Consider the following 53667-nt stretch of genomic DNA (forward strand, 5'->3'; position numbering starts at 1 on the left):
TGGCCGCGCCCCGGAGCAAGGCCCCCTGGATGTACGCGGCCAACGTGGTCGGCACCTGATAGGGCCGGGAAAGGAGCAGCACCATGAAGCGTGTAAAAATCACCAACGGTCTGTACGGCTACCGGCCCGAGGGGGCGAAGCACCCCCGGCCGGTGTCCGCCGGCGGCCTCTGCGTCGTGACTGACACCGAGGCCGCCCGCCTGGCCTCCCTCGGCGTGGGCGTCGTCCTCGAGGACATCCCCGAGGAAGATACCACAGGAGCCGTTGCAACGCCCGTAGAGGGCGAGGACGACGAGGGGGCGGGCGTGGACACTCCCGACCAGGACGAGCCCGCAGAGGGCGAGGAAACCGCCCACCTTGACCCCGAGCAGCTCAAGGAGCTCACCAATGCCAAGCTCAAGGAGCTGGCCGAGGAAATGGGCATCGACACCGCCAAGCTCAAGACCAAGGCGCAGCTGATCGCGGCCATCACCGACGTGCCCCTGGAGGACGCGATCTCCGGCGAGGAGGACGACGAGGGGGCTCCGGCCGGCCTCGGCGCGGAGGGACCGGTGGAATGAGCGGCTTCAAGGACATGGTGACCGATGACGTCCACGCCGTTTTCCTTAACCTGGACGAGTTCGCCGAAAAGCGCACCATCCGCTATGACGGCGAGGAGTACCAGGACATTCCCATCGTCTTGTCCGGCCTGAAGGAGCAGGAGCGACGCCAGCTCCAGTCCGACCATGTCCAGGGGCTCTACCTCGTGTCATCCGTGCTCCACTGCGCACTGTCCGACCTGGGCGGCAATCAGCCCGAGAAGGGTATGCGCATCCAGATCAACAACCGGGAGGGCGGCGGCGGATTCTTCCGGGAATTCTACGTCGCCTCCTCGGTCTGTGAGATGGGGATGCTGCGGGTGGAACTGGAGGCGATCGACGAATGAGCTACGCCATCACCATTGATGAAATCGACGATAGCCTTGACCGAGTATCGAAGCTCCTGGCCGGCGTCCCCGACGGCGTTTACCGCGCCGTCGGAAGCGCTTTGAAGCGGTCGGCGCGGCATGGCCTTACCGTCGGCATGAAGATCGTTTCCGAGGAGTACGCCATCTCCCAGGGGGAGCTGAAGTCCCGGACGAAGACCATCAACACCATCGTCAAGGACTCCGCCAGCTCCTATCAGGTCACCTTCGGCTATCGGGGGAACGTCATCCCCCTTATCAAGTTCGATACCAAGTTTGGAGCGGACGGCAAGGTGCATACCCGGGTCCTGCGCTCCAGCGCACAGCAGACCCTTGAAAACGCCTTTATCACCCATGTGGGCGGGCATACCGGCGTGTTCGAGCGCGAGGGCCCCGAGCGGTTCCCCATCCGGGAGCTGTTCGGGCCCTCTGCTGTCCAGGCGTTCTATGCTCACGAGGAGACGACCGACAAGATGGACGAGGAAATTCTGAAAACCTACGAGAGCCGCATTGAGCACGAGATCATGCGGGTGCTCAACGGATGGGGAGGGTAGCCTATGGACCGAGTCATGCTCCTGGAGGAGCTGAAAGCCGTCACTGAGGACGCTGTCAAAGACCTTATCATGCCGGTGAAGATCCAAAGCGAAAGCGAGGAGCAGCAGTACCGGGCGGCGGAGGTCTACCTGATGCGCCTGCCGGACGGCAGCGCCGCAAAGAAAAAGGCCCCCTATATCATCCATCAGGCTATCACCAGCAAAGACACCCAACCGTCCGGGGAACTGGAGGCCGGCGTCGCCGTGGTGCGCTCCATCTTTGCCGTCTACAACGACGACGAGCAGGAGGGCGGTCTTATGCTGCTCAACCTCATGGAGCGTCTGCGGATTCGCCTGTTGCGCGAGGTCGTCATCGGCCGGCGCTTCCAGCTCGACCTTGAGGCCGGCCTGGAGACTTTCATCTACCCCGACGACACCGCCCCATATTATGCCGGAGAAATGACCACCACCTGGCGCGTCCCCGGCGTGGAAAGAGAGGTACGCCAATGGCTGTGAAGAAAACTGACCCCGAAGATATGGCCCCCGCCCCCGCCGAGCAGGCTGCGGCCAGGGAGCCCAAAGAGAAAAGGATCACCACCAAGAAATCCGACGGCAAGGCCGCCGGATTTTGTGTTTACCTCGGGCCGAGCATCCGGGGGGTGATCCAGTCCGGCACGGTCTACCGCGGCGGCAAGGCCGCTGTGCTGAAGGAGCTCGCGCCGGCCCTGGAGCGTCACCCCCTGATCGCGTCCCTGGTTGTCACCAGCGACACGCTCCCCGTGGATCGCATCAAAGTAAAGACAGCCGGAAACCTGCTGAATGTGAATTACAAGAAGCTGGCTTCCGGCAGAAAGTAAGGAGGACTACCTATGGCAAATCATGGCGTATATGTCTCCGAGCAGGCCACCAGCGTCAGCACCCCCGTTGTCGCCGACAGCGGCGTGCCCTTCGTCGTCGGTGCGGCCCCCGTGCAGAGCGCGGCGACTCCCGCTGCGGCTGGCGTCCCCGTCCTCTGCACCAGCTGGGCCGAGGCGGTGGAGAAGCTGGGCTACTCGGATGACTGGGGGAGCTATCCCCTCTGCGAGTTCATGTACTCCCACTTCCAACTGTTCGGCTGCCAGCCCGTCATCATGTGCAATGTCCTTGACGTCGCGGACATGAAGGAGGCTGTGGCCGCTGCTGACGTGGCCGTGTCCGACCACAAGGCCAAGCTCCCCATCGCGGCCATTGACGACGAGAACCTGGTCGTCAAGCCCGCTGGCGGCGCCGGCGAGGCCTATGTCAAGGACACCGATTACAGCACCTACTACGACGGGGAGTTCCTGGTCATCGAAGTTCTGTCCGACGGCAAGGCCTACTCCGTCGAGCAGGTGAACGTGGCCTACAACAAGGTCAAGCCCGATTCCGTGGACGATACCGCCGTTGCAACCGGCATGGAGAGCATCGAACAGTGTCTTACTACCCTGGGCATCGTGCCCGACTTGATCTGCGCCCCGGGCCACTCCCAGTCCTCGGTCGTGGCCGCTGTCATGGCGACCAAGGCCGGCGGCATCAATGGGATGTTCCAGGCCAAGGCGCTGATCGACATTGACTCCAGTTCCGCCGGGGCTACCAGCTACACCACCGCCATCACCGAAAAGAGCGGCAACAACTTCGTCGACGTGGACGAGGTGACTTGCTGGCCCATGCTGAAGCTCGGTGACTACAAGTTCCACATGAGCACGCAGCTGGCCGGTCTGATCGCCCAGGTCGACACCGGCAACGGCGGCTGCCCCTACGAGTCTCCCAGCAACAAGAACTTCCAGTGCGACGCGATGGTGCTGGAGGACGGTACCGAGGTAAACCTCACTCTGGCACAGGCCAACATCCTCAACGACAACGGCATCGTGACCGCTCTGAACTTCATGGGCGGCTGGTGCGCTTGGGGCAACTATACCGCCTGCTATCCCTCTAACACCGACGTGAAGGACTACTTCATCCCTGTTTCCCGGATGTTCGGCTGGGTCGGCAACACCCTGATTCAGACCTTCTGGAGCAAGCTGGACAAGCCCATGAACCGGCGTCTGATCGACACCATCATGGACACCGCCAATATCTGGCTCAACGGTCTGGTCGGTTCCGGCTACCTCCTGGGTGCCCGGGCGGAGATGGTGGACAGCGAAAATCCGCTGACCGACCTCATGGCCGGTATCATCAAGATCCACATCTACATGACCCCGCCCTCTCCCGCTCAGGAGATCGACTTCATCCTGGAGTACGACACCAGCTACGTCACCAGTGCGCTCCAGGCGTAAAAGGAGGACTGAACTATGCCTAACTTCGACGAATCCGTAATCAATTTTGCGGTGTATGAGGACAGCGTAGAGTATGTCGGCATGGCCGGGGTGACCCTGCCCAACCTGGCCGCCATCGTGCAGACCCTCTCTGGCGCCGGCATCGCCGGCAACGTAGAGGTGCCCGTTCTGGGCCATTACGACGTAATGAGTCTGACCCTCAACTTCCGCACCACCACCGAGCACAGCGTGCGCCTCTCCGAGCCTCGCCGCCATAACATCGACCTGCGCATGGCGCAGCAGATCGAGGACACCGTGGCCGGCGAGGTGAAGGTGCAGAGCATCAAGCACGTCCTGGTGGTCGTTCCCAAGACCGACACCGGCGGTACGGTCGCCCCGGCCGCTCCCACCAACGGCTCCGGCGAGTACTCCGTCCGCTACTGGGCGACCTACATCGACGGCGCCAAGGTGCGCGAGATCGACCCGCTGAACTTCATCTGCGAGGTCAACGGCGTCGATTACCTGGCCGACGTCCGCAAGGCCATCGGAAAGTAACTATCACAAGCCCGGGGCGGCCCTCCGTCCCGGGCCTCATTTTTGAAAGGAGTTTGCACCATGAGCGTTGATACCAAAGTGACCCCCATTCCTGCCGACGCATTTTCTGTCGAGGAGAAGACCGGCGACACCCCTGCCGTGAACGGAGCCGAGTTTGCCGCCGCCGAAACCGCGGCCAAGGCTGTGGAGGGGAATACTTCCGCCTATGTCCACAAGCTCAAGAAGCCCTTTACCTTTGAGGGCTGCACCATCGAGGAGCTGTCCTTTGACTTCGACCGGCTGACCGGCAACGACAGCCTTGCCATCGAGGACGAGCTTCAGGCCATGAACAAGCCCGTCATCGTCCCCACCTTCTCCGGCCAGTACCTGATCCGTATGGCCGCCCGCGCCTGCACCACCACCCTTACCACCCCGGACGGAAAGAGCCGGCGCATCGGCGTGGACGTCATCCAGGCGCTGCCCATCGGCGACTACAACCGCATTCGGTCGAAGGCGCGAACTTTTTTGCTGGCCTCGGAGCTGTAACCTGTGACGGCGGGGTGTGGCTCCGAAAACAGTGCCTCATCATGGCGCAGAACAACAACACACCAGTTTCCTACTGGGCCGCGCTCCCCTTGTCCTCGCTGACGAAGTGGATCAAGGCCAGTAACCTGCTTGTGGAAGAACAGCGGGCCAAGCGCCCGAAAAAAGCGCCGCGGCCGGTCGTCATCCGGCGCGGCAGACGATGACCCGAAGGGAGGGACAACATGGCAAGCCGCAAAGAGTATGAGATGCTATTCCAGCTGAACGCCCAGCTGGGCGGCAGCTACAGCAAGACCTTCAAAGCCGCCCAGGACGAGCTGGCGGCCATGCAGAAAGAGATACAGTCCCTCTCCAAAACGCAGTCGGACATCACCGCCTACCAGAAACAGCAGACGGCGGTGGAGAACACCCGGAAGCGCCTGGAACTCCTTCAGCAGCAGTATGACAACATCCAGAAGGAGATCCAGCAGACAGGGGAATTTTCTGCTGACCTGCAAAATAAGCTGCTCGCCAAGCAGCAGCAGATTGACAAGACCACCTCCTCCCTGAATCGGCAGACCGAGAGGCTGGACGAGATGGGCGACGCCTTGAAAGAGGCTGGGGTCAACATGGACGACCTCGGGCAGAGCTCTGCCCGGCTCACCAACCGTATCGACGTGCTGAAAAAGGAGCAGGAGGAGGTCGCCGAGGGCGCGCAGACCTTCGGGAACAAGGCGAGCCAGGCGTTCGGTGCCGTCCATGAGGCGATCGTGGCAGCGGGCATCGCCACCGCTCTGAAAGAGGTCTATGAGTACTTCGCGGACTGCGCCCAGGCGTCTATGGACTTCGAGTCGGCGATGACCGGCGTGGCCAAGACCACCGACCTCACCGACGACGAGCTGTCCGCCATGTCGGACGCCATCAAGGAAATGTCTACGGAGATCCCCGCGACGACCGAGGAGCTGGCGGCCATCGCCGAATCCGCCGGCCAGCTGGGCATCCACAAGGAGTCCCTGCTGGACTTCACGGAAATCATGGCCATGCTGGGCACATCGACCAACATGACCGCGGACGAAGCGGCCACCAGCCTCTCCCGTCTGGCGAACATCACCGGGATGTCCCAGGAGGACTTTGACCGGCTGGGCGCTACCATCGTTGACCTGGGCAACAACCTGGCGACGACGGAAAAAGAGATCGTGGACATGAGTATGCGCATCGCCGGTGCCGGCGCACAGGTCGGCATGACTGAGGCGGAGATCATGTCTTTCTCCGGCGCCCTGTCCTCTGTCGGCATCGAGGCCGAGGCCGGCGGCTCCGCATTCTCCACCCTGATCTCCAATATGTCGCTCGCCGTCCAGCAGGGCGGCGACGGGCTGGAGCAGTTCGCGGACGTGGCGGGTATGTCCGCCTCTGAATTTGCCGCGGCCTTTGAAGAGGACGCGGCCGGGGCCATCATCCAGTTTATCCAGGGCCTCGGCAACATGGAATCCGAGGGACGCAGCGCAATCGCCGTTCTGGACGACATGGGCCTGTCCGACATCCGTATGCGTGACGCCCTGCTCCGTGCGGCCGGCGCCAGCGACGTGTTCACCAACGCCCTGCAGATCGGCAGCAACGCCTGGGATGAAAACACCGCCCTGGTCAACGAGGCCACAAAGCGGTATGCCACCACCCAGAGCCAGCTGACCATGATGCAGAACGCCTACAAGAACCTGAAGGTGGCCATCGGCGACGCCTACACCCCGGCGCTCCAGAAAGCCTACTCCGTGGGCACCCAGGTCCTCAATGCGGTTTCCCAGTTCATCAAGCAGAATCCGGCCCTGGTCAACGCCATCACCGCCTTTGTGGGGGTGCTGGGCCTGGTGGTCGCGGCCCTGGCCGCCTACACCGTGGGCGCGAAGGTCGCGGCCGCCGCATCCGCCATGCTCACCGCAGCCATCCCGGGTGTGAATATCATCATGGGCGTAGCTGCGGCCGTGGCCGGCGTGACCGCCGCCATCGCCGCCCTTGCCACCGCCGCCGCCAATGACGCCGTTCCCTCTGTGGACGAGCTGACCCAGGCGGCCCAGGGAATGCGGGAAGCGATGGACGAGGCCAACGCCACCTACGACGATACGGTTTCCTCCACGCTGGCGGCCGCCGGTGTGGCAGATACCTACATCGCCAAACTGGAGGAGATGGAAGCCGCCGGTGTCCGCACCGAGGAGGAGCACCGGCAGTATCACAACACCCTGGCCCTGCTCTGCCAGGTGGTGCCTGACCTCGCCAACTACATCGACCTTGAGACAGACACCATCGAGGGCGGCACCGCCGCGCTCCGGGCGAATACTGAGGCATGGAAGCAGAACGCCATGCAGCAGGCCTACCAGGAGCAGCTGACCGCCCTGTATAGCCAGTACTCCGCCGTGCTGATCGAGGCCGAGGAGAACAGCATCGGGCTCACCAAGGCGCAGTATGACCTTGAGGCGGCCGAGAAGAAGCAGACCGATACCTTCAACCGAATGAACGAGTTGATGGAGGAAGCCAACGCCGAGGCCCAGGCTTACAGCGAGGAGTACGGCGTGTGGGCCGATGCCACGACCTTCTTGACCCAGGAATACTACGACCTCCAGGACTCCATCTACGACATCAACGACGAAATCTGGACGGCCCAGGACACCATCGACGCCTACACCAAGGCCATCGAGGAGGACCAGGAAGCGGTCGCCGCCGCCGAGGAGGAAATCGCACTGGCGGAGGAGGCGGTACAAAACCTTACCGCCGCCACCCAGGAGGGCGGAGACGCCGCCACCGAAGCAGCCGCCCAGGAACAGGAGCTGCAGACCGCCATCACCGGCGTGAAGGAGGAAATCAACGCTCTTGTGACCGCCTACACCGAGGCATACGACGCCGCCCTGGAGAGCATATCTGGACAGTACCAGCTATGGGATGAGGCCGCAGGCGTCGTTGCAACGAGTGCGGGTACCATCAATTCGGCCCTGGAGAGCCAGATCACCTACTGGCAGGACTACAACGCCAATTTGCAGACCTTGACCGAGCGCAGCGCCGACATCGAGGGCCTGAGCGAGATGATCGCCTCCTTTGCCGACGGCTCCGAAGAAAGCGTGAACGCGATTGCCGGCATGGCAGGAGCCACCGACGAGCAGCTGGCGACGATGGTCGCCAACTGGCAGACCTTGCAGACCGAGCAGGAAGCAGCCGCCGGCAGTGTGGCTGACCTCAAGACCGACTTCACAGCCACTATGGACGAACTGCAAGCCGAGCTTGCTGCCGATATCGAGGCAATGGATCTCGGCACGGAAGCTGCGGAGAGTGGCAAAGCTACCATCCAGGGCTTTGTGTCCGGCGCGGAGGGAATGCTGCCCCAGGTGCAGGCCGCCTACTCACGGATTGCCCAGGCAGCCATTGACGCCATCGACGCCAAGCTGGAGATCCACAGCCCTTCCCGCGTCATGGAGGAAAAGGCCGACATGACCTGGGCGGGCTACATCAAGGAAACCGAGGCCCTGCAGCCGGACGTGGCCGAGGCTATGTCCGGCATGGCCGGCGCCGGTGTCGAGGCTTTCTCCGCCGAGGAGATCCAGGCCGTGGGCATCGCCCCGCAGCTCATGGCGTACCTGGCCTCCTATCAGGCCGGCAACGCCATCTCCGCGGAGAGCGGAGCGGGCGGCGGGGGCGGCTCCATCGTGATCTACTTCGAGCCCCAGTATGACCTTGCCGGCGTCACCAATGCCGCCGAGCTGGAGGCTATCCTGGCGGCCCACGACGAGGATATGCGCGAGCTGATCCTGGAGGTCTTGCAGGAGGCCGGCGTCGACGCAGCGAGGAGGGCTTACACATGAGAACGTACACCACCACCCAGGGGGATATGTGGGACAGCATCGCATTCCAGCAGATGGGGAGCGTTGACTACACCGACCAGCTGATGAATGCCAATCAGCAGTACCGGGAGTACTACACCTTCCCGGCCGGAATCGTCCTCACGATCCCCGACGCCGTGGAGCCGGTGTCCAGCTCTCTGCCGCCCTGGAAGCAGGTGGCGGGATGAGCGACCGGAATCAGGCCCGCCGCACCACGGCGGAGGTCGTCTTCGGCGGCACCGACATCACATCATCCATCCGCCCCTACCTGCTGTCGCTGACCTACACCGACAACGAGGAGGACGAGGCGGACGACCTGCAAATCAAGCTCCAGGACAGGGACAGTATTTGGCTGGAGAAGTGGCTGAACGACGCCATCCAGGCAGCGGCCTCCTCCGCCCCCGCAGAGGGCGCAGGAGAGGCGGAAGCAAAGACCTACAAGGTGACGCCCTCTATCGGCCTGAACGTCCGCACAGGCCCTGGAACGAGCTACGGGAAGCTCGGGGCGCTGCCCTATGGCACGGAGGTTTCCGTAACGGGGATCTCCAACGGCTGGGCCGCTATCCAGTACAGCGGAAAGACAGCCTACGTCAGCGCCCAGTACATCCAGGAGGTCGGCGGGGGCCAGGCGGAAGAGAGTTCCGAGGCCTCCGCCACCACCGGCCTCGCCATCCAGGCGGTCTTCGTCCGGGAAAACTGGAACAACGACGGCAAGGATGCCGTTCTGGACTGCGGGCAATTTGAGCTCGACAGCATCAAGGCGTCCGGGCCGCCGGCCACCATCACCATCAAGGCCACATCGCTGCCCTTCAACGCGCAGATCCGGCAGACCGAAAAGACCAAGGCGTGGGAGGCCTACACCCTCTCCGGCATCGCCCAGGAAATGGCCGGCGCCAACGGCATGGCCTGTCTCTACGAATCCGCCAGCGACCCCTATTATGAGCGGGTGGAGCAGTACAAGGTGAGCGACATCAAATTCCTGTCCCAGCTTTGCCACGACGCCGGGATCTCCCTCAAGGCCACGAACAACATCCTGGTGCTGTTCGACCAGGCTGACTATGAGGCCAAGGACCCGACCTTCACCGTGAAGCGGGGCAGCGGGAGCTACACCAAGTATGACCTGTCTGTCGGCACGGCGGACACCAAGTACACGTCCTGCCGCGTCCGCTATGCCGACCCCGCCACGGGCCGGGTCATCGAGGGCACCGCCTACGCCGAAGACTACAAGGCGGACTCCAAGAACAATCAGCAGCTGGAGGTGACGGCCAAGGTAGCCAGCATCGCCGAAGCGCAGACGCTGGCGGCCAAGCAACTCCGCCTCCATAACAAGTATTCCCGCACCGCGACATTCACCTTCCCCGGGGACCCCTCCAAGGTGGCCGGCGTCACGGCCACGCTGGAGGGGTGGGGCGCGTGGGATGGGAAATATATCATCAAGCAGTCGAAGCACTCCCTGGGCAGCTCCGGCTACACGACGCAGACGGTCCTCCGTCGCATTCTGGAGGGATATTGATGGACTCTGAAAAAATCCTTTCCCGCCTGGTGCAGATCGGCACGGTCAGCGACGTGGACAACGGCAAGCGGAGAGCCCGTGTCATTCTCAAGGAGACAGGGCATACCTCCGGCTGGCTCTGCGTGCTGGCTACGCCGCCCTTCATCCCCGATTACAACGTCCCGCAGCGGACGGAATTTGAATCCGGCGGCTCCGGCGACGCCTCCTTCGCAAGCCACAAGCACGACCTGATTATCAAGCCGTGGATGCCGAAGGTCAACGACCAGGTGCTGGTGCTCTATCTCCCGGTGTTCAACGGAGACGGCTTTATTCTGGGAGGGATATAAATGCAGATCGGGACGCTCGGAGAGGTCGTGTTCTCCGTTTCTGACAGCGTTGTGGAGACGATCAACAACTTCACCTGGTCTGGCTCCGCCCGGTACAGCACGCACCAGCGGCACCTCACCCACGCGCTGACCGAGTTTACCGGGCTCGACCCGGACGGCATCACCTTCGACATCTTTGTGTCGGCCTATCTGGGCGTCGACCCGATGACGGAGGTCGTGAAGATTTGGAACTACGAGCGGAGCGGCACCGCCGTCCCGCTGACCATCGGCACCCACGCCTACGGCAAATACCGATGGTCCATCAAAAGCCACAAGATGAAAGCCCAGACATTCGACAAGCGGGGGGACATCACGAGCGCCACCATTTCGCTCACCCTCCAGGAGTACATTTAGGGGGGTGCGGCATGATCTACAAGGTATCAGCTGTCGATGTCGGCACCGTCAAGCTGAACGAACAGGACACGGTTTCGTCGGTGCTTCAGAACATCGCCATCCTCCTCTCCACCCGGCAGGGCACAGTTCCGCTCTACCGGGAGTTTGGCCTGCCCATGCGCTTCCTCGATAAGCCCACCCATATCGCCCGGCCCATGATCGTGTCGGAGGTCAAGGAGGCCATCGAGAAGTTTGAGCCCAGGGCGACCTTTGTCCGGGTGCTGTTCGACGAGGACGCCAGCATTCCGGGCAGGGTCATCCCGACTGTGGAGGTGGAGATCAATGAGTAGAAACACGCAGTACCAGTTCATCAGCACGGACACAAACGCCCTTGTCTCCGCCCTGGTTTCCGGCTATGAGAAAATCACCGGCGTCAGCGTGCAGCCGGCCAGCCCGGAAAAGCTGTTTATCCAGTGGGTGGCGGACATCATCATCCAGGAGCGTGTCCAGAACAACTACACAGGAAATCAAAACATCCCCTCCAGGGCATCCGGGGAAAACCTGGACGCTCTGGGGGAGCTGTTCTATGTCTCGGAGCGGCCGGCGGCGCAGCCCGCCGTGTGCAACGAGCGGTTTTATATTTCCGAGGCCCAGGCCACGGCCATCCTGATCCCGGCCGGCATCCGCGTCACCGACTCCAGCAGCACCCTTGTCTGGGAGACGGTCGAGGATGTCTACGTGGACATCGGCGACACCTATGCCGACGTCCAGATCCGATGCCAGACGCCGGGCGTGGTGGGCAACGACTACGCCGTGGGACAGATCAACACCATCATCGACCTGTTTGACTATTACAGCCGCTGCGAGAACACCACCGCAAGCGACAGCGGCTCGGACGAGGCCACCGATGACGAGTTCTACGAGCTCATGCGGGCCAGCATGGACGCCTACTCCACCGCCGGTCCCCAGGGCGGGTATGTCTACATCGCCAAGCGCGTCTCTACGGAGATCGCCGACGTGGTGGCCAACTCCCCCGTCGCCGGGACGGTGGACCTGTATGTGCTCATGGATGACGGCACCATCGCCCAGACGGAGGTCAAGAACGCGGTGCTTGCCGCCTGCAGCGCGGACACGGTGCGCCCGCTGACAGACCTGGTTTCTGTCAAAGACCCCGATGCGGTGGAATACGACATCTCCTTCACCTACTACATCCCCAGCGACGCCTCCGTCAGCTCGGCGGAGATCGAGGCCGCCGTAGACGCGGCGGTGAAGCAGTATGTGGCCTGGCAGTGCGGCAAGCTGGGGCGGGACATCAACCCCTCCTACCTGATCGGCCTGCTCATGCAGACCGGCATCAAGCGGGTGGACCTTACCTCTCCCACCTTTACCGTCCTCAAGGACGGGAGCAACAAGGACACGCCCCAGGTGGCGACGGTAGGCGACATCACCGCCACGAATGGGGGGTATGAGGATGAATAGCGCGCACGCCCTGACCGCCGAAAACCTCCTCCGGGCGCTCCCGGAGGTCTTACGGAACGACGAGAGCATGGCGGCCCTGGCCGCCTCTGTCGCCCAGGTGCTGGCCCAGCGCCCCGAGGAGATCCAGCGCCTGGCCATCTACCCGCGCATCGACGAACTCCCGGAGGAGCTGCTGGACATCCTGGCCTATGACTTCAAGGTGGACTGGTGGGACGCGGACTACACCCTGGAGGAAAAGCGCCGGACGTTGAAAGACAGCTGGCGCGTCCATCGGATGCTCGGCACCAAGGCCGCCGTCGAGCTGGCCATCTCCGCCATCTTCCCGGAGGTGCGGGTAAGCGAATGGTTTGAGTACGGCGGCGACCCGTACCACTTCCGCCTCTCCATCGACGTCAGCAAGGAGGACACCGATTCCGACCGCTACCAGCGCGTCCTGGAGCGCGTGAACTTCTACAAGAACCTCCGCTCCCACCTGGACGAGATCGTTTATATCATCCAGGCGGAGGGCGTTGCAACAGGCCGTGCGGCCGCTGCATTCATCGGCGGGTATATGCGCATTACCGTCCCCGTCCGCATTGACGGAGAGGCGCGCCCGCCCCACGTCCCCACGACGGCTACGACCGGCGCGCACGCCACCGGCTCTTACATGAGGGTCCAGACGCGGGTGCCCGTGGACGGCGTGGGCAAGCCACAGGCCAACTTCCCCATGCACACCGGGATCAAGGTGTCTGAAACCTACTACAAAATCACTACGGAGGTGTCAACATGAGCTGGAACACATCAGTTGTTACCAACGCCGGCGTCGACCTGCTGAACGAATCCCTGGCCGGCCACACGCTGACCATCGAGAGCGCGGTGGGCGGCGCCGGAACGTCGACCGAGGAGGAGTTGAAATCTGCCACCGATGTGGCGGAGCCGAAGCAGACCTTCAAGCTCATTGGTATCGACGACTTTGAGCAGGGCAAGCGCGTCGGCATCCAGATCACCAACAAGGGCGTCACGGAGTCCTACGTCCTGCACCAGATCGGCGCGAAAGCCCATCTGGAGTATGAGATGGAGACGCCGACCCTGCTCTTTGTTTTGCAGGACGACCGAGGCGTGGAGATCCCCACAGAGGCGGAAAATCCAGACTTCCTCTTCGAGGTCTATGCCGTCATTACCATCTCCAACGAAGCCAACATCGTTGTCAATGTCAGTACCGGCGTGACGGCCTCCGTTACCTATGTGGACGAAACGGTGGCGAGCGCCATCAGCGAGCACAGCGCGGATAAGAACGCCCACCAGGACATCCGCGACCTGGCCGCCTCCGCAAAATCCGCAGCGGACGCGGCAGCCGAAGCAGCCGAGGCCGCCAAGGAGGAGGCGGATGCCGCCAGCGAGGCCGTCTCCGCATTTTCGGACGGATTTGTCATCATCGGCAGCACCAAGCCCGAGACTGGCCCCGTCCTCTGGTTCAACGACGGCAGCGGCCAGACGGAGTAAAGAAGGGAGGAGATAATTCATGGCAGTCTATGAGCACAAGCCCACGATGACCTATGTGGACGAGATCGGAGACGAGCACCGCATTTTCCCTAACACCAAGAAGGAATGTGTGGAGGGCATGGAAGACATTGACGACCACCTGCTCGACACCAACAATCCGCACAAGGTAACCGCCGCACAGGTGAAGCTGACCGACGGCACCACCGTGGAGGCCGCCATCAGCACCGCGCTCAACACCGCAAACAGCGCGGCCAGCACAGCGAGTCAGGCCGCGACTGCGGCACAGAACGCCCAGGAGTCCGCAAACGCGGCCCTGGAAGCCGTGACCGATCTGGTAAACACCATCAGCGCCGTCCCCACGCAGAACGGGACGCTGACCTATACCGGCAGCGAGCAGTCCCCCAGCTGGAACAACTACAACCCCGAGACGCTGACGCTGGGCGGCGTCACGACCGGGACAAATGCCGGCACCTATACGGCCACCTTTACCCCGAAGGAGGGCTACAAGTGGTCGGATGACACCACCACGGCCAAGGAAGTGACCTGGACGATCAACCGGGCGACCATTTCCGGCATTCCGACCCAGAACGGCAGCCTCACCTACACCGGCGAGGCCCAGACTCCCACCTGGAACAACTACAACACCGCCCAGCTCACCATCGGCGGGGAGCAGAGCGCGACCGCTGCCGGCAGCCACACCGCCACCTTCACCCCGACGAGCAATTACCGCTGGTCTGATGGGACGACCGAGGCCAAGTCGGTGGTGTGGACCATCGGAAGGGCCTCCATCTCCGCGACCCCATCCCAGACCGGCAGTCTGACCTATACCGGCCAGGCGCAGAGCCCCTCTTGGACGGGGTATGACGCCACGAAGATGACCTTGGGCGGGGACACCTCTGGCACCAATGCCGGCAGCTACAACGCCACATTCACGCCGACCTCCAACTATCAGTGGTCGGACGGCTCCACCTCGGCCCGGACGGTGGGCTGGAGCATCGGAAAGGCCGCGGGCAGCCTTTCCCTCAATACGTCCTCGCTCACTCTGACGGACAGCTCCAAGACTGGCACCATCAACGTCACCCGTGCCGGCGACGGCGTGGTCAGCGCAGAATCCAACGCCCCGGGGGTGGCTTCGGTGAGCGTGAGCGGGACGGTCGTTACCGTCACCGGCAAGGCGGCCGGCACCGCCGTCATCACCGTCAAGGTCGCGGCTGGCTCCAACTACAACGCCCCGGCCAATAAGACGGTGAATGTCTCCGTGGAGTTTGCCCAGGTGTTCGGCGTCCGCTGGAACAAGTCCAGCAGCTCCACCGCTCTGTCCCGGCTGACGCAGAGCAACGACCCCAACGACTACGTCACCGTTGACATCTCCACAGAGCCCTCCCCGGCGGTCGGGACCGGCGCCGGCAGCTCCCCCTTCGACAGCTACGCGCCGTGGAAGGACATGGAGGAGTACAACATCATCAACAATGCCGTGTCCCACAAGCGGGGGGAGAGCGGCTTCAGCCGTACCAGTTACGACACGATGGTCTATATCCCGGAGTTCTGGTTTAAGATCGTCGAGAGCGGAAACTATCGTTACTTCTACATCGCCAACAAAGCCAAGGACGGCTTCACCAAGCATCCCGGCTCCGGGAAGTACGTGGGCCGCTACAACACCGTCAGCGGAAACGCATCCAAGTCCGGCGCCGCGCCCCAGGCCAGCCAGACCCGGGCGCAGTTCAGATCCGGAGCAAGAAACAAGGGCAGCAAGTGGTCGCTGCACGACTTCGCCGCCTGGAATGCGGTCTGGCTCCTGTACCTGGTGGAGTTTGCCGACTGGAATAGCCAGGCGCAGATCGGCCGCGGCAACGTGGACAGCAGCTCCCTGAAGAACACCGGCGGCACGGACAGCATGAGCTACCACACCGGCCGCGCCTCCGGCACCGACGGAAAGACCCAGGTGCAGTATCGCCACATCGAAGATCCCTGGGGCAACATCTGGGAGTGGATCGACGGCGCCAACTTCAACAACCAGGCCGCCTACATCTGCACCAATCCGGCCAACTATGCCGACGACACCACCAGCAACTACACTGCCGCCGGCGTCACCCTCTGCTCCTCTGGCTGGATCAAAGACCTGGGTCTCAGCAATACTTTCCCCTGGGCTTTCCTCCCGGATGCCAATGGAGGCAGCGAGACTACCTACATCCCGGATTACGTGAGCTCGCACTCCGGGTGGCAGGTGCTTATGGTCGGGGGTAACTGGAACAATGGCTCGAATGCCGGGCTCTTTTACTTCAATGCCAACAACTCCTCGTCGAACTCGAACGGCAACATCGGCGCGCGGCTACTTGTTTTTCCGATGTCATCATTGCGCAGGCTTTTCCGCACCGCTTGGTGAAAATATTGCCGGGAGGACAGGGTTTAGTAGGCCTCGGCTCGAAAGACCTTGCAGGCAAACAAGGAGCATCGGAAAATGCCCAAGAGAATTGGATTCCTCTATGAGAAGATGTCGGACAAAGGCTTTATTCGCCACGTCATCCTGGAGGCCTCGCGCGGGAAGCGCAAGCGCCGGGAGGTGCGCCGGGTGCTCAAAAACCTGGATGAATATGTGGACAAGACCTATGAGATGGTCGTGTCCGAGAGCTTTGTCCCCACCCCGCCGAAAGAGCGGGAGATCTACGACGACAGCAGCCAGAAGCGGCGCATCATCAAGGTCGTCCCTTTCTGGCCGGACAGCGTGATGCACTGGCTCCTGGTGACCGTCATGAAGCCTGTGCTGATGCGCGGTATGTATCACTGGTCCTGCGCCTCCATCCCCGGGCGGGGCGGGAAGCGCGTCCAGAAGCATATCCGCCGCACCCTGCGGGACGACCCGGAGGGTACGAAGTACGCCGCCGAGCTGGACGTCAAACACTATTACCCCAGCATTCCGATCAAGCGCCTTATCTGGGCGCTGGCCCGGAAGATCAAGGACAAGCGGCTCCTGCGGACGGTCTACGCCGTACTCCAATCCTGCGGCGGCGGCCTGGCTATCGGGTACTACATCTGCCAATGGCTGGCGAACTACTACCTGGAGGAGCTGGACCACTACATCATGACCCTGCCCGGGGTCAAGTACATGGACCGCTACATGGACAACATCACCCTGCGCGGCCCAAACAAAAAGCAGCTGCACAAGGCCCGGAAGCAGATCGCAGACTTCATGAGCCGGCGACTGGGCCTGCGGATGAAGGAGAACTGGCAGATCTACCGGACGACCTTTACAGCCGCCGTGGCTCGGCGGCACAGCCTTCTGGACGAACGAAAGCGGCGGCTTCGGAAGCCCCGCATGGTGTCCGCCGTGGGCTACCGCTTCTCCCGCAGCCACATCACCCTGCGGAAGCGGAACTTCTTGCGCTTTACCCGCCAATGCCGCCGGGTAAAAAAGCGGCTGGATGCCCAGAAGCTGATCTCCTTCAAGCAGGCCTCCGGGCTCTTGAGCCGGATTGGACAGCTGCGGCATTGTGATAGCCACAATATCAGAGTCAAATACGTTGACCCGATTGGGGTCAAAAATCTGAAGGAGGTCGTGCGAAATGAGAGTAAGAGGCGACGCTGCGCCCAGCAACGCATTTACGCTGGAGGAGCAGCCTAAGAAGCCGGGATATGTCCTGGTGCGCTTCTTCGAGAATGCGCATGAATTCACGGAAACACAGGGAGACCTCACCATCAGCGGATGGGAGTATGATGAATACCATTTGGAGCTGAAGGACACTGGCGGACTGTCCGAAGATATCCTCAACAGCTTCGAGGGGTATCTGGCCCAGGCCAAGCTGCTCGAGGCAGAAACGGACACGGTTCCGAAGCTGCAGGAAAAGGTAGCCAGCCTGGAGGAAGAGCGTGACAGCCTGCTTGAGATGGTAAACAGCCTCGAAACGCAGGTGACCGATGCGCAGCTTGCGCTGTGCGATGTCTATGAGCTCGCCTTGGGAGGTGGCGTGTAATGGAAAAAATCTATGCGGAGCTGATCCGCAAAGGGCTGAAAACACTGGAGGATGTTCCGGAGCGACTGCGTGATGCGGTGGCCGCACTCCTCAACGGAGAAGAGAATGGAGCTGAAGGCTTATGATAAGCCTTCGGCTCCTTCTTTTATACCTGCTTTTCGGAAGGGAGGTGAATGTCATGGCGGTAGTCTATGCCACTCTGATCGTCAAGGGCCTGAAGACTCTTGACCAGGTTCCCGGCCTCATCAAGACTCAGGTCGAGGAGATCCTCGTCGCCCTGGAGGTTGAGGTGTAAGCGATGCCCAAACCGGCGGCCCCCTTCTTGGGGGGCCGCCAAATCTTCAGGAGGAAACGATGCAGGAGATTACTATCAGCTTTGGGGATGCTGTCGTTGCCTTTATCGCTGCGATGGGCGTTCCGAGCGCCATCATGGGTCTAATTGTCTGGCGGCTGAAAAGCCGTATCGAAGGCAAGGAGAAGGACCAGGAGGAAAGGAACAGCGGTCAGCAAGAGCTGATACTGCTCCTCATTCAAAGCACCAGGGCTTCGATTGCGCTTGGCGAGGCAACAGCGAAAGCTGTGCAGCGAATTCCAGATGCGCATTGCAACGGTGATATGCGCAGCGCCATTGAGTACGCCACCGGTGTGAAACACAAGCAAAAGGAATTTCTGGACAAGTTGGGCGTAAAGGCCCTTCTTGACGAATGAGAGGAGATACCATGGAAATTGCGACTATCATTGCTGTCATCGGCGTCCTCGTGGCGCTGACAAACATCATTGTGGAGGTTGCAAAGAAGGCAACCTGGGATAAGCTGCCGACCAATATCCTGGCGCTTCTGGTGGCCATCGCCTTGACGCTGGCCTCCGGATTCGCCTACTGTCAGATCAAGGCGGTTCCCATCACCTGGTACATCGTCGTGGCCTTTGTGGTGGCCGGCTTCATGGTGGCGTACGCCGCCATGTTCGGATTCGATAAGCTCAAGGAAGTTATGAATTGGGGTGACAAGGAATGAGAAACATCATCCCGGAAAACGGGTATCTGGTCTATGCGGACACCCATGAGCGGGTAGTCTTCTATGAGTGCGACCCGTCCAAGAATACCGAGTGTTCCAAGACCATGTGCCGGGCTGAGCAGGAAGAAGACGAGGGCTCCTTCGGCTTCTGCGCAAAGACCACGGAGCCGAAGTTCCGCAAGGAGGGCGGCCGTTCCTGGTATGCGGTACAGAAGACCCCGGAGGACGGGGAGCCCTATTGGGGACGGGAATACATCGAGGGGGTGTGACCATGACGGTTCAGGAATGTATCTCCTATGTGGAGAGCCACATGGAGGTCCGCTACGCAACTCAGAACGGAGCATACAGAGCCGGCAGGACCATCTCCAACCACCAGGGCTGCGTGAACCACTCCGTAGGCTGCGCACAACCCAAGGCGGACGTCTTCTTCAGCTCCATGAACAAGACCAGCGCACAGTGGGGCGTGAACGCAATTCTCGGAGACTTCCATACTGGAGAGGGCCGAATCCTGGTGACGCTGGACCTGAAGGCACGCCCCTGTGGCTGCGGGGCCGGAAGCAGAGGCTCGTGGAACAACACCAAAATCCAGTGGGAGGTATGTGAGCCCGCCGGGCACACCTACGCCGGCGGCACCATGATCGCCTACGATGTGGAGAAGAACCAGGGGTACTTCGACCGTATGTGGAAGATGCTGGTGGCGTGGAATGTGTACTGTGCCGTTAAGCTGGGCTACCCGGTGTCCGGCATCAGCGACCATGCGGAGTCCTACCGGGCGGGCTATGGCTCCAATCACAGCGACATGGGACAGTGGCTCCCGAAGCACGGCAAAAGCATGGACGCCCTCCGGGCAGAAGTGCAGGCAATCTTAGAAAATGAGGAGGACGAAGAAGACATGGTACGCTACAACAAGCTCAGCGACATTCCCGAGAGCTGCAATTTCCGAAACATTGTGGACGACCTGATGACAGCCGGTATCATCGCCGGTGATGGCTCTGACCCGGACGGCAACGACGATGTAATCGACCTGTCCCATGACATGGTGCGGATGCTGATTTTCAACTACCGTGCTGGTGTCTACGATGAAAAGATCGAAGCGGCCGGCATCAAGCCTCAGCGATACTGATGAGCAAGAAGAAGCGCCAGCTCCTGCTGATGGTCGCTTTGTCCGTGGTCGGGGTCCTGGCGCTGAGTGCCAGCGTCCTCTACATACTCCGGCACTTCGGCCTGGAGGCCGTGCTCATCCTGGTCGTGTCCGGCACGGGCGCCGGGTGGGGCTGGGTGATCCGCTGGCTCTGGAAGTCCAAGAGAATCACAGTGTCCCACATCCTGGTTATCTGGATGGTGTGGACCGGAACGATCCTCGGAGGCGCTTCCTACTACCTGGCCCACCGTGGCAGCTCGGCTGACCTCGAAACTCTGTCCAGGTATGTCATGGTCGAGGTCGTCGCCGGAGTCGGAGGCTACTTCGTCAAATCTGGCGTCGAAAACGTGGCCCGCAAAATCTCCAGCTCGACTACGGACAACACAAAACGAGACTTATGACAAGACCCCCTCCCGGGCCGCTACAAGCGGTACTGTGAGGGGGTCTTTTTCGTTTTCCGGGAAGAAACGCCAGAGCGCCCAGGATGGCGCTTTTGCCACGAGGCGGGCGTCTACACTCCCGCGCCATCTTCCTGCCGTTGCAACTCATTTACGGGGCCGTGCGGGGCGTTTCCGGGCGGCTCCATGATGTCCACCGCCACGACCGAAACCAGCCGGTCGCGCTCGGCACCCATATTCAGCATGGAGCCGACCCGGTAATAGGCGCGGATGTCCTCGTCGGTGCCGTGAATTCTGGTGGTGATAGTGTCCCCGTCGGCCAGGTGGACGACCACGACCTTCTCGGTGCATTGCTCCAGATGGGCACAGAATTCCTCGTAGCCCATTTCGCCCCGGGCCCTCATGGCGTTGCTGACAGCCTGGAGCTCGGCGGGAGTCCAGTCTCTACTCACCGTCCGCCACCACCCATCCCGCTTCCAACAGGTCGTCGAATCCATTGCAGACATCTTCCAGCAGGAGCCGGACGTCCTGGTCGACGATGACACTGGCGGCCTCGTCACCGTATTCGTCGTGCTCCAGCAGGAAGCAGTGGACCCGGTAGGTCTTCGGTTCTCCGTTGACGTCCGGGGTGAGAGCGTACCAGCCATCATCAATGACGTGCCAGGTGCCGTAGTGGCCCTCGACCCGGATGTGCTCGCTGTCTCTGGTGATCATGTGCATACCTCCTGTTCGATAGACGGGGATTACCAGGTGTCCCGGCAGGGGATGAACTCGACCTCTACCTCCGGCGGGAGCGGGTCGCAGGGCTCCCCGTCAAATTCGTTGTCCTGCTTCGTGCAGATGCTCGGCGCCCGGTCGGCCCGGGGGTCGGTGTCGACATAGTACTTCCCGCCGCATTCATAGACAGGGCGGCTCCAGCTGTCGCGGCCGACGAAGGCAAGCTGCAGGGGCATCCCCCAGCGGGGCGGATACTTCATGATTGCCCAGACCTCCAGCGGGGCCTGGAAGCCCCCGGGCATATCCTCGAAGGCCTCCAGCGTCCCACAGTCATCGCACACCTGGACGTTGACACGCCGGCTCATGGCGTTCCGCGCCGGCTCCTCGTCCATGACGTCGCGGCCGCACCGGGGGCAGGGGTAGTGCCACTCGTGCTGGCGCTTGGCAAAGGCTTCGATCAGCTCCTTGGCAGTACTCACTGAAGTCACCTCACTTTCTGTCGTGGATCTCCTGGAGCTCGTCGATGGTAGCCATGTCGACCTCCAGGCCGTCAATCATTTCCTGACACTTTCGGGCCAGCGTCTTTGCGCCGGCATGGGCCCCGGCCCCCTCCAGGGCCTTTTCCTGCATTCCGCGATACTCGTCGATCTTCGCCTGGATTCCTGCTCGGGCGTACATCAAGATTTTCAGATAGGTCATTATCCGGCACCCCCTTCTCAGGCCGCCGGGGTGGCGGCCTGGGGCTCCTTGGAGGCCTGCTCGGTCTTGGCCTTGACGGGCTTCTTGGCCGTGGGCTTCTTCGCGGCCTGCTTCTTGGGCGCGGGGGCCGGGGCGGTGCCGGCCTCGATAGCCTCGATCTCGTCCAGCTTCTTCACGATCCGGCGGGCCTTCTGGAGCTCGCCACGCACTGCCTTCAGCTCGGCCTCCTTGTCGGCGATGGTCTTGCCCAGGGCCTCGAAGGACACCAGCGCGTCGGAGCCGGTGATGGACTGGGCCAGCTTCTTGAGGCCCCGGAGCTTCCGCAGGTCAGCGCACAGGCCCTCGGCGGCGGTCAGCTTTTCATTGATGGTGTTCATGTACTCGGTCTTAGTCATAGCGATTTCCTTTCTCCCCGTATGCCCGGTAGGTCAGGCGATTGTGTTGTTAGACCTCAGAAATGATGTAATCTCTTCTCATGCAAGAGATAGTGGCTCTGGCCACGCTGGCTGCCTCTTCTGCCTGCTCGCGCCCCTGAAGCTCTTTTTTGGTTTTGCCGACCGGCACCAAACTAAGCAGGCGCTCAATCTCTTTCTCCAGATCGTCCAGGTCGCTCAAGTATGCCTCTTTGCTCGTCATAGCGCCTCGCCCTCCTTGCTTACGACTGCCGCCCCGTCACAGGCCTTTATGGGAAGCCTGCCCGCCCAGTGCCCGCCGGTAGAGTAATCCCATTCGATGGTCCCGTCTTCGCACATGGTGATGGTGTGAGCCTCCAAGGTCCAGCCATCCTTGACACGCTTCATGATGTAGCATCCAGGCTCCCGGATCGCCTCACAAAGATAATCACTGCCATTCCGATTGCGGTAGACCGCGCCAACGGTAAGGGCGAAATTTCTCCAGCTCATACACAAATCCTTTCTGCCCTCGTGACCTCCGGGGCGGGCGGTATGGTTACTTGCGGCGGAACTCTTCGGGGTCCTGCGCGTCCAGCTGGGCAGTAAACTCGGAACGGATGCGCTCCCACATGGCCAGCGATGACTTTGCAATCTGTCTGCGATCCTCCGTTGTCTCGGGGTCTGCGATTTCCCTCCGGAAGTCGAGCACCACACAGGTCAATGCCTGCCTTACTCGGAACATATCGCTACGGCTCATGGTGACGGTTCTCATTTCCTGATTCAGCATTTTCGTCTCCTCCATCTTTTATATCGTTTTCTTAGTTCATTGTTTCGTGTTCCTGTGAGCATACAATACACCATTCCTCTCGTCTTGTCAACACTTATTTTCGTTTTTCTTGAAAAAAGTTTTGACAAAGCGAAACTTGCGTGTTATAGTATTCTCGAAGGAGGTGAGCCCTGTGGTGTCCTACAAACCGCTATGGCATACACTGATTGACCGGGACATGAAAAAGATGGAGCTGGTGGAGAAGGTCGGAATGAGCCGGGCCACGCTGAGCAAGCTGAACAACGATCAATATGTTTCGCTGGAAGTGCTGGACAGAATATGCGAAGTATTAGAGTGCCCCATTCAAGATGTTGTAAAAATAGAGAACGGAGAGTAATTGCGATGTATGAAGATATTCTTGACCGCGGAATTAAGCGCACCATCATATCGTTTGATCCGTTCCTAAAGCGGGATGACGTGAAGGGCCTGACCGACGCACAGGTGGGCAGGCGCTTCGGTTTGGAGACCTCTACGGTAAAAGCAATGCGTCTGCACCAGGACGTCCCCTTTGATACCATCCAGAAGATTTGCCATGCACTCGGCTGCCAGCCAGGCGATGTCTTAAATGCAACAGAGGTCTGGACTATACCGCCTACAAAAAAAGACCCGGACGATTGACGCCCGGGCCCCTGTGGAGCGGCTTACTTCTTGCTATGTATCGGCGCACCTGTGCGGCTCTTTGTCCGCGGCTCGCTGTTCGGCTCCCGCACAATGAGGTCGGAGACTTCGCAGCCAAGCGCCTCACATATCAGGTCTATGTGCTCCAGCTTCACCCGCTCCGCGAGTTCATGGTACAGCTCATTGATGGTCGATGGGCGAATACCTGTCATCCGAGCGAGATCCGCTTGCGTCCACCTCCGCTCGCCAAGCCGGGTGGACAGTAAAATCCTAATCATAGCCAAGCTCTTTTACGTGAGATTCTAACAAGGATTTTAAGATCCCGCTGGATTTTGTGAGAAAATCACGAAATACGTTAGAGCATTGGCATAAAGCAAAAAGAGGCCGCTACACAGGGAATGCCCTGCATAGCGGCCTCTTTTCTCATTTCTCCGCACATAGCGGACAGACCAAGACGAACACTCCGCCGACTGCATAGATCGTCGGCGTGGTGTTCGTCTGGCTCTCTTTTGGTGGAGGCGGGGAGAGTTGAACTCCCGTCCGAAAACGCATCCACAGGAACTTCTCCGGGCGCAGACGGTTATTGTGGGAGTCTCGCTCTCCCTGTTCCCCTCCCCTCAGGCAAGCCGTCACGCCCGAGGGTCAGGTGAGCTTCATTGTTCATGGCCGGCGCAAAGCTTTGCCGGCGCACGTGCACCACTAAACGACGCCTGATCCCGGCTCGTGGTCCTTCCGGGTCAGACGGCCGCCTTTAATTAGGCAGCGTAAGCGTATTCGTTGTTGTTCTTTAATTTATAAAGAATGCCCGTTTTAAGGTGGCCAGGCGCCACCGCCCGCTATTCCTGCTTCAACATCCCCGTCGAAACCGGTACGCCCCCATATGGGAAACGATCCATGCCCCTCTCTTCTTCCTAAAATTAGGGAGAAGAGAGGAAGCAATGGTTCAATTAGACTTTCTCAGGCTCGGGATACTCTACACCGAAGGTGTCCACCGTGACCTTCTTCATCTTCTGCTCCTGACGGGGCCGATCATTCCAGTCAGTCTTGGTGGAGACGATGGCGTCAGCCACCTCCATCCCTTCAATGACCTTGCCGAAGGCAGCATATTGTCCGTCCAGGTGGGGAGCCTTCTCCACCATGATGAAGAACTGGCTGCCTGCGGAATTGGGGCTCATGGCTCGGGCCATGGACAAAACGCCCCGGTCGTGGGCCAGATTGTTTGTAAACCCGTTCTGAGTGAACTCACCCTTGATGGAATAGCCCGGACCGCCCATGCCGCTGCCCTGGGGGCAGCCGCCCTGGATCATGAAGCCGGGGATACAGCGGTGGAAGATCAGGCCGTCGTAGAAGCCCTTCTGAATGAGGCTGATGAAGTTATTGACGCTGTTGGGGGCGACGTCCGGATAGAGCTCGGCGCGCATCACGCCGCCGTCTTCCATCTCAATGGTGACAATAGGGTTCTGAGCCATGGGAATCATCCTTTCTTTTCTCTGGGGTGGGAAAGTGGTTTTAACGGTTGCGGGTCTTCATGACCCGGTCCATTTCCCGTTTTGCGTCCCGCTTAGCGGCGGACTCCCGCTTATCATACAGCTTTTTGCCCTTGGCCAGGCCGATTTCCAGCTTGACCCGGGGACCTTTAAAGTAGACGGACAGGGGGATCAGAGAGTAGCCGTCCTGCTTGATGCGGCCGAACAGGCGCATGATCTCCCGCTTGTGCATCAGCAGCCGTCTTGGACGACGCGGGTCCTTGTTGAAGATATTGCCCTTCTCATAGGGGCTGATGTGCATGCTGAGGACAGATAATTCTCCGTCCTTGATGATGCAGAAGGAATCCTTTAGATTCACGTTGCCCATGCGGATGGATTTGACCTCGGTACCGGCTAGCTCAATGCCGGCCTCGTAGCGCTCTTCAATAAAGTAATCGTGAAATGCCTTGCTGTTTTTTGCCACCTGTTTGATTGCCTCGCCCACCGGGGTCACCTCCCTTTCCGGACTCTCCCAGCGAAGGGAGTAACGTAGTGTACCACATAAAGCGGGAAAAAGCAAGGGGGAAAATGAAAACATAGGGGTTTGCTCTACTTGTCCGTCCGCTGGGTGTCGCGGATAAAGTATTCGGAATTGTCGCTGCCTTCTGTTTTCCAATCAAAGCGCCCCAGAGACTTGATGAGCTTGGAGAGCTTGGAGAAGCCGTAGTTTCGGGGGTCGAAATCCGGCTGCTTTTTCAGCAACAGATTTCCCAGCTTACCCATGTGGGCGTAGCCATCCTCGCCGCAAAGGTCCTCCACGGACTCGGCAATCAGCTCCTCTACGGATATGGGGACGTTGGAAGCAGGCTGCTGCGGAGCCTTTTTGGACTCTTTCTTGGATGGCTTCTGGGGAGGCAGGGCTTCCCGGGCGGCCTCCTCCTCCGCCTGGCGGGCGGCGGCCCGGATCACCTCGATATACACAAACTTGTCGCAGGCCACAATGAAGGGCTTGGGGGTCTTTTTTTCTCCCATGCCGTAGACCTTCATCCCGGCCTCCCGCAGGCGGATGGCCAGGCGGGTAAAGTCGGAGTCGCTGCTCACCAGGACAAATCCGTCGCAGTTGCCGGAGTAGAGGATGTCCATGGCGTCGATGATCATGGCGGAATCGGTGGAATTTTTACCGGTGGTGTACCCGTACTGCTGAATGGGGGTGATGGCACACTCCAGCAAAATGGATTTCCAGGAGTTCATATTGGGGGCGGTCCAGTCCCCGTAGATGCGTTTGATGGTAGGGGTGCCGTAAACCGCCACCTCTGCCATCACGTCTTTCATCGCGGTACGGGAGGCGTTGTCGGCGTCAATGAGGACGGCCAGACGGAGGTCCTTATCACTTCCGGCCTCAGCCATGGGAGGCCTCCCCCCGTAGCAGGGCTTCCACCTGGGCCAGCTGCTCTACGGTGTTGACCCCCAGCATCTCGTCGGGGGAGCAGGTGTCGCACAGTCCCACCCGCTTCCCCTGTGCCTTGAGCAGGGCGGGGACGTCGGTGAGGTAAAGCTCGCCCTGGGCATTGTCGTTGCGCAGATGGTCTAATACGGAGAGGAGGGAGGGAACATGGAAAACGTAGGTGCCGGTGTTCACCTCGGTACAGGCGGCCTGTTCCGGCGTGCAGTCCCGGGCCTCCACAATACGCTGGAAGGTGCCGTCTGCCTCCCGGAGTACCCGTCCATAGCTGCCGCCCTCGTCCAGATGGGCGGAGAGGAGGGTGCAGGCGTTGCCATCCTGAAGATGGGTGCGGGCCAGTGACTGGAAGGTCTCCTTCTTCATCAGGGGGGTGTCTCCACAGCAGACGATCAGGTGGCCGTCAAAGCCCTGCAGCAGGGGGGCGGCAAATTGTACCGCTCCGCCGGTGCCGTTGAGCTGCTCCTGAACGGCGTGGGGATACTGGGGGAAGGCGGCCAACACTGCCTCCTTTTTCCAACCCACCACCAGGATAATATCCTTGGGGGGGAGGAAGGAGAGACTGGTGAGCACATAGTGGAGCAGGGGCTTGCCGTCTGCCGAGCGCATGACCTTGGGTAGGTCGATGCCCTCTGTCTGCAGGCGAGTCCCCTTGCCAGCGGCAAGGACGAGGGCTTTCATATGGTCCATGGTAGAATGACTCCTTTTATTTTAAAATAAGGTACAGGGGGGATCAGACCTGGGGCCAGAGCTGGGGGAGCAATTGGTAGAAGTTGCCCTTGTCCTCCCATAGCAGCAGGAGGGACCCATCCTCAACGGAGATGGTGGCAGGCTCGCCCAGAAATTCATTGCTGACACCAATGGGGAAGCTGCCGGACATGGTGTAGTCGTTGAGAGGGAATTTCAGACCCTGGAGGGTCACCCCGTGAGCGGCTCCGCTGTTGCAGAAGACGGACAGGTAGCCGGACATGGAGGCGGGGAAGGTGATGGAACTGTTGCGCAGGGCGGTTGCTACCGTCTTTTCCCCGGCCAAAAAGCCGGTAGCCCCTTGGGTGGTAAGCCAATCCAGAATTTGGAGGTTGCCCAGGGTGTGCTCCAGCCGTCCACCGACACCTCCCAGCAGTACGAAGCGGCGGTAGCCCAGCTCCAGCCCCTTTCGCAGGGCGTAGACCATGTCGGTGTCATCCTTCTGCTTGGGCAACTGGGTGACGTTGGGGTGGCTGGGGGCGTAGCCAAGGGAGTCAAAATCGCCTACCACCAGGTCGGGAACTACCCCGTAGGCCAGAAGGGAGTCGTAGCCCCGGTCGGCGGCAATCACGCAGTCGCCGGGGGCGGGGTAGGGCCGCAATGCCAAAGACAGGGACATAGCCCCTACCACATAACAGATTCGGTCGTTGGTTGCCATACGTATGACCTTCTTTAAACGGAAAATTCAACATTGGGGGTGGGTATGTGCCACCCCAGTTTATACATCGCCATTCATTATATCACAGGATTTTCAATTTGTGGAGAGGAATGGACTGGGATTCTTGACTTTCCTGCCGGGGCCGGATACAATGGGCAGTACGCACCGGAAAGGGGGAACCTGCCCCGCTTTCCGGGTACTTTTGTGGGTGTTTGTGGCAGAGGAGGGACAGCATGCATTATTTGGATCACGCGGCTACCACCCAGGTGCGGCCAGAAGCGGTGGAAGCGGCTGTAGAGGCGATGACGAAGGGATGGGGAAACCCCTCCTCCCGCTATGGGTTTGGCCAGGAGGCGGCCCAGGCGCTGAAGGGCTGGCGGGCAGATGTGGCGGCCGGTCTGGGGTGTGAGCCGGGGGAGGTCACCTTCGTCTCCTGCGGCTCGGAGGGCGATAACTGGGCCATCCACTCGGCGGTGGAGCTGGGTCGCCGGAAGGGAAAGCATATTGTGACCACCGCCATCGAGCACGCGGCGGTGCTGGAGACCTGCAAGGCGCTGGAGCGGCAGGGCTGCGAGGTGACCTATCTGCAGCCCGACCGGGAGGGCCGGATCGCTCCGGAGGACGTGAAGAAGGCGCTGCGTCCGGACACCGTGCTGGTGTCCATGATGCTGGTGAACAATGAACTGGGCACCGTCCTTCCGGTGGCCCAGGCGGCCCGGGCCATCCGGGAGGCGGGCTGTCCCGCGCTGCTCCACTGTGACGCGGTCCAGGGCTTTTTAAAGGTGCCCTTTACCCCCAAGGAGCTGGGAGTGGATCTGCTGGTGGTGAGCGGACACAAAATCCATGCCCCCAAGGGAATCGGCGCCCTCTATATCCGTAAGGGCCTGAAACTCCCGCCTATGATTACAGGGGGCGGGCAGGAGGAAGGACTGCGCTCCGGGACGGAGGCCACCGCCCAGATTGCCGCCTTTGCTGCCGCTGTTCGGGCGGGAGCAGCCAGCCGGGAGGCGGACCAGAACCACATGGCTCAACTGAAGGGATACGCTGTGGAACGGCTGGCCGCCCAGCTTCCCCAGGTCCAGGTGCTGGTGGAGGGGGAGGCTCCTCACATCCTGCCCATTACCCTCACCGGCTACAAAAGCGAGGTGGTGGTGCGGTTTTTGAGTGACCGGGGAATCTGCGTCTCCTCGGGCTCGGCCTGTCACAAGGGAAAGCCCAGCCATGTGTTTGCCGCGTTGAAGCGGCCCAAGAAGGAGCTGGATGGGGCACTGCGAGTGAGCTTTTCCTATGACAGCAGCCGGGAGGATGTGGATGCTCTGGTGGAGGGGTTGACCCAGGCCGCTCAACAGCTGTTCCCGTCCCTGTCCTGAGAGGAAGGGAGCGAAAACAAAACAGTAAGGAGTATGACCGTGTTTTCCTACATGAAGCGGGGACCGGGCTTCTACCGCCAAGTGGCTTCCCTGGCTGCCCCTATTGTGCTGCAAAATCTGATCACCAGTACCTTGGGCATGGCCGATACCTTTATGGTTGGGATGCTGGGGGAGACCCCTATGGCGGCGGTGACGCTGGCCAATATCCCCTTGTTTGTGGTGCAGCTGTTTATCTTTGGAGTTCAAAGCGGCTCCTCGGTCTTGATCAGTCAGTACTGGGGAAGGCAGGACCGGCAGGCCATCAACCGGGTGATGGGGGTGGCCATGTGGACGGCGGGCTCGGTGTCTTTTTTGTTTGCCCTGGTGCTGCAGCTGTGGCCGGTGGAGTTCCTCAGCCTGTTCGGCAACCAGCGGGAGGTAGTGGAGCTGGCCGCCCAATATGGGCGCATCGCCGGCTGGTCCTACGCCTGCTCGGCGCTGACCATGATGTATGTGGCAGCCTACCGCAGTATGGAGCGCCCCCAGCTTGGTCTATACATTTTAGTCTCCTCCATGCTGGTAAATACCTGTTTGAACTGGGTATTTATTTTCGGCAACCTGGGCGCGCCCAAAATGGGGGTGGCGGGTGCCGCCCTGGCCACCCTGATCGCCCGGATCTTGGAGCTGGTCATTGTGACAAGCCACATGATCCTGACCCGCTTTTTCCGGGTACAGCCCGCCCTGCTCCTGCGGCCCGGGAAGGAGATGGCTCTGCGGTTCGCCCGGTATGGAAGCCCGGTGGTGTGCAACGAGACCATGTGGGGGCTGGGCACCTCTGTGTTCCCCACCATTATGGGCCACATGGAGGGCTCCACGGAAATCCTGGCGGCCTATACGGTGGCCGGCAACATGGATAAGATCTGCATGGTGGTCTCCTTTGGCTTAGCAGCCACAGCGGCTATCATCATTGGGCGGGAAATTGGAGCGGGACGTCCCCATGTGGTCCAGGAGGTAGGGATGGCCTTGAATACCCTGGCAGCAATGTGCGGGATCGTGATTGGGGCGGGATTGATTCTCTTTGCCCAAATCACCGCTCCGGCTGTAGTATACCCGCTCTTCCAGATGTCGGCCCGGGCGGGTGCCATCGCCAGCATGATGATGACCGTCCAGGGCGTGATCCGGCCCCTGCGCGACTTCAACAGCGTGACCATCGTGGGTGTGCTGCGGGGCGGCGGAGACGTGAAAATGGCCACTGTGATTGACATCTCCCCCCTGTGGCTGGCCGCCATCCCTGCCGCGGCGGTGTGTGGCCTGGTTTTGCGGCTGGATATTCTGTGGGTGTACCTGGCCATGACGCTGGAAAACTTCGTCAAGTGCGGCCTGGGGCTGTACCGCCTGCGGTCGGGAAAGTGGATTCGGGACTTGACCCGCGGGACGTAACAGACGGCAGGAATAACGTATCAAGATTAGCAATGACCCGGCTTTTCTGCAAGGAAAGGCCGGGTTTATTTTGTTTAAAATAAATTCATAAAGTGGCTATTGACAATTCCTACCCCGGGTGGTACATTATCTTTAGCACTCGGGGATAATGAGTGCTAAACCGAAATAAAACATAGGAAGGTGGTGGAACAGGTGGAGCTGAGTGACCGAAAGAAGCGAATCCTCCGGGCAATCGTGGAGACCTACATTGCCACAGCGGAGCCGGTGGGCTCTAAGGTGGTGGCAGAGCGGGCGGGCCTGGATGTGTCCACCGCCACCATTCGAAATGAGATGGCGGACCTGACGGAGCTGGGATTGCTGGAGCAGCCCCACACCTCCGCCGGACGAATCCCATCTTCCGCCGGCTACCGGATCTATGTCAACGAACTGATGGACCGGCAGCAGCTGACCATGCAGGAGACGGAGCGGATCAACCAAGCTCTGAACCTGAAGATGGAGGAGCTGGACCGGGTCATTGACCGGGCGGGCAAGGTGCTCTCTCAGCTGAGCGATTACCCCGTCTTTACCGCCGCGGCGCCCCGGGCGCGGGTGACGGTGAAGCGGTTCGACCTGCTGATGGTGGAGGAAAATGCCTTTATTGCGGTGGTCATGACGGACAATTCCGTGGTAAAAAATAAGCTGATTCGGATGCCCGACCAGCTCTCGGAGACCCAGCTACAGCTGCTCTCCGCCGTACTCAACAGCTCCTTTGTGGGGCTGTCTCAGGAGGAGATGGAGCAGACCCTGGATAAGATGGAGACCCGCACCGCTCCCGCGGCCTTTGAGCTGATCTCCCTGGTGGTGGAATTTGCCATGGAGGTGCTGGGGGACCAGGGGAGACAGCGGGTACACACCACCGGTATTACCCATCTGTTGGAGCACCCGGAGTACCACAGCCTGGATAAGGCCAAGCCTCTGATGACCTACCTCAGCGAGGAGGCGGAGGCCTCCAAGCTGCCCATGGCGCTGAACAACGGGAAGAACATGAACATCCTGATCGGCCCGGAAAACGTCAATGACGCATTGAAGGACACCAGCGTGGTCATGGCCAGCTATGACATTGGAGATAATATGAAGGGGGTCATCGGAGTGGTAGGCCCCACCCGGATGGACTACGCCAAGGTGACCGCCCGCCTGTCCTATTTTGCCGACAGTCTGACCCGGATGTTCGGCAAGGGGGAGTTACCTCCCGGGGACAAGGACGAGGAATAACATAGAAGGAGCGCACAGCCGTGAGCAAAAAGGATAAGAAAAACGAGACGCCCGTCCAGGACGAGGTCCTGGAGCAGCAGGGCGAAGAGAGCACACAGGCCCAGCAGCCTCCGGAAGAGGCGCCCGCCGAGGAGCCTCAGAACGACCCCATGCTGGCTGAGCTGGAGTCTCTGAAGGACCAGGTGGCCAAGCAGGAGGATAAGTACCTGCGGCTGTGTGCCGAGTACGACAACTACCGCAAGCGCACCGCCAAGGAGAAGGAGGCGGCGTGGACTGACGCCAAGGCGGAGACCGCCAGCGCCTTCCTCCCGGTGTACGACAACCTGGAGCGGGCCTTGAAGCAGGAGACCGCCGACGAGGCCTACAAAAAGGGCGTGGAGATGACCATGAACCAGCTCAAGGAGGTCCTTGCTAAGCTGGGCATCACAGAGATTCCCGCCCAGGGCCAGCCCTTTGATCCCAATCTGCACAATGCCGTGATGCATGTGGAGGATGAGAACTTGGGAGAAAATGTGGTAGCCGAGGTCTTCCAGGCCGGCTTCCAGTGCGGAGAAAAGGTCATCCGCTTCGCCATGGTCAAGGTAGCGAATTAGCAAGAAGCGCGGAGGATAGACGCGCAGGTGAGCTTGGAGCGAAAGCGAGGAGGGCAAACCAAGGAGGGCCGCAGGCCCGGATGTTTGTCCTCCGAGACGCAGCGAAAGCGACCCGGCCGCGCGTCCAATCCGCAGCGTGACAGCAAGAAGTGCGAAGCCGCGCGTGGCGCAGCCGCCGCAGTGTGACAATATCCCATCCCAGTTACTTTCGTAAATAACAATCTTTCATATATTTGAGGAGGAAACCATTATGTCCAAGATCATTGGTATCGATTTAGGTACAACCAATAGCTGTGTTGCCGTTATGGAAGGCGGCGACGCCGTCGTCATTCCCAACGCGGAAGGCAACCGCACCACCCCGTCCGTGGTGGCTTTTTCCAAGGACGGCGAGCGCATGGTGGGCCAGGTGGCAAAGCGCCAGGCCATCACCAACCCCGACCGGACCGTCATCTCCATCAAGCGTGAGATGGGCTCCGACTACAAGGTAAATATCGACGGCAAGAAGTACACCCCCCAGGAGATCAGCGCCATGATCCTTCAGAAGCTGAAGGCTGACGCCGAGGCTTACCTGGGCCAGACCGTCACCGAGGCGGTCATCACCGTTCCCGCTTACTTCACCGACGCTCAGCGTCAGGCCACCAAGGACGCCGGCAAGATCGCCGGCCTGGAGGTCAAGCGTATCATCAACGAGCCCACCGCCGCCGCTCTGGCCTACGGTGTGGATAAGGAGACCGCTCAGAAGGTCATGGTCTATGACCTGGGCGGCGGCACCTTCGACGTGTCCATCCTGGACATCGACGACGGTGTCATCGAAGTGCTGGCTACCGCCGGTAACAACCGTCTGGGCGGCGACGACTTCGATAAGTGCGTCATGGACTGGATGGCCGCTGAGTTCAAGAAGGCCGAGGGCGTGGACCTCACCGGCGACAAGGTGGCCATGCAGCGCCTGAAGGAGGCCGCTGAAAAGGCCAAGATCGAGCTGTCCGGCGTCACCTCTACCAATATCAACCTACCCTATATCACCGCCGACGCCACCGGCCCCAAGCACCTGGACCTGACCCTGACCCGGGCCAAGTTCGACCAGCTCACCGCTCACCTGGTGGAGGCCACTGCTGGCCCCGTCCGTCAGGCTCTGTCCGATGCCGGCCTGTCCGGCAGCGACCTGGCCAAGGTGCTGATGGTGGGCGGCTCCAGCCGAATCCCCGCCGTGCAGGAAATGGTTAAGAAGCTCACCGGTAAGGAAGGCTTCAAGGGCATCAACCCCGACGAGTGTGTGGCCATGGGCGCCGCTCTCCAGGGCGGCGTGTTCACCGGCGACGTGAAGGACCTGCTGCTGCTGGACGTCACCCCCCTGTCCCTGGGCATTGAGACCATGGGCGGCGTGATGACCAAGCTCATCGACCGCAACACCACCATCCCCGTGAAGAAGAGCCAGACCTTTACCACTGCCGCTGACAACCAGACCTCCGTGGAGGTCCACGTGCTCCAGGGCGAGCGTGAGATGGCTCAGTACAACAAGACTCTGGGCCGCTTCCACCTGGACGGCATTGCTCCCGCCCGCCGGGGTGTGCCTCAGATCGAGGTCACCTTTGACATCGACGCCAACGGCATCGTGAACGTCTCCGCCAAGGACCTGGGCACCGGCAAGGAGCAGCACATCACCATCACCTCCTCCACCAACATGTCCAAGGAGGACATCGACAAGGCCGTCAAGGAGGCCGAGCAGTTTGCCGCCGAGGACGCCAAGCGCAAGGAGGAAGTGGATGTCCGCAACCAGGGCGACCAGATGGTCTACCAGACCGAGAAGACCCTCGAGGAAATGGGCGACAAGATCCCCGCTGGCGACAAGGCCAACGTGGAGTCCGCCCTGGGCAAGCTGAAGGAGACCCTGAAGGGCAATGACACCCAGGCCATCAAGAACGCCACCGAGGAGCTGACCAAGGCCTTCTACGCGGTGAGCGAGAAGCTCTACCAGCAGCAGGGCGGCCAGGCTGGCCCCGGCCCCGATATGGGCGGCGCCAACTTCGGCGGCGGCCAGCAGGGCGGCGGCAATGCCGGCCCCGATGTGGTGGATGCCGACTATGAGGTCGTAGACGACGACAACAAGAAGTAAAAAACGCTGCGGTGGGGCGGGAGAGCATCTTCCGTCCCACCGGGGGCGTTTGGGCGGGCTTTGCCCCCCGGGGGAGGGCCGGCCAAGCATTCCCTCCATATTAGAGGTGAGAATATATGCCAGAACAAAAACGAGATTATTATGAGGTGCTGGGTGTCAGCAAGGGGGCCTCGGAGGACGAACTGAAGAAGGCCTACCGAAAGCTGGCCAAGAAGTACCATCCGGATATGAACCCCGGCGACAAGGAGGCCGAGGCCAAGTTTAAGGAGGTCAACGAGGCCTACGAGATCCTCTCCGACAAGGAGAAACGGGCCAAGTACGACCAGTTCGGCCACGCTGGAGTGGACCCCAACTTCGGAGCAGGCGGCTTTGGCGGCGGCTTCGATATGGGGGATATCGACCTGGGCGATATCTTTGGCTCTTTCTTTGGCGGTGGCTTTGGCGGCTTCGGCGGCCAGCAGCAGCGGGCCAACGCCCCTCAGCGGGGAGAGAGCCTGCGGGCCAATCTGACCATTACCTTTGAGGAGGCTGCCTTTGGCTGCGAGAAGGAGATTGAGCTCACCCGAACCGAGCCCTGTGACGACTGCCACGGCTCGGGCTGCCAGCCGGGCACCACGGCGGAAACCTGTCCCGACTGCCGGGGCTCCGGTGTGGTCCGCATCCAGCGGGGCGGCGGTGGCTTCGCCTTCTCCACCAGCGCCCCCTGTTCCCGCTGCCGGGGCACCGGAAAGATCATCCACAGCCCCTGCAAGTCCTGTGGAGGTACCGGAAATGTGCGCAAGAAAAAGCGCCTGACCATTACTATTCCCGCCGGCATCGACGACGGCCAGGCCGTCTCCCTGCGGGGCCAAGGTAATGCGGGCAAAAACGGCGGACCGGCCGGCGATTTGATCGTTGGGGTCCGGGTCAAGCCCCATCCCCAGTTCCAGCGGGATGGTACCACGGTGCTTTATGAGCAGCCCATCTCCTTCTACCAGGCGGCCATGGGCGCGGATCTGGAGATCCCCACCATCGACGGCAAGGTGAAGTACACCCTGCCCGCCGGTACCCAGACGGGCACAACCTTCCGCCTGCGGGGCAAGGGTATCCCGGAGCTGCGGGGCCGTGGCCGGGGTGACCAGTATGTCACCGTTAAGGTCCAGGTGCCTACCGCCTTGACGGCGGAGCAGAAGGAGGCCCTTCACGCCTTTGGAGCCGCCATGGGAGAGGCTCCAGCTGAGAGCGGAGTGAAAAGTTTTTTTGACAAGCGCAAGCGCAAAAAGTGATGCCTATGTTAAGGCGGTCTAAATTGTCCGACCACAAAAGGGGGCGGGAGAAAAATTTCTCCCGCCCCCTTTCTTTTTACACTTAAAAGTGGTATAATTTAACCAAAGAAAATGGAGGAGAATCAAAAACTATTTAGATAAAACAACGAAATAGAAAAGGGGGAACAGGAAATGTTAGCGTCCATGCTTAGTTCGGGAGTGAACATCTTGTTTGCGATTATTATCCTGACGCCGGTGCTCATCATGCTTGGGATGTGTGTGATCTATTTCCTGTTCGACGCCTTCCAGAGCTTCCGGCGCAGACATCCCATGTAACCCCCCACCGCCCAGCCGCCCAAGGGGCGGCAGTCTGAGAAAATGGCAGTCCCCCTCTCTGGTGAGGAGAGGGGGATTTTTCATAGGAGGACGAAGCAGGGTGTTCAAGATGGGATGGGTGTGCTACAATGCAGAGAGAGACCATAGGGGACGGAGGGAGATAGCACCGTCTCCCACATTGAAGGAGGGGTACCGTGGTACGAGAAATTTTAACGCTGGGCAACCCCCAGCTATATGAGGTCAGCGATCCCGTCACCGAGGAGGATAAGGAGGCCTTGTCCGGGTGGATTACCGATCTCCATGACACCTTGATGGCCTATCGCAAGACCTATGGGGCGGGCCGGGCGGTAGCCGCCCCCCAGATTGGAGTAAAGAAGCGACTGTTGTACATGTATCTGGACCGGCCCTATGTCTTTGTCAACCCCCGACTCACCTTCCCGGATGGGGAGAAGTATACCTTGCTGGACGACTGCATGTCCTTCCCTGGACTGTGCGTCCGGGTGGAGCGATATAAGCGGGCGGTGATTCACTACCAGGACCAGGAGTTCCGGGAGCAGGAGATGGCTCTGGAGGGAGATTTGTCGGAGCTTCTGCAGCATGAGTATGACCACTTGGACGGCGTTCTGGCCACCATGCGGGCGGTGGATAACAAATCCCTGTTCCTCATGCAGATGAAGCGGGACTTTTGATTTTAAATCCAAACGAAGCAGGAGGGGTATGGGATGGAGCAGCAGACGGGATGGACGGCGGAATATGGTCGGGCACTCATTTCCTTTGTGAAGGCCGGGGTACAGACCCCCAGCTATTCCGATCAGGAGGGGGCCTACGCCGCTCTGATTCGGGACAAGATGGAGGAGCTTGGATTTGACCAGGCTTATATCGATCCAGTTGGAAACGTGGTGGGCCGGGTGGGCAGCGGACCCAAGGTTCTCCACTTCGATTCCCACATGGATACCGTCGAGGTCCACGACGGGGAGGAGTGGGTTAGCCCACCCTTCGGAGGAGAGATCGTGGACGGGATGCTCTATGGGCGGGGCTCGGTGGACATGAAGTCCAGCCTGAGCGCCTCGGTGTTCGCAGCGGCCCTGGCCAAGCGAGAGGGACTGCTGGAGGGCAAGACGGTGTATGTCACCGGCTCGGTGTGCGAGGAATACTGTGACGGGGTGTGTCTGGAGCACTTTTATCGGGACGCGGGGATTCGGCCCGACTACTGTATCATCTGTGAGCCTTCAGATAACACCATCACATTAGGCCACACCGGAAAGGTCCAGGCTCGCATTATTACCCACGGAGTGTCCGCCCACGGCTCCGCACCGGAGAAAGGGGTCAACGCCGTGTATGAGATGGCGGAGATCATCACCCGGGTGGAGGAGCTTAACCGCCGCCTGAGCCAGACTCCGGGGGGAGGGACCGTCGTTTTGTCCCAGATTTCCAGCGTCTCCGCCTCTCTCAATGCGGTGCCCAGCCAGTGCGAGATCTATCTGGACCGCCGCCTGCGGCTGGGGGAGACGGTGGAGCAGGTCTGGAAGGAACTGGACGAGCTGATCAAGGGGAAAGACGCCCACTGGGAGAAGGGCACGCTCCGCCGCACCAGTTGGACGGGGAAGGAATTGATCTACGAGCCCGCCCACGCCCCCTGGCGAATTGGGGAGGACCACCCTTTGACCCAAGCCTGTGTCCAGGCCTACGCCCAGACCTTCGGCCGGGAGCCAGAAGGGTATGATTTCTGGGACTTCGGGACCAACGCGGTGGTGCCGGTGTCTATGGGAATCCCTACCATCGGCTTTGGGGTGGGAGAATATAAGCTCTCCCATATGCGGGATGAGTGCTGTTCCGTGGAAAAAATTCAGCAGGCCTGCCAATTTTACACAAAGCTGATGGAGCTGTTGTAAAGAAGTAAAGCTGCCGGCAAAATGGTAAGAGGGACGCCTCCCAGGGGGAGGCGTCCCGAATTTTATTGCCGGAGCAGGAGGGGCTGGAGCTGCCGCCCTTCCAGGGCGGCCTGGGCGGCAGGGACCACCAGAGAGAAATCCGAAATGAGGGAGGTGGGCTTTTTCTCCGGGTCATCCTGGCCAAAGGGGACAAAATAGACCTGTTTCCGGGTCAAAAGGGTCCCTATGTTGGCGGCAGAGGCAGCCAGGCCGTCGTTGGTGGATGGAGCGATCAACAGGGGACGGTCGTTGCGTAAGTGGGCTTTGGCGGCCATGGTGACGCTGGTGTCAGTGATGCCGGCAGCCAGCTTACCCAGGGTATTTCCTGTGCAGGGACAGATAATCAGTAAATCCAGCAGCTTTTGGGGCCCGATAGGTTCGGCGGCCTGGATGGAGGAGATCACCCGGTGGTCGCAGATGCGCTCCATCTCCCGCATCAAATCGTGGGCGCTTCCAAACCGGGTGTCCGTGTCAGCGGTGCATTCCGAAACGATGGGAATGACGTGTTCCCAGTGGGCGCGCACCTGTTCCAGGGCGGCAATGGCCTTGGCGTGGGTACAGAAGGACCCGCAGACGGCAAATCCAATGGTCAATTCGTTCAAAAAATCCCTTCCTTTCCGGGCCATCATCGGCCCAGCTCACGGAGCATGTTGTAAATGGTGCTTTTGATGGCGGCCCCTGCGGTCACGGGAGCCACCTTCCCCGGCAGAGACAAAGCCCAAACCACGGTCAACCCCAGGTCGCCCGCCGCGGACAGGTCCACTCCTCCGGGTTTGGAGGCCAGGTCCAGGATGAGGCAGTCGGGTTTCAGATCCTCCAGCTCCCCCCGGCCAAGAACCAGGGCGGGGACCGTGTTCACCACCAGGTCGTAGCCACACAGCCAACCCACCAGATGCTCCAGCTGCTGCCCACCAAAGCCCATGGCCTGGGCCCAGGCCAGCTGTTCATATTTCCGGGCGGCTACCGTCACCCGGGCACCCAGGGCGGCAAAGCGCTGGGCAGTTATGCGACCCACTCGCCCAAAGCCAATGATCAGAACGCGGGCGCCGTGGATGGTGATGGGCAGGTGCTCCATGGCCAGCTGGATGGCCCCCTCTGCGGTGGGGAGCGCATTGGCGGAGGGACACACAGGGCCTTTGATTTCTGTCAAATCTGTGATACAATATCCGCAATCCGTTTCTCTGTGAAGTGGAAAAGCTGTTTGCTCTCTAGGTCCCCGAAAGGAGGGGTTCTTTTGCTTGAAACCATTACTCAATTTCGTCTACACCTGGCCCAGCTGCTGGGTGCCCATCCACAGATCGAGGGATGGTTCTTTACTTTGGTGCGCTTTGTCTTCCCGTTGCTGGCCCTACTCATTTTGATTCGGGCCATTCGCGGACTGCTCCGCGTCCCCCGGGCGGGAGAGCGCTGGGGCCAGCTGGCCCTGCCTGGTGGGGGCAGTATTCCCATCACCCGCTGGGAAAACATTTTGGGTCGGGCTCCCCTGGCGGATATCCGACTGGACCTGCCCACGGTGTCCCGGCAGCACGCTGCCCTGATTCGGGAGGGAAAGGGACAGTGGCGGGTGGAGGACTTAGGGTCCAAGGGGGGCACGAAGGTCAACGGCAAGCCGGTTTCCGGCAGTGCTCCGTTGCAGGTGGGGGACACCCTCTGGGTAGGCGGGGTGGAGCTGCTATTTCTGCCCCTGTCCCAGGAGGAAGAGGAGCACCTGGCTGCCCGGCGGCGCATGGAGCAGCCGCTGCCCATGTGGCCTTCGTTGATCTGGCTGACCCTGTTTCAGCTCTTGGCCGCGGTCCAGTTCTTTCTGAAAAGTGAGGAGGAGGGTTGGGCTCCCCTGGTGCTGCCCGCGTTGTCCGTGGTCATGTGGATCTACTTCCTTGTTATGCGTGGGGCCGGGGCCCGGGGCTTTGAGATGGAGACCATCGCCTTTTTTCTCTCCACCCTGTCCCTGGCGGTGACCATCTCCTCCGCTCCCGGTGCGGCGGTGAAACAGCTCATTGCGGTGGTGCTGGGACTGTTGTTTATGCTGGCACTGGGAATTTTCATGCGGGACCCCAGCCGCATCCAAAAAATGCGCTGGCTCATGGCAGCTATGGCTGTGGGGTTGCTGTCGGTAACCTTGGTGATAGGGAAAACCAAGTTTGGCGCGTCCAACTGGATTATTCTGGGGCCGCTCTCCTTTCAGCCCTCTGAGGTGGCGAAGATTTTCTATATCTTTGCCGGGGCGGCCTCTTTGGAGCGGCTGTTCCATAAGCGAAATTTGGGGCTATTCATGGTGCTTACCGGTGTATGCCTGCTGTGCCTGGCCCTGATGAGCGATTTTGGGACCGCCTGTATTTTCTTTGCCACCTTCCTAGTGATCGCCTATCTGCGTTCCGGGGATTTTGCCACGCTTTCTCTGATTACTGGAGGAGCGGCATTTGCCGGACTGTTGGTGCTACAGTTCAAACCCTACATTTTTCAGCGCTTTGCCTCCTGGGGCCACGCCTGGGAGGCGGCCTCCACTACCGGGTATCAACAGACCCGGGCCATGTCTGCCGCCGCCTCCGGCGGCCTGGTGGGGATGGGCGGAGGCAACGGATGGCTGCACCGGATTGGAGCGGCGGATACCGATTTGGTGTTTGGAATGTTGTGCGAGGAGTGGGGACTGATCATTGCCGTATTGGCGGTGTTGTCCATTGTGACGCTGGCGGTATTTGCCGCCCGGGTCTGCGGGGTGGGCCGGTCTGCCTTCCCCACCATCGCCGCCTGTGCGGCCGGGTCGCTGCTGGTAGTTCAGACCTGTTTGAATGTGTTTGGAGCCATGGACCTTTTGCCCTTGACGGGAGTGACCTTCCCCTTCGTGTCCAACGGAGGGTCGGCCATGATCGCCTCCTGGGGACTGTTGGCCTTTCTGAAGGGGGCGGACACTCGGGAGCGGTCCAGCTTTGTGGTGGGCAAAGACCGGGCGGAAAAGCCCAAGGGAGGGGGAGCGGATGAAAAAGCTTGAACGGCGGGCGGTTTTGTGTCTAGTGCTGGCGGGCTGTCTGGTGTTTGGACTGCTGGTGTTTTTGGTCCGCTTTGGACTCAGCGGCACCCGGTGGGCCTCCTCCGCCTTTAACCGCCACCTCTATAACAGCCAGGGCATGCTGATAAGCGGCACGGTGCTGGACCGGTATGGCACTCCCCTTTGCTGGGTCAACGAGGACGGAGAGCGTGTGTATATAGATGGGAAGACGATGCGCAAGGCGATCCTGCATGTGGTGGGAGACCCCTATGGAAACATTGGAACTGGGGCGCTCACCGCCTTTGCCAAGGAACTGACGGGCTACACTCTCTTGGGAGGGGCCTATGGGGCGGAGCGGGGAAACCAGCTGTATCTGACCATCGATGCCCAGCTCAACGAGGTGGCCTATCAGGCGCTGAACGGGAAAAAAGGCGCGGTGGCGGTCTATAATTATCAGACGGGCGAGGTGCTCTGCATGGTCTCCTCCCCCTCCTATGATCCGCGAAACATCCCAGATGACTTGGAGACCAATCCGGACTATGAGGGAGTGTATCTCAACCGCTGCCTCTCCTCCACCTTCACTCCCGGTTCGGTGTTTAAGCTGGTTACCCTGTCGGCCGCTTTGGAGCAGATCCCCGATCTGATGGAGCGGACCTGGAAATGTGAGGGGAGCGCCCAGATTGGAGATGGGACGGTGACCTGTACCTCGGCCCATGGGGAGCAGACCATTGAACAGGCGCTGGCCAACTCCTGCAATGTGGTCTTTGGGCAGCTGGCCGTGGAGCTGGGGGGTGCAACCCTGGAGGAATATACCCAGAAGGCGGGGTTGACCAAGTCCTATTCTGTCAGTGGGATTCCAACTGCAAAAGGGACCTTTACCTTCCAGGGGAGTCTGACGGAAAATGACCTGGCCTGGTCCGGCGTGGGCCAGTACCACGACAGTGTCAATCCCTGTGCCCTCATGGTGTATATGGGGGCCATTGCCAATGGGGGGAAGGCAGCCGTCCCCACCCTTGTCCAAAAGGTGGATACCCCGGGATGGCCGGACCTGCCCCAATTTACCAAAAAAACGGGACGACTCATTGCCCAAGACACGGCCAAGGAAATCACCGATATGATGGCCAACAACGTGACACAGACCTATGGAACCAAGCGCTTTCCCGGGATGGACCTGTGTGCCAAGTCCGGAACAGCGGAGGTGGGGAGCGATCAAAAGCCCCATGCCTGGTTTGCCGGCTTCCTGCGCAATGAGGACGCACCCTATGCCTTTGTAGTGCTGGTGGAGAACGGGGGTAGCGGCTCCGATGTGGCTGGTACGGTGGCCTCCAAGGTGCTGAAGGCGGCGTTGGACTGATTAGAAACATCAAGGGGGATACGGAAGGAGAGGGGAACCTCCTCTAATTCTATCAGAAGAGAATCCGGGGAGACGGTGAGGGAGCGGAAAACCGCGTCCAGCACCGCCTCCCCATTTTGCAGCCGTTCTTCCATCTTTTGGGCAGCCATAGAGCCGGGGAGAAGGGCCACCTCCGGGGAGAGCAGTACCTGGCGGCGGATGGTGGTCCAATTCAGGGGAAGGAGGAGCAGAAGCTGACCCAGGTAGGCAAACAGGGTTTGGCCGGGGAGGGCAGGGGCGGTGCAGCCGCTGCCACTAAGCCGTCCCCGGCACACAAATCGCCGGTACTCCTTTCCGTTGGGGCGGCGGGTGCATTTGCAGGTGAAGGATGCCCCGCACAGGGCGCAGCGGATCTTTCCGGAGTACCAGTGCCGGGGGACGCAGCCCTGTCCCTTCCGGTGCAGAGCGTTCCTCCGCTTCAGCTCCTGCTGCACGGCGGAAAAGTCCTCATGGCTGACAATAGGAGAATGATGGTTTGAAAAGAAAAACTGCTCCTCTGTGCCGTCATTTGGGATTTTGCGGTGGGTCAAGTGATCTGTGGTGCGGTACTTCTTTTGGAGCAGATCGCCTGCATACTTCTCGTTGCGCAGGATGCGCAGCACCATGGTGGAGGACCAGGGACCATCCGGGCGTAAGGGGGGTGGTACCTTGGCCTGAGTCAGCTCCCGGGCGATGGTGTAGGCCCCCTTGTCCTCCTGCAAGTATTTGTGGTATATGGCCCGGACCACCTGGGCCTGCTGGGGGTGGACGGTGAGCACGCCCTTAGAGAGGCGGTAGCCGTAGATAGAGCTGTTGCCGAAGACCACCCCACGCTTCATGGCCTGGGTCTGGCCCCATCGGGTGCGCTCTGAGATTTTACGGCTCTCCTCCTGGGCCACGCTGGCCATAATGGTCAGGCGAAATTCCCCGTCGTTGTCCCGGGTGTCAATGTGATCGCTGAGGAATACCACCCCCACGCCGGCCTCCTTCAAGCGGCGGGTGATCTGGAGGGTATCCACCGTGTTGCGGGCGAAACGGGACACCTCCTTGGTCAAAATCAAGTCGATCTCACCCGCTAGGGCCTGCTGAATCATCCGGGAAAATTGGGGCCGGCGTTTGATGGAGGTGCCGGACAGCCCTTCATCGGCAAAGATGCCCACGGCAACCCACTCCTGGTGAGATTCCAGATAGGTTTGAAAAAAGTTCTGCTGGGCGGACAAGGAGTTGCGCTGATCCTCCTTGTCGGTGGAGACGCGGCAGTAGGCGGCTACCCGCAGGCTGGATTTCTCCATGGAATCATCTCCCTTCCGGGGACAGAGTCCCCAACGCCACTATATGCATGGGGAGAGGAAAGCTGACCGAGATGTGTCCCAGCTACAATGCGGTGGGCACTGCATTGGCTACTGCCAATTCCTCCCGGGTAAAATAGTCGTGGAGGGTGAGCCCTCGCTCCTCCGCCATAGCCCGGGTTTCCGGGTCCACACGCCCGCCGCAGAGAAATTGACGGGGGGTGAGCCGGTCCAGGATGGGGCCCAGGGGATGCTCGGAAAGGGAGAGAGGGGCGTTGAGCAGTCCGTTTCCGACAGAGACGGTGAGGGGCAGTACCACACAGTCAGCCCGTACCGCTTGATTTAAATTTTCTTCCGGGAAGATTCCGGGTATGGACTCTGGGCCCGGGTCCAGGGCATAGGTGTGGACGGTGTGTCCATCCTCTGCCAGCAATTGGGCCAGCTTGGCCTGGCGCATATCACCGCCGATGACCCAAACATTTAGCTCATGTTTCATGGTTTTCCCCTCCTGTGCTGTGCTGACTCAGACTATGCCGGTGAAAAACATGGGGTTCCGACCAAACAAAGAAAAAAGCCCGTCCCCTTTCAAAGGGGACGGGCTTTGGGTAGGTAGGACAAAGAAACCGATCTTACTTGGCAGCCTTGGCAGCCTTGATGGCCTCGATGAGCATGGGAGTGACCTTGAACAGGTCGCCGCAGATACCGTAGTCGGCGATCTCGAAGATGGGAGCGGTGTCGTTCTTGTTCACGGCAATGATGCACTCGGAATCCTGCATACCAGCCTTGTGCTGGATGGCGCCGGAGATACCCAGAGCAACATAGATCTTGGGGTGAACAGTCTTGCCGGTCTGGCCGACCTGGTGGTCAGCAGACAGCCAGCCGGAGTCGATGGTGGCACGAGAGCCGCCCACGACGCCGCCCAGAACCTCAGCCAGCTCCTCAGCCAGCTTGATGCCGCCCTGGACGTCCTTGGAGATACCACGGCCCACGGAGACGACCACGTCGGCGCCGATCAGGTCAACCAGCTTCTTGGCGGCCTTGACGACCTCCACGACCTCGGTCTGCATATCGGCCTCGGTGAGGGAGAACTCGGGCTTGATGATCTCGCAGGCGTCGGCCTTGGCCTGGTTGAACTCGGCCTTCTTCATCACGCCGGGGCGGACAGTGGCCATGGCGGGACGGAAGCGGGGGCAGATGATGGTGGCCATCAGGTGGCCGCCGAAAGCGGGACGGGTCATCTTCAGGTTGCGGTCGTCCTCCTTGATGGCGTCAATGACCTCGGGGGTCAGAGTGGAGGCGGAGCGCAGGAACTCCTTGTACTTGGGTACGTCGATGTCCAGGTGAGTACAGTCGGCGCACAGACCGGTGTGCAGACGGGCAGCGCAGCGGGGGCCCAGGTCGCGGCCAATGTTGGTAGCGCCGATGAGCATGACCTCGGGCTTGTAGGTCTCGATCACGTCGCAGATGACCTTGGTGTAGCCGTCAGTGGTGTAGTTAGCCAGCAGGGGGTGGTCGCAGACATAGACACCGTCAGCGCCGTAGCCGCCCAGCTCCTTGGCAATGCCCTCGATGTTGTGGCCCAGCAGGATGCCGTACAGCTTGGAGCCCAGCTCGTCGGCCAGCTTGCGGCCCTCGGAGATCAGCTCGAAGGAGGTGGGCATCATCTTGCCCTGACGCTGCTCACAAAATACCCAAACGCCGCCGTTGAATTCCTCGATAGCAGCACTGTTGTAAGTAGACATATTCTTCAATTCTCCCTTCTATCAGATCAAGTGCTTGGCGGCCAGAATGCCGGCCAGCTTTTCGCAGGTGGCCTTGTCGGCGCCTTCCAGCATCATGCCCACACCCTTCTGAGGAGGAGTGAAGGACTTGAAGATGTTGGTGGGGGAGCCCTTCAGGCCGATGGTGGTGGGATCGATGAGGGGATCGTCCTTCAGGGTGTTGTAGTCGAAGATCTCATAGGGCTTGGAGTAGCACTCGAAGACGCCGCCCACGCTCATGTAACGGGGAGCATTCAGCTCCTTAATGCAGGTGATGAGGCAGGGGGTCTTGACCTTGATGGTCATGTAGCCGTCCTCCAGCATGCGCTTGATGGTGAGGGTGTCGCCATCCTTCTTGATCTCGGCAGCATAGGAGACCTGGGGCAGACCCAGCTTCTCAGCGATCTGGGGACCGACCTGAGCGGTGTCGCCGTCGATAGCCTGACGGCCGCACATCACGATGTCGTCCTTCTCCACGCCGATCTTGTTGATGGCAGCGGCCAGGATCTGAGAGGTGGCGTAAGTATCAGAACCGCCGAACTCACGGCCGGAAACCAGAACGGCCCGGTCAGCGCCGCGGGCGATCACTTCACGCAGCATGCCCTCGGCAGGAGGGGGGCCCATGGAGATAACGATGACTTCAGCGCCGGTCTGCTCCTTCAGGGTCAGAGCGGCCTCAACGGCGTTCAGGTCATCGGGGTTGGTGATGGTGGCCATGGAGGCACGATTCAGAGTACCATCGGGGTTGACGGCCACCTTACCGGAGGTATCGGGGACCTGCTTGACACAAACAATGATTTTCATTTCAATCTGCCTCCTAACTTATTTCACGCCCAGGTGGCTGGAAATGACCATGCGCTGGACCTCGGAAGTGCCCTCGTAGATCTCGGTGATCTTGGCGTCACGCATCATGCGCTCCACAGGATACTCACGGGTGTAGCCGTAACCGCCGAAGAGCTGAACAGCGCGGCGGGTCACGTCGGAGGCGGACTCGGCGGCAAACAGCTTGGCCATAGCGGCATCCATGGAGTAGGGCTCGTGGTTCTGCTTCTTCATGGCAGCGGCATAGACCAGATACTGGGCGGCCTGCATACGGGTGTGCATATCGGCCAGCTGGAACTGGGTGTTCTGGAACTGGGACAGGCGCTTCTTGAACTGAACGCGCTCCTTGGTGTACTTGATGGCCTCGTCGATGGCGCCCTCGCCCAGGCCCAGGGCCTGAGCAGCGATGCCGATACGGCCGCCGTCCAGGGTCATCATAGCGATCTTGAAGCCCTGGCCCTCTTTGCCCAGCAGGTTCTCCTTGGGCACGATGCAATCCTCAAAGATCAGATCGCAGGTGGAGGAGCCGCGGATACCCATCTTCTTCTCGTGCTTGCCCACGGAGAAGCCGGGGAAGTCCTTCTCCACGATGAAGGCGGAGATGCCGTGGTTGCCCAGGGACTTGTCGGTCATGGCGAAGACCACGAAGGTGGAGGCCACGGTGCCGTTGGTGATGAAGCACTTGGAGCCGTTGAGGACGTAGTGGTCGCCCTCCAGAACGGCGGTGGTCTGCTGGCCGGAGGCGTCAGTACCGGCGTTGGGCTCGGTGAGGCCAAAGGCGCCGATCTTCTTGCCGGAGAGCAGGTCAGGCAGGTACTTCATCTTCTGCTCCTCAGTGCCGTGCTCAAAGATGGGGGCGCAGCACAGGGAGGTGTGGGCGGAGACGATAACGGCGGTGGTGCCGCACACCTTGGCCAGCTCCTCCACGCACATGGCATAGGACAGCACGTCGCCACCAGCGCCGCCGTACTGCTTGGGGAAGTAGATGCCCATCATGCCCAGCTTGCCCATCTTCTCCACGGTCTCCATGGGGAAGCGCTCCTCCTCGTCCAGCTCCTCAGCCAGGGGCTTGACTTCGGTTTCGGCGAACTCGCGGTACATCTTGCGGACCATCTCTTGTTCTTTCGTCAGATGAAAATCCATTTTTCAGTCCTCCTACATTTTTTACTTGGGGAATCATCGAAGCGCTCTTACCCCGGAGCCAGCCACCTGACCGGGATGGCGGAGAACCGGGCAGCGGAGCAGATGATACAACGGAAATTTTGTCATCTACGGGCGGCCATATTGTTAGAAATTTAACAAAGAAAACCCGAAAAAAGCGCAACAGGGGACAATTTCCCGTTGTTGCGGCGGTCTTATATAGATGACATAGGTGCTTACCTTTAAAATTATACCGATTTCCACCCCCCAATGCAAGGGGGACATAACTGGTAAAATTGACAGTTTTTTAACGAACAAATTGTAAAAAACAGAAAAATATGCGGATGTTGACATTGAAGTATGCGAATATTAAACAAAGGGGGAGAGCGTGGGAAAAAACGCCCCAGCGAGCTGGGCTCGCCGGGGCGTTGAAAACCGAACAATTGTTACTTGGAGTAGTCGTAGAAGCCCTTGCCGGACTTCTTGCCCAGCATGCCGCCGCGGACCATTTTCTTCAGCAGCAGAGCGGGGCGGTACTTGGGGTCGCCGGTCTCGTTGAACAGGGTCTCCATAATAGCCAGACACACGTCCAGGCCCACGAAGTCGCCCAGAGCCAGGGGGCCCATGGGGTGATTGGCGCCCAGCATCATAGCCTTGTCGATGTCCTCCACGGAGGCCACGCCGGTCTCCACCAGGCCGATGGCCTCGTTGATCATGGGGATCAGGATCTTGTTGACCACAAAGCCGGGGGCCTCAGCCACCTCAACGGGATCCTTGCCGATCTCCTTGGACAGGTTGTAGATGAAGTCGAAGGTCTCCTGGGTGGTGTTGGCACCGCGGATGATCTCGATGAGCTTCATGGAGGGGACGGGATTGAAGAAGTGCATACCAATGACGGGATGCTTCAAGCCGTTGCCCATCTCAGTGATGGAGAGAGAGGAAGTGTTGGAGGCAAAGATGGTGCCCTCCTTGCAGAAGCCGTCCAGCTCATTGAGCAGTTCCTTCTTGGTGGCCATCTCCTCCTTGACGCACTCGATGACCAGATCCACGTCGGCAGCTTCCTCATGGGTCTGGGGGATCAGAACGTTGCCCACCAGAGCGTCCACGGCCTCCTGGGTCATCTTGCCCTTTTCCACCCGCTTCTGCAGGGATTTGGCCAGGGTATCCTTATGGCGCTGGGCGGACGCAGGGCTGCTGGCGTACATCAAAACGGTGTGGCCCTTGGCAGCGAAGACCTGAGCGATGCCCCGGCCCATGGTGCCGGCGCCGAAAAGTGCGACTTTCATACTGTGTTCCTCCTAATTTAATATGTAGATTGTGTGCCAGATCGGATCTGGCGGGGTTGGCCGGGGGAAAACCGGCCCCGCTCTCTTAAAACACAGTATACCTGTTTTTTCAGAAAGACGCAAGAGGAAAGGAAGGAATATTTCAACAATTTTTCCATGGTTAATATAAAAAACGGCATAGAAGCTGGGCGGTTTGCTGGTTTTTCTGTGCATATATTGATAAAAAGTTGCCTTTTCTTGCTTCGCGGTATTCTAGCCCTCCTCCAGCAGCCGCTGGATATTGCCCCGGGTCAGGCTGCGCCATTGGATGGAGAGGGGAGAGGAGCTAGCTGTGTGCCCCTCCAGCCATTGGAGGTAGACCTCTTGGTCCACCGGGGTGTCTGTGTCCCCGTTCAGATAGTAGAGAAAGCCGCTGCCGCTCACATCCAGGTCCTCTGGGAAGGATGGGAAGTCGGGGTTTTGGTCCGAGACTTCCCGGTCCCAGGCATCCACGCTGCCGGAATATTGGTAGGTGTCTGTTTCAGCCTGATACTGGTATACATCATAGGGCCAAAAACGGTTGGCCCAGCCTTGGTTGTGGCTCCAGGGGGAGAGGGCGGCCCCGTTTTCATAAAAGGTGGGGGTCAGCCCCAGCCGATCTGGGGCCTGGGTTTGGAGATGAAGCGTATCGGTGGCCTCATTATAGTCCAGTACATAGGTCCCCTGGCCGGCAGTGATGGTGGAGAATAGGGAGAGGAGCAGTTCCTCCCGGCCATCCCCGTCCACATCGCAGACGGCAAACTGGTCGGAATAGCCAGAGGCGGGGGCGGAGGTCAGAAGGGGAGCATCCAGCTGTGTGCCGTCCGGGAGCTTTCCCTGGAACAGGAGATCCTCTAATGTCTGCCCATAAGCTGTCCGGGTGGATGTGCTGGCTTGAGAACGGACGGAATCGGGGATAGAAGCCAGGGAAACAAAGCCCACATAGTGCCACTGTTCTCCCATATCCGCTGTGGGGTGATAGGGGTCGTAAGCTGGATTTTTTTCGTACAGATCGAAGCCACCCAGCCCGGGGACCGCCAGGCGGGTAAGCCAGAAGTTCTCGGAGCGCTGCCCCTCCTGGGTGTCGGAGTCAAAGGGATACAGCAGACAGCGGGCCTCCTCCGTGTCGGGCAGCACACCGCAGTCTAGGGCTGCCTGAGGCAGGCTAACCACCCGCTCCAGGTCCCCACCGGAAAAACGGAACAATCCCAGGACGCTGGCAGTCTCATCCCCCTGGTAGGTCATAGAATTGGAGCACAGCAGCCACAGTTCCCCGTCTGCCTCCCAGTAGGAATAGAGCCCCCGGTCGCCGCCCATCACAAAGGAGTCTCCCACAAAATCCTGAGTGTCCGCATCCCATATCCCCAGAACCAGATTGTCCAGCCCGGCCACATGGGGAGCTCCGGCACTCTCCACCAGCATCAGGGTACGGGAGCCCTGGGTGTGGGAGAGCAGGCGAGTTTCGGTCACCCCGTAGAGGTATTCATAGGATTCAATGGCCCGCTGGGCCAGTAAATAGTTCTGTACGGACTCGCTGATGGGCACCGGGTCCCAGCCCTCCTCCGGTTCCTCATCCTCCGCAGCCCACTGACACCACAGGGCGGGGGAGAACTCCATTGTCTCCTCTGGGGGAACCAGGAGCGCATCCCGGTCCGGATGGCTGTACGGGGAGTCATACTGGGCAAAAACTCCGTCCTTCCACTGGTAGAAACGGTTCATCTGGACATCGTGGGAGGAGTTGTGGACCGAAGAGAGATAGAGGGTGACTTGGTCCCCTGCCCCCACCCGGAAGCCGGCCAGGCTGAGTTCCTCCAAGGCCCAGTCGTCTGTGGGATCGGCGGCAATCTCCTCCGACAGCTGGGCGCGCAGAGCGGCCAGGTCGGTGCCCGCCAGATTCCAGGCCTCCTCTTCGGTAACCAGATGCCTGCTGTTCCAGTTGTATACCCAAGAGGACAGCACTGGGTTGGAGCCGATCAGGCCCTGATAAACGCCCAGGCTATCCTGATAGAGAACCAGGCTTAGATAGTCGCCGGACAGGGAGGGATAGCACAGACAGCGGAACCAATCCCCCTGCTGGTTCTGGGGAATCTGCTGGATGGCGGTGCGGTACTGCTGTGCCAGAGCGGCCAGTTCCCCGTTGATGGCCTGTACCGTTTCGTTTTCTTCCCCTTGGGGAAGGGCCAGGGCGGGGACCTCCACATAGTTGCCCAACTGGTCGTAGTATTGCAGGTCCATAACCAGCGTAGGGGAGGAGGTGTCCTTCTGACAGGAGACCAGGGATCCGCACAGGAGGGCCGCTAAAGCCACCAAAGTGATAAACCACACTGGTGGCCGTCCCTTTTTCCATTGTAAAATACTGCGGATGCGCAGCTCGGTCTCCCGGGCAGACCCGGACAGGGGGGTGGAGAAGGGAGAGCGGGGGACGGATAAGAGTTTCATAGGCACCTCCTGGAGGTCAGTCAAACATGCCGTTCAAAGTGATCTGGGTCAGGGTGTCCCCCTGGAAAAAGAAGAGGATGGCCGCCCCAAAGTCGTTGGAGTACTTGGAGTACCACAGGTAGTCCTGCTCGGGATACAGCCCCCAGTAGTCCCTGGAGACGGCTTCGGGATAGGCTGCCAGCACCTCTGCCCGGGTGGCCCCAACCCGGATGCCACGGGGCGTGTAAAGGTCGTCCCGGGTGACGTCTACGGAGTTAAGGGTGTAGCGGTCCGCTGCGGCCTGGTAGTAGCGCAGGGCGGAGAAGCCCTCCACGCTCCAACTCTCCCAGTGGTCGCCCGGGTAGTAGATGGGGGTGTAGCCCTCCAGAATCTGAAGGTCCGGTTCCCCCTCATAGGCGGGGCGGAATAGATCGTACCAATTCCCAGGGCCAATGGGATTGGGGTAGCCGTCCCGGTACAGGCACACCTCCAGGTCCAAGAGATGCCAGTTGACTTGGCGGATGACGTCCTCAATGGCCATGCCGTCAGTGGAGAAGTTGGGCTCGCCCAGAACAGACTGGAAGGAGCCGTCCTGCCCCTGGGAGAGAACGATGAGGGCGGGCTCGGGATAGGGAGACCACTGCCCGTGGGAGTACAAGCTCCGTTGGACGGAGAAGGCCACTCCGGTGGTCTCGTAGAGGATGGCTTCTCCTGCGTAGGCCACGGAATCCAGACGAGTATCCCCTTCCTGGGGCTGGGAGGGCTCCTGGTCCAGCCAGTAGAACCGCTGACTCGGATAGGGCTGCTGGTAGTAGGTCAGAATCAGCGCGTCCCTTTGCTGGAACTGGGAACGTGCTTCTTCCCGGGCTTGATCGCTCAATACCTGTTCCGTTACCTCCTCTAGGGAGCCCACCGCGTAGTCATAGGCGGTGGAAATGGTGCCGGTCTCCTGGTCGAAGAGAATGTGGGCGGCAAAATAGAGACCGTCGTCGGTGTCTGCCCGGGCCAGCAGGGTGTAGGCAGACTGGGAGTCCGCTTGGTTGAGGTATTGGAAGTCATCGGGCGTAAGGGACTGGATGGACCACAGAGCGGAGGTGTTGACGGCGTCCAGAGGATTGTTCTTATCCCGGGTAAACTTCTCCAGCCACACCCGGCTCTGGTACATCACTCCAATGGGCAGTTCATCCTCGGCAGCGGGATAAAACAGTTCGTTGGACTCCGGAGTCCACTGGGGGCCGTCTCCGGTGATTATGGCATAGTCTGTCTGGGTGAAGATATCTACGCCGCCGGGAGCGAGCAGGGCGTGGTGGGACTGCCAGTAGGCGTCATACTCCGCTTTGGAGGAGGAGCCCTCCCCACGGAGGTCCCCCTCCACGGGCCAGCCCCAGACCATGGAATCTCCATTCAGCGCCACCAGTCCGGCTTCTCCGTAGCTGAGCCCCTGGCTGAACCCATTGCAGGTGTAGAGTAGGGAGGGGGAGCCGTCGTAGCGGGTGATGGCGATACAGTGGGGCGGGAGGTTGGAGACGGCCTGATAGAAGGTGCCGCAGGGGGTCAGAGTGTGGCTGTCCACCGCGCCCAGAACCAGTAAATAATGATTCCCCTGCTGGACAGCAGCCGCGCCTAAGGTGTAGCCGTCCTGGGTAATTTGGGCCAGCAGTTGGACAGTGACCGGAGTGCCTTCCGGCGCGTCTGGGAGAGTGGTGTGCTCCAGCAGAAGCTGGGTCAGAGAGTCATCTTGTACTATGGAGGGCTGGGATTGACAGGATACCAGGGAACCGCACAGCAGACAGACCGCCAGCGCCAGCCCCAGCAGCCACATGGGAGGACGTCCCTTTTTCCATTGAAATATGTTGCGCAGTCGCAGCTCGGTCTCCTGTGCCGACCCGGACAGGGGTGTGGAGAAGGGAGAGCGGGGAGGATGGGGAGTACGCATGTCGGACCTCCTTATCAAACATAGGGGTGGAGAGGAATTAGGGGGAGATAATGAAGTCAAAGGGTCTGAACGGTTTTCAGGCGGGAGACGGCGTGGAGAATGGTCTGTCCATAGGCGGTGTGTTCCTCGGGAGGGAGATGGAGCAGAGCCGCTTCGTCGCAGGCAAGCTCGGTGTCCTGTTCCACTGCCCGGCGCATCAGCCACAGGAGGGGGTTGAACCAGTGTACCGCCGAGGCGGCCAGGGCCAGGGCTTTTAGCCAAATATCCCGGCGCCGGTAATGAATGAGCTCGTGGAGCAGGGCGTATTCCAAATCTTTTCCCGCTGTTGCGTCCTGGGGAAGCAGGAGAACCGGACGGACCACCCCGGCCAGCATGGGGACAGGCAGTCCGGGGCAGAGCAGGAGTCCGGGACGGCGGTGCAGAGCCAGCTTGTCCCCCAGGGAG

Annotated in this window: 67 protein-coding genes and 1 other RNA gene (2 of these 68 only partly in view); 42 read left to right on the forward strand and 26 right to left on the reverse strand. The window is 60.4% G+C overall.

Features of this window, described 5'->3' with window-relative positions; all coding sequences use genetic code 11:
* From B5E43_RS06380 to B5E43_RS06505, 29 genes are all read left to right on the forward strand, one after another.
* Positions 1–59, forward strand: partial view of a major capsid protein gene (locus B5E43_RS06380; protein ID WP_087394747.1) — the end only. 1012 nt of this gene lie to the left of the window's left edge; only the last 59 of its 1071 coding nucleotides appear in the window; its start codon lies beyond the left edge, outside the window; it ends in the stop codon at positions 57–59.
* 156 nt (positions 60–215) lie between these two features.
* Positions 216–560 carry a Rho termination factor N-terminal domain-containing protein gene (locus tag B5E43_RS06385; protein ID WP_143382963.1) on the forward strand — a complete coding sequence of 115 codons (345 nt, stop codon included), beginning with the start codon at positions 216–218 and terminating at the stop codon, positions 558–560.
* Positions 557–925: a hypothetical protein gene (locus tag B5E43_RS06390; protein ID WP_087394751.1), complete on the forward strand. Its 369-nt coding sequence runs from the start codon at positions 557–559 to the stop codon at positions 923–925. Before B5E43_RS06385 ends, B5E43_RS06390 begins: the two co-directional genes overlap by 4 nt.
* The gene (locus tag B5E43_RS06395) at positions 922–1497 is read left to right on the forward strand and encodes a phage tail protein (protein WP_087394753.1); all 576 of its coding nucleotides are present in this window, start codon (positions 922–924) and stop codon (positions 1495–1497) included. Before B5E43_RS06390 ends, B5E43_RS06395 begins: the two co-directional genes overlap by 4 nt.
* Before the next feature lie 3 nt (positions 1498–1500).
* A complete protein-coding gene (locus tag B5E43_RS06400; RefSeq protein ID WP_087394754.1) occupies positions 1501–1992 on the forward strand; it encodes a hypothetical protein in 492 nt (163 codons plus the stop codon).
* Complete coding sequence (locus tag B5E43_RS06405) at positions 1983–2333, forward strand: hypothetical protein (protein WP_087394756.1); 351 nt, start codon at positions 1983–1985, stop codon at positions 2331–2333. Before B5E43_RS06400 ends, B5E43_RS06405 begins: the two co-directional genes overlap by 10 nt.
* Positions 2334–2345: 12 nt before the next feature.
* The gene (locus tag B5E43_RS06410; protein ID WP_087394758.1) at positions 2346–3770 is read left to right on the forward strand and encodes a phage tail protein; all 1425 of its coding nucleotides are present in this window, start codon (positions 2346–2348) and stop codon (positions 3768–3770) included.
* A gap of 15 nt (positions 3771–3785) precedes the next feature.
* Positions 3786–4304: a phage major tail tube protein gene (locus B5E43_RS06415; RefSeq protein WP_087394759.1), complete on the forward strand. Its 519-nt coding sequence runs from the start codon at positions 3786–3788 to the stop codon at positions 4302–4304.
* 60 nt (positions 4305–4364) lie between these two features.
* Positions 4365–4829 (forward strand): phage tail assembly protein, encoded by a 465-nt coding sequence (locus B5E43_RS06420; protein ID WP_087394760.1) that lies wholly within the window; start codon positions 4365–4367, stop codon positions 4827–4829.
* 41 nt (positions 4830–4870) lie between these two features.
* Positions 4871–5032, forward strand: a complete 162-nt coding sequence (locus B5E43_RS15075; protein ID WP_158098982.1) for a hypothetical protein — start codon at positions 4871–4873, stop codon at positions 5030–5032.
* 18 nt (positions 5033–5050) lie between these two features.
* Entirely contained in the window at positions 5051–8647 is a 3597-nt protein-coding gene (locus tag B5E43_RS15475; RefSeq protein ID WP_242964733.1) for a phage tail tape measure protein, read from the forward strand.
* On the forward strand, positions 8644–8853 hold the full coding sequence (locus B5E43_RS06430) for a tail protein X (protein WP_087394762.1): 210 nt from the start codon (positions 8644–8646) through the stop codon (positions 8851–8853). Before B5E43_RS15475 ends, B5E43_RS06430 begins: the two co-directional genes overlap by 4 nt.
* The gene (locus tag B5E43_RS06435; RefSeq protein ID WP_087394763.1) at positions 8850–10178 is read left to right on the forward strand and encodes an SH3 domain-containing protein; all 1329 of its coding nucleotides are present in this window, start codon (positions 8850–8852) and stop codon (positions 10176–10178) included. The genes B5E43_RS06430 and B5E43_RS06435 overlap by 4 nt, the downstream gene beginning before the upstream one ends.
* Entirely contained in the window at positions 10178–10504 is a 327-nt protein-coding gene (locus B5E43_RS06440; RefSeq protein WP_087394765.1) for a hypothetical protein, read from the forward strand. Before B5E43_RS06435 ends, B5E43_RS06440 begins: the two co-directional genes overlap by 1 nt.
* 27 nt (positions 10505–10531) lie before the next feature.
* The gene (locus B5E43_RS06445; RefSeq protein WP_158098983.1) at positions 10532–10897 is read left to right on the forward strand and encodes a phage tail protein; all 366 of its coding nucleotides are present in this window, start codon (positions 10532–10534) and stop codon (positions 10895–10897) included.
* An 11-nt stretch (positions 10898–10908) separates the two neighbouring features.
* A complete protein-coding gene (locus B5E43_RS06450; RefSeq protein WP_087394769.1) occupies positions 10909–11226 on the forward strand; it encodes a GPW/gp25 family protein in 318 nt (105 codons plus the stop codon).
* A complete protein-coding gene (locus tag B5E43_RS06455) occupies positions 11219–12355 on the forward strand; it encodes a baseplate J/gp47 family protein (RefSeq protein ID WP_087394773.1) in 1137 nt (378 codons plus the stop codon). Before B5E43_RS06450 ends, B5E43_RS06455 begins: the two co-directional genes overlap by 8 nt.
* The gene (locus B5E43_RS06460; RefSeq protein ID WP_158098984.1) at positions 12348–13124 is read left to right on the forward strand and encodes a phage tail protein I; all 777 of its coding nucleotides are present in this window, start codon (positions 12348–12350) and stop codon (positions 13122–13124) included. Before B5E43_RS06455 ends, B5E43_RS06460 begins: the two co-directional genes overlap by 8 nt.
* Positions 13121–13837, forward strand: coding sequence for a hypothetical protein (locus tag B5E43_RS06465; protein WP_087394774.1), 717 nt, complete (start codon positions 13121–13123; stop codon positions 13835–13837). The genes B5E43_RS06460 and B5E43_RS06465 overlap by 4 nt, the downstream gene beginning before the upstream one ends.
* A 19-nt stretch (positions 13838–13856) precedes the next feature.
* Positions 13857–16220: a hypothetical protein gene (locus B5E43_RS06470; protein WP_087394776.1), complete on the forward strand. Its 2364-nt coding sequence runs from the start codon at positions 13857–13859 to the stop codon at positions 16218–16220.
* Positions 16221–16295: 75 nt separating this feature from the next.
* Positions 16296–17456 (forward strand): RNA-directed DNA polymerase, encoded by a 1161-nt coding sequence (locus B5E43_RS06475; RefSeq protein WP_087394779.1) that lies wholly within the window; start codon positions 16296–16298, stop codon positions 17454–17456.
* Positions 17398–17805 carry a hypothetical protein gene (locus B5E43_RS06480; RefSeq protein WP_087394781.1) on the forward strand — a complete coding sequence of 136 codons (408 nt, stop codon included), beginning with the start codon at positions 17398–17400 and terminating at the stop codon, positions 17803–17805. Before B5E43_RS06475 ends, B5E43_RS06480 begins: the two co-directional genes overlap by 59 nt.
* The gene (locus B5E43_RS15645; protein ID WP_275532998.1) at positions 17805–17930 is read left to right on the forward strand and encodes a CD1375 family protein; all 126 of its coding nucleotides are present in this window, start codon (positions 17805–17807) and stop codon (positions 17928–17930) included. The genes B5E43_RS06480 and B5E43_RS15645 overlap by 1 nt, the downstream gene beginning before the upstream one ends.
* A gap of 53 nt (positions 17931–17983) precedes the next feature.
* Positions 17984–18100 (forward strand): CD1375 family protein, encoded by a 117-nt coding sequence (locus tag B5E43_RS15650; RefSeq protein ID WP_275532999.1) that lies wholly within the window; start codon positions 17984–17986, stop codon positions 18098–18100.
* 59 nt (positions 18101–18159) lie between these two features.
* Positions 18160–18513, forward strand: a complete 354-nt coding sequence (locus tag B5E43_RS06485) for a serine/threonine protein kinase (protein WP_242964734.1) — start codon at positions 18160–18162, stop codon at positions 18511–18513.
* A gap of 11 nt (positions 18514–18524) precedes the next feature.
* The gene (locus B5E43_RS06490) at positions 18525–18818 is read left to right on the forward strand and encodes a hypothetical protein (RefSeq protein WP_242964735.1); all 294 of its coding nucleotides are present in this window, start codon (positions 18525–18527) and stop codon (positions 18816–18818) included.
* The gene (locus B5E43_RS06495) at positions 18815–19087 is read left to right on the forward strand and encodes a hypothetical protein (RefSeq protein WP_087394785.1); all 273 of its coding nucleotides are present in this window, start codon (positions 18815–18817) and stop codon (positions 19085–19087) included. The genes B5E43_RS06490 and B5E43_RS06495 overlap by 4 nt, the downstream gene beginning before the upstream one ends.
* Before the next feature lie 2 nt (positions 19088–19089).
* Positions 19090–19941, forward strand: coding sequence for a hypothetical protein (locus B5E43_RS06500; protein ID WP_087394787.1), 852 nt, complete (start codon positions 19090–19092; stop codon positions 19939–19941).
* Complete coding sequence (locus tag B5E43_RS06505; protein WP_087394789.1) at positions 19941–20360, forward strand: hypothetical protein; 420 nt, start codon at positions 19941–19943, stop codon at positions 20358–20360. Before B5E43_RS06500 ends, B5E43_RS06505 begins: the two co-directional genes overlap by 1 nt.
* Before the next feature lie 110 nt (positions 20361–20470).
* On the opposite strand, the gene B5E43_RS06510 is transcribed toward B5E43_RS06505, so the two are convergent.
* From B5E43_RS06510 to B5E43_RS06545, 8 genes are read right to left on the reverse strand one after another with little or no spacing between them, the layout of a single operon-like run.
* Positions 20471–20743: a hypothetical protein gene (locus B5E43_RS06510; RefSeq protein ID WP_143382964.1), complete on the reverse strand. Its 273-nt coding sequence runs from the start codon at positions 20741–20743 to the stop codon at positions 20471–20473.
* A 58-nt stretch (positions 20744–20801) separates the two neighbouring features.
* Positions 20802–21071: a hypothetical protein gene (locus tag B5E43_RS06515; RefSeq protein ID WP_087394793.1), complete on the reverse strand. Its 270-nt coding sequence runs from the start codon at positions 21069–21071 to the stop codon at positions 20802–20804.
* Positions 21072–21100: 29 nt separating this feature from the next.
* Positions 21101–21553 carry a hypothetical protein gene (locus B5E43_RS06520; RefSeq protein ID WP_087394795.1) on the reverse strand — a complete coding sequence of 151 codons (453 nt, stop codon included), beginning with the start codon at positions 21551–21553 and terminating at the stop codon, positions 21101–21103.
* Positions 21554–21563: 10 nt separating this feature from the next.
* Entirely contained in the window at positions 21564–21773 is a 210-nt protein-coding gene (locus tag B5E43_RS06525; RefSeq protein ID WP_087394797.1) for a hypothetical protein, read from the reverse strand.
* A 17-nt stretch (positions 21774–21790) separates the two neighbouring features.
* The gene (locus B5E43_RS06530; protein ID WP_087394799.1) at positions 21791–22168 is read right to left on the reverse strand and encodes a hypothetical protein; all 378 of its coding nucleotides are present in this window, start codon (positions 22166–22168) and stop codon (positions 21791–21793) included.
* A 49-nt stretch (positions 22169–22217) separates the two neighbouring features.
* Positions 22218–22409, reverse strand: a complete 192-nt coding sequence (locus B5E43_RS06535; RefSeq protein WP_087394802.1) for a hypothetical protein — start codon at positions 22407–22409, stop codon at positions 22218–22220.
* Entirely contained in the window at positions 22406–22675 is a 270-nt protein-coding gene (locus B5E43_RS06540) for a hypothetical protein (protein ID WP_087394804.1), read from the reverse strand. Before B5E43_RS06540 ends, B5E43_RS06535 begins: the two co-directional genes overlap by 4 nt.
* 46 nt (positions 22676–22721) lie before the next feature.
* Positions 22722–22952 carry a hypothetical protein gene (locus B5E43_RS06545; protein ID WP_087394806.1) on the reverse strand — a complete coding sequence of 77 codons (231 nt, stop codon included), beginning with the start codon at positions 22950–22952 and terminating at the stop codon, positions 22722–22724.
* Positions 22953–23124: 172 nt separating this feature from the next.
* On the opposite strand from B5E43_RS06545, the gene B5E43_RS06550 reads away from it, so the two are divergent.
* Positions 23125–23328 (forward strand): helix-turn-helix domain-containing protein, encoded by a 204-nt coding sequence (locus B5E43_RS06550; RefSeq protein WP_087394808.1) that lies wholly within the window; start codon positions 23125–23127, stop codon positions 23326–23328.
* 5 nt (positions 23329–23333) lie between these two features.
* The gene (locus B5E43_RS06555) at positions 23334–23609 is read left to right on the forward strand and encodes a helix-turn-helix transcriptional regulator (RefSeq protein ID WP_158098985.1); all 276 of its coding nucleotides are present in this window, start codon (positions 23334–23336) and stop codon (positions 23607–23609) included.
* A gap of 23 nt (positions 23610–23632) precedes the next feature.
* On the opposite strand, the gene B5E43_RS06560 is transcribed toward B5E43_RS06555, so the two are convergent.
* The 7 genes from B5E43_RS06560 to B5E43_RS06590 form a co-directional block, all read right to left on the reverse strand.
* On the reverse strand, positions 23633–23887 hold the full coding sequence (locus B5E43_RS06560) for a helix-turn-helix transcriptional regulator (protein WP_087394812.1): 255 nt from the start codon (positions 23885–23887) through the stop codon (positions 23633–23635).
* A gap of 232 nt (positions 23888–24119) precedes the next feature.
* Positions 24120–24487: a transfer-messenger RNA gene (gene ssrA, locus B5E43_RS06565) on the reverse strand.
* 69 nt (positions 24488–24556) lie between these two features.
* Positions 24557–25078 carry a peptidylprolyl isomerase gene (locus B5E43_RS06570; RefSeq protein ID WP_087394814.1) on the reverse strand — a complete coding sequence of 174 codons (522 nt, stop codon included), beginning with the start codon at positions 25076–25078 and terminating at the stop codon, positions 24557–24559.
* A 40-nt stretch (positions 25079–25118) separates the two neighbouring features.
* Entirely contained in the window at positions 25119–25580 is a 462-nt protein-coding gene (gene smpB / locus B5E43_RS06575) for an SsrA-binding protein SmpB (RefSeq protein WP_242964736.1), read from the reverse strand.
* A 104-nt stretch (positions 25581–25684) separates the two neighbouring features.
* Positions 25685–26482, reverse strand: a complete 798-nt coding sequence (locus B5E43_RS06580) for an NYN domain-containing protein (protein ID WP_087394818.1) — start codon at positions 26480–26482, stop codon at positions 25685–25687.
* On the reverse strand, positions 26475–27224 hold the full coding sequence (locus tag B5E43_RS06585) for an NTP transferase domain-containing protein (RefSeq protein ID WP_087394820.1): 750 nt from the start codon (positions 27222–27224) through the stop codon (positions 26475–26477). The genes B5E43_RS06580 and B5E43_RS06585 overlap by 8 nt, the downstream gene beginning before the upstream one ends.
* Before the next feature lie 43 nt (positions 27225–27267).
* Positions 27268–27939, reverse strand: a complete 672-nt coding sequence (locus B5E43_RS06590) for a thiamine diphosphokinase (RefSeq protein ID WP_242964737.1) — start codon at positions 27937–27939, stop codon at positions 27268–27270.
* Positions 27940–28172: 233 nt separating this feature from the next.
* Here B5E43_RS06590 and B5E43_RS06595 point away from each other — a divergent pair, with 233 nt between their 5' ends.
* The 9 genes from B5E43_RS06595 to B5E43_RS06630 all read left to right on the forward strand — a co-directional run bounded on the left by B5E43_RS06595 (position 28173) and on the right by B5E43_RS06630 (position 38157).
* Positions 28173–29309, forward strand: a complete 1137-nt coding sequence (locus B5E43_RS06595; RefSeq protein ID WP_087394822.1) for a cysteine desulfurase family protein — start codon at positions 28173–28175, stop codon at positions 29307–29309.
* A 33-nt stretch (positions 29310–29342) separates the two neighbouring features.
* Positions 29343–30728: an MATE family efflux transporter gene (locus B5E43_RS06600; RefSeq protein WP_242964738.1), complete on the forward strand. Its 1386-nt coding sequence runs from the start codon at positions 29343–29345 to the stop codon at positions 30726–30728.
* Between the two features lie 192 nt (positions 30729–30920).
* Entirely contained in the window at positions 30921–31979 is a 1059-nt protein-coding gene (gene hrcA, locus B5E43_RS06605) for a heat-inducible transcriptional repressor HrcA (RefSeq protein WP_087394868.1), read from the forward strand.
* 20 nt (positions 31980–31999) lie between these two features.
* Complete coding sequence (gene grpE, locus B5E43_RS06610; protein ID WP_087394824.1) at positions 32000–32572, forward strand: nucleotide exchange factor GrpE; 573 nt, start codon at positions 32000–32002, stop codon at positions 32570–32572.
* A gap of 250 nt (positions 32573–32822) precedes the next feature.
* The gene (dnaK, locus tag B5E43_RS06615) at positions 32823–34685 is read left to right on the forward strand and encodes a molecular chaperone DnaK (protein WP_087394826.1); all 1863 of its coding nucleotides are present in this window, start codon (positions 32823–32825) and stop codon (positions 34683–34685) included.
* Between the two features lie 116 nt (positions 34686–34801).
* On the forward strand, positions 34802–35950 hold the full coding sequence (gene dnaJ, locus B5E43_RS06620; RefSeq protein WP_087394828.1) for a molecular chaperone DnaJ: 1149 nt from the start codon (positions 34802–34804) through the stop codon (positions 35948–35950).
* Between the two features lie 171 nt (positions 35951–36121).
* Positions 36122–36265: a hypothetical protein gene (locus B5E43_RS15080; RefSeq protein WP_158098986.1), complete on the forward strand. Its 144-nt coding sequence runs from the start codon at positions 36122–36124 to the stop codon at positions 36263–36265.
* A 194-nt stretch (positions 36266–36459) separates the two neighbouring features.
* Entirely contained in the window at positions 36460–36954 is a 495-nt protein-coding gene (locus B5E43_RS06625) for a peptide deformylase (protein WP_087394830.1), read from the forward strand.
* Positions 36955–36987: 33 nt separating this feature from the next.
* Positions 36988–38157 (forward strand): YgeY family selenium metabolism-linked hydrolase, encoded by a 1170-nt coding sequence (locus B5E43_RS06630; protein ID WP_087394832.1) that lies wholly within the window; start codon positions 36988–36990, stop codon positions 38155–38157.
* Positions 38158–38219: 62 nt separating this feature from the next.
* Here the strand turns inward: B5E43_RS06630 and B5E43_RS06635 are convergent, their stop codons facing one another.
* Both B5E43_RS06635 and B5E43_RS06640 read right to left on the reverse strand, forming a co-directional pair.
* Positions 38220–38798: a dipicolinate synthase subunit B gene (locus tag B5E43_RS06635; protein ID WP_242964739.1), complete on the reverse strand. Its 579-nt coding sequence runs from the start codon at positions 38796–38798 to the stop codon at positions 38220–38222.
* A 23-nt stretch (positions 38799–38821) separates the two neighbouring features.
* Positions 38822–39346, reverse strand: coding sequence for an NAD(P)-dependent oxidoreductase (locus B5E43_RS06640; protein ID WP_242964740.1), 525 nt, complete (start codon positions 39344–39346; stop codon positions 38822–38824).
* 84 nt (positions 39347–39430) lie between these two features.
* Here B5E43_RS06640 and B5E43_RS06645 point away from each other — a divergent pair, with 84 nt between their 5' ends.
* Positions 39431–41185 (forward strand): FtsW/RodA/SpoVE family cell cycle protein, encoded by a 1755-nt coding sequence (locus B5E43_RS06645; RefSeq protein WP_242964741.1) that lies wholly within the window; start codon positions 39431–39433, stop codon positions 41183–41185.
* The gene (locus B5E43_RS06650; protein WP_087394834.1) at positions 41172–42536 is read left to right on the forward strand and encodes a penicillin-binding transpeptidase domain-containing protein; all 1365 of its coding nucleotides are present in this window, start codon (positions 41172–41174) and stop codon (positions 42534–42536) included. The genes B5E43_RS06645 and B5E43_RS06650 overlap by 14 nt, the downstream gene beginning before the upstream one ends.
* On the opposite strand, the gene B5E43_RS06655 is transcribed toward B5E43_RS06650, so the two are convergent.
* From B5E43_RS06655 to B5E43_RS06695, 9 genes are all read right to left on the reverse strand, one after another.
* Positions 42443–43846: a recombinase family protein gene (locus B5E43_RS06655; RefSeq protein ID WP_087394836.1), complete on the reverse strand. Its 1404-nt coding sequence runs from the start codon at positions 43844–43846 to the stop codon at positions 42443–42445. The genes B5E43_RS06650 and B5E43_RS06655 overlap by 94 nt on opposite strands.
* An 82-nt stretch (positions 43847–43928) precedes the next feature.
* On the reverse strand, positions 43929–44339 hold the full coding sequence (locus B5E43_RS06660) for a dipicolinate synthase subunit A N-terminal domain-containing protein (RefSeq protein WP_087394838.1): 411 nt from the start codon (positions 44337–44339) through the stop codon (positions 43929–43931).
* Between the two features lie 133 nt (positions 44340–44472).
* Entirely contained in the window at positions 44473–45585 is a 1113-nt protein-coding gene (gene acrA / locus B5E43_RS06665) for an acryloyl-CoA reductase electron transfer subunit beta (RefSeq protein WP_206406951.1), read from the reverse strand.
* 21 nt (positions 45586–45606) lie between these two features.
* Positions 45607–46407: an acryloyl-CoA reductase electron transfer subunit gamma gene (acrB, locus tag B5E43_RS06670; protein ID WP_087394840.1), complete on the reverse strand. Its 801-nt coding sequence runs from the start codon at positions 46405–46407 to the stop codon at positions 45607–45609.
* An 18-nt stretch (positions 46408–46425) separates the two neighbouring features.
* Positions 46426–47568, reverse strand: a complete 1143-nt coding sequence (locus B5E43_RS06675) for an acyl-CoA dehydrogenase (RefSeq protein ID WP_087394842.1) — start codon at positions 47566–47568, stop codon at positions 46426–46428.
* Between the two features lie 443 nt (positions 47569–48011).
* The gene (locus tag B5E43_RS06680; protein WP_087394844.1) at positions 48012–48851 is read right to left on the reverse strand and encodes a 3-hydroxyacyl-CoA dehydrogenase NAD-binding domain-containing protein; all 840 of its coding nucleotides are present in this window, start codon (positions 48849–48851) and stop codon (positions 48012–48014) included.
* 252 nt (positions 48852–49103) lie between these two features.
* Positions 49104–51308, reverse strand: coding sequence for a hypothetical protein (locus B5E43_RS06685; protein ID WP_087394846.1), 2205 nt, complete (start codon positions 51306–51308; stop codon positions 49104–49106).
* A 16-nt stretch (positions 51309–51324) separates the two neighbouring features.
* Positions 51325–53223, reverse strand: a complete 1899-nt coding sequence (locus B5E43_RS06690) for a hypothetical protein (RefSeq protein WP_087394848.1) — start codon at positions 53221–53223, stop codon at positions 51325–51327.
* Positions 53224–53279: 56 nt separating this feature from the next.
* Positions 53280–53667 carry the end of a M56 family metallopeptidase gene (locus B5E43_RS06695; protein WP_087394850.1) on the reverse strand. Its footprint extends 524 nt past the window's final position, so the window shows 388 of its 912 coding nt (coding positions 525–912); the start codon falls outside the window, past its right edge — the gene reads right to left on this strand; its stop codon occupies positions 53280–53282.

It is taken from the genome of Flavonifractor sp. An100 (assembly GCF_002161175.1).
Lineage (GTDB): Bacteria > Bacillota > Clostridia > Oscillospirales > Oscillospiraceae > Lawsonibacter.

Excerpts from the sequence above, each read along its gene's own strand:
- B5E43_RS06440 (WP_087394765.1), top strand. The coding sequence starts at position 10,178 with ATGGACTCTGAAAAAATCCTTTCCCGCCTGGTGCAGATCGGCACGGTC.
- B5E43_RS15075 (WP_158098982.1), top strand. The coding sequence starts at position 4,871 with ATGGCGCAGAACAACAACACACCAGTTTCCTACTGGGCCGCGCTCCCC.
- B5E43_RS06555 (WP_158098985.1), top strand. The coding sequence starts at position 23,334 with ATGTATGAAGATATTCTTGACCGCGGAATTAAGCGCACCATCATATCG.
- B5E43_RS06525 (WP_087394797.1), bottom strand. The coding sequence starts at position 21,773 with ATGACCTATCTGAAAATCTTGATGTACGCCCGAGCAGGAATCCAGGCG.
- B5E43_RS06395 (WP_087394753.1), top strand. The coding sequence starts at position 922 with ATGAGCTACGCCATCACCATTGATGAAATCGACGATAGCCTTGACCGA.
- B5E43_RS15475 (WP_242964733.1), top strand. The coding sequence starts at position 5,051 with ATGGCAAGCCGCAAAGAGTATGAGATGCTATTCCAGCTGAACGCCCAG.
- acrA (WP_206406951.1), bottom strand. The coding sequence starts at position 45,585 with ATGTCTACTTACAACAGTGCTGCTATCGAGGAATTCAACGGCGGCGTT.
- B5E43_RS06460 (WP_158098984.1), top strand. The coding sequence starts at position 12,348 with ATGAATAGCGCGCACGCCCTGACCGCCGAAAACCTCCTCCGGGCGCTC.
- B5E43_RS06420 (WP_087394760.1), top strand. The coding sequence starts at position 4,365 with ATGAGCGTTGATACCAAAGTGACCCCCATTCCTGCCGACGCATTTTCT.
- dnaJ (WP_087394828.1), top strand. The coding sequence starts at position 34,802 with ATGCCAGAACAAAAACGAGATTATTATGAGGTGCTGGGTGTCAGCAAG.
- B5E43_RS06415 (WP_087394759.1), top strand. The coding sequence starts at position 3,786 with ATGCCTAACTTCGACGAATCCGTAATCAATTTTGCGGTGTATGAGGAC.
- B5E43_RS06490 (WP_242964735.1), top strand. The coding sequence starts at position 18,525 with ATGGAAATTGCGACTATCATTGCTGTCATCGGCGTCCTCGTGGCGCTG.
- B5E43_RS06685 (WP_087394846.1), bottom strand. The coding sequence starts at position 51,308 with ATGAAACTCTTATCCGTCCCCCGCTCTCCCTTCTCCACCCCCCTGTCC.
- B5E43_RS06540 (WP_087394804.1), bottom strand. The coding sequence starts at position 22,675 with ATGAGCTGGAGAAATTTCGCCCTTACCGTTGGCGCGGTCTACCGCAAT.
- B5E43_RS06505 (WP_087394789.1), top strand. The coding sequence starts at position 19,941 with ATGAGCAAGAAGAAGCGCCAGCTCCTGCTGATGGTCGCTTTGTCCGTG.
- B5E43_RS06405 (WP_087394756.1), top strand. The coding sequence starts at position 1,983 with ATGGCTGTGAAGAAAACTGACCCCGAAGATATGGCCCCCGCCCCCGCC.
- B5E43_RS06430 (WP_087394762.1), top strand. The coding sequence starts at position 8,644 with ATGAGAACGTACACCACCACCCAGGGGGATATGTGGGACAGCATCGCA.
- B5E43_RS06545 (WP_087394806.1), bottom strand. The coding sequence starts at position 22,952 with ATGCTGAATCAGGAAATGAGAACCGTCACCATGAGCCGTAGCGATATG.
- B5E43_RS06560 (WP_087394812.1), bottom strand. The coding sequence starts at position 23,887 with ATGATTAGGATTTTACTGTCCACCCGGCTTGGCGAGCGGAGGTGGACG.
- B5E43_RS06690 (WP_087394848.1), bottom strand. The coding sequence starts at position 53,223 with ATGCGTACTCCCCATCCTCCCCGCTCTCCCTTCTCCACACCCCTGTCC.
- B5E43_RS06590 (WP_242964737.1), bottom strand. The coding sequence starts at position 27,939 with ATGGCAACCAACGACCGAATCTGTTATGTGGTAGGGGCTATGTCCCTG.
- B5E43_RS06630 (WP_087394832.1), top strand. The coding sequence starts at position 36,988 with ATGGAGCAGCAGACGGGATGGACGGCGGAATATGGTCGGGCACTCATT.
- B5E43_RS06390 (WP_087394751.1), top strand. The coding sequence starts at position 557 with ATGAGCGGCTTCAAGGACATGGTGACCGATGACGTCCACGCCGTTTTC.
- B5E43_RS06410 (WP_087394758.1), top strand. The coding sequence starts at position 2,346 with ATGGCAAATCATGGCGTATATGTCTCCGAGCAGGCCACCAGCGTCAGC.
- B5E43_RS06530 (WP_087394799.1), bottom strand. The coding sequence starts at position 22,168 with ATGACTAAGACCGAGTACATGAACACCATCAATGAAAAGCTGACCGCC.
- B5E43_RS06600 (WP_242964738.1), top strand. The coding sequence starts at position 29,343 with ATGACCGTGTTTTCCTACATGAAGCGGGGACCGGGCTTCTACCGCCAA.
- B5E43_RS15650 (WP_275532999.1), top strand. The coding sequence starts at position 17,984 with ATGGCGGTAGTCTATGCCACTCTGATCGTCAAGGGCCTGAAGACTCTT.
- B5E43_RS06680 (WP_087394844.1), bottom strand. The coding sequence starts at position 48,851 with ATGAAAGTCGCACTTTTCGGCGCCGGCACCATGGGCCGGGGCATCGCT.
- B5E43_RS06585 (WP_087394820.1), bottom strand. The coding sequence starts at position 27,224 with ATGGACCATATGAAAGCCCTCGTCCTTGCCGCTGGCAAGGGGACTCGC.
- B5E43_RS06495 (WP_087394785.1), top strand. The coding sequence starts at position 18,815 with ATGAGAAACATCATCCCGGAAAACGGGTATCTGGTCTATGCGGACACC.
- B5E43_RS06580 (WP_087394818.1), bottom strand. The coding sequence starts at position 26,482 with ATGGCTGAGGCCGGAAGTGATAAGGACCTCCGTCTGGCCGTCCTCATT.
- B5E43_RS06595 (WP_087394822.1), top strand. The coding sequence starts at position 28,173 with ATGCATTATTTGGATCACGCGGCTACCACCCAGGTGCGGCCAGAAGCG.
- B5E43_RS06510 (WP_143382964.1), bottom strand. The coding sequence starts at position 20,743 with ATGGGCTACGAGGAATTCTGTGCCCATCTGGAGCAATGCACCGAGAAG.
- B5E43_RS06400 (WP_087394754.1), top strand. The coding sequence starts at position 1,501 with ATGGACCGAGTCATGCTCCTGGAGGAGCTGAAAGCCGTCACTGAGGAC.
- B5E43_RS06570 (WP_087394814.1), bottom strand. The coding sequence starts at position 25,078 with ATGGCTCAGAACCCTATTGTCACCATTGAGATGGAAGACGGCGGCGTG.
- B5E43_RS06500 (WP_087394787.1), top strand. The coding sequence starts at position 19,090 with ATGACGGTTCAGGAATGTATCTCCTATGTGGAGAGCCACATGGAGGTC.
- B5E43_RS06655 (WP_087394836.1), bottom strand. The coding sequence starts at position 43,846 with ATGGAGAAATCCAGCCTGCGGGTAGCCGCCTACTGCCGCGTCTCCACC.
- B5E43_RS06515 (WP_087394793.1), bottom strand. The coding sequence starts at position 21,071 with ATGATCACCAGAGACAGCGAGCACATCCGGGTCGAGGGCCACTACGGC.
- B5E43_RS15080 (WP_158098986.1), top strand. The coding sequence starts at position 36,122 with ATGTTAGCGTCCATGCTTAGTTCGGGAGTGAACATCTTGTTTGCGATT.
- B5E43_RS06475 (WP_087394779.1), top strand. The coding sequence starts at position 16,296 with ATGCCCAAGAGAATTGGATTCCTCTATGAGAAGATGTCGGACAAAGGC.
- B5E43_RS06465 (WP_087394774.1), top strand. The coding sequence starts at position 13,121 with ATGAGCTGGAACACATCAGTTGTTACCAACGCCGGCGTCGACCTGCTG.
- B5E43_RS06435 (WP_087394763.1), top strand. The coding sequence starts at position 8,850 with ATGAGCGACCGGAATCAGGCCCGCCGCACCACGGCGGAGGTCGTCTTC.
- B5E43_RS06675 (WP_087394842.1), bottom strand. The coding sequence starts at position 47,568 with ATGGATTTTCATCTGACGAAAGAACAAGAGATGGTCCGCAAGATGTAC.
- B5E43_RS06650 (WP_087394834.1), top strand. The coding sequence starts at position 41,172 with ATGAAAAAGCTTGAACGGCGGGCGGTTTTGTGTCTAGTGCTGGCGGGC.
- B5E43_RS06660 (WP_087394838.1), bottom strand. The coding sequence starts at position 44,339 with ATGAAACATGAGCTAAATGTTTGGGTCATCGGCGGTGATATGCGCCAG.
- B5E43_RS06470 (WP_087394776.1), top strand. The coding sequence starts at position 13,857 with ATGGCAGTCTATGAGCACAAGCCCACGATGACCTATGTGGACGAGATC.
- B5E43_RS06485 (WP_242964734.1), top strand. The coding sequence starts at position 18,160 with ATGCAGGAGATTACTATCAGCTTTGGGGATGCTGTCGTTGCCTTTATC.
- B5E43_RS06450 (WP_087394769.1), top strand. The coding sequence starts at position 10,909 with ATGATCTACAAGGTATCAGCTGTCGATGTCGGCACCGTCAAGCTGAAC.
- B5E43_RS15645 (WP_275532998.1), top strand. The coding sequence starts at position 17,805 with ATGGAAAAAATCTATGCGGAGCTGATCCGCAAAGGGCTGAAAACACTG.
- B5E43_RS06535 (WP_087394802.1), bottom strand. The coding sequence starts at position 22,409 with ATGACGAGCAAAGAGGCATACTTGAGCGACCTGGACGATCTGGAGAAA.
- dnaK (WP_087394826.1), top strand. The coding sequence starts at position 32,823 with ATGTCCAAGATCATTGGTATCGATTTAGGTACAACCAATAGCTGTGTT.
- acrB (WP_087394840.1), bottom strand. The coding sequence starts at position 46,407 with ATGAAAATCATTGTTTGTGTCAAGCAGGTCCCCGATACCTCCGGTAAG.
- B5E43_RS06455 (WP_087394773.1), top strand. The coding sequence starts at position 11,219 with ATGAGTAGAAACACGCAGTACCAGTTCATCAGCACGGACACAAACGCC.
- B5E43_RS06480 (WP_087394781.1), top strand. The coding sequence starts at position 17,398 with ATGAGAGTAAGAGGCGACGCTGCGCCCAGCAACGCATTTACGCTGGAG.